56 protein-coding genes and 1 pseudogene (1 of these 57 running past the window's edge) are annotated in these 56540 nt (G+C 57.4%); 31 read left to right on the top strand and 26 right to left on the bottom strand.

Going from position 1 to position 56540, the window contains the following annotated elements:
* A protein-coding gene (locus PMI30_RS19475) for a sulfite exporter TauE/SafE family protein (RefSeq protein ID WP_008008487.1) crosses the window boundary here: on the bottom strand, positions 1-205 show its start. Its footprint begins 554 nt before the window's first position; 205 of the gene's 759 nt are visible here — the first part of the coding sequence; it begins with the start codon at positions 203-205; the stop codon falls past the left edge of the window.
* A gap of 154 nt (positions 206-359) precedes the next feature.
* Here PMI30_RS19475 and PMI30_RS19480 point away from each other — a divergent pair, with 154 nt between their 5' ends.
* Positions 360-1349: a LysR family transcriptional regulator gene (locus PMI30_RS19480; RefSeq protein WP_008008483.1), complete on the top strand. Its 990-nt coding sequence runs from the start codon at positions 360-362 to the stop codon at positions 1347-1349.
* The gene (locus tag PMI30_RS0129600; protein ID WP_050562553.1) at positions 1346-1777 is read left to right on the top strand and encodes a hypothetical protein; all 432 of its coding nucleotides are present in this window, start codon (positions 1346-1348) and stop codon (positions 1775-1777) included. Before PMI30_RS19480 ends, PMI30_RS0129600 begins: the two co-directional genes overlap by 4 nt.
* A 100-nt stretch (positions 1778-1877) precedes the next feature.
* Here PMI30_RS0129600 and PMI30_RS19485 read toward each other — a convergent pair whose 3' ends face one another.
* Together PMI30_RS19485 and PMI30_RS19490 are read right to left on the bottom strand one after the other, a co-directional pair.
* Positions 1878-2303, bottom strand: a complete 426-nt coding sequence (locus PMI30_RS19485; RefSeq protein ID WP_008008479.1) for a GNAT family N-acetyltransferase — start codon at positions 2301-2303, stop codon at positions 1878-1880.
* A 197-nt stretch (positions 2304-2500) separates the two neighbouring features.
* Positions 2501-3877 carry a hypothetical protein gene (locus tag PMI30_RS19490; RefSeq protein ID WP_238541980.1) on the bottom strand — a complete coding sequence of 459 codons (1377 nt, stop codon included), beginning with the start codon at positions 3875-3877 and terminating at the stop codon, positions 2501-2503.
* A 411-nt stretch (positions 3878-4288) separates the two neighbouring features.
* Between PMI30_RS19490 and PMI30_RS19495 the strand changes: the two genes are divergently transcribed.
* The 3 genes from PMI30_RS19495 (at position 4289) to PMI30_RS19505 (ending at position 6416) form a co-directional block, all read left to right on the top strand.
* Positions 4289-4903: a hypothetical protein gene (locus PMI30_RS19495; protein ID WP_008008475.1), complete on the top strand. Its 615-nt coding sequence runs from the start codon at positions 4289-4291 to the stop codon at positions 4901-4903.
* Between the two features lie 111 nt (positions 4904-5014).
* Complete coding sequence (locus PMI30_RS19500) at positions 5015-5710, top strand: tRNA (adenine(22)-N(1))-methyltransferase (RefSeq protein ID WP_008008473.1); 696 nt, start codon at positions 5015-5017, stop codon at positions 5708-5710.
* Positions 5711-5819: 109 nt separating this feature from the next.
* Positions 5820-6416 carry an eCIS core domain-containing protein gene (locus tag PMI30_RS19505; protein WP_008008471.1) on the top strand — a complete coding sequence of 199 codons (597 nt, stop codon included), beginning with the start codon at positions 5820-5822 and terminating at the stop codon, positions 6414-6416.
* A gap of 151 nt (positions 6417-6567) precedes the next feature.
* On the opposite strand, the gene PMI30_RS0129595 is transcribed toward PMI30_RS19505, so the two are convergent.
* Positions 6568-6954, bottom strand: coding sequence for a hypothetical protein (locus tag PMI30_RS0129595; RefSeq protein WP_081501265.1), 387 nt, complete (start codon positions 6952-6954; stop codon positions 6568-6570).
* A 1292-nt stretch (positions 6955-8246) separates the two neighbouring features.
* On the opposite strand from PMI30_RS0129595, the gene PMI30_RS19510 reads away from it, so the two are divergent.
* The 5 genes from PMI30_RS19510 to PMI30_RS19525 all read left to right on the top strand — a co-directional run bounded on the left by PMI30_RS19510 (position 8247) and on the right by PMI30_RS19525 (position 11323).
* Positions 8247-8735: an AAA family ATPase gene (locus PMI30_RS19510; RefSeq protein ID WP_008008469.1), complete on the top strand. Its 489-nt coding sequence runs from the start codon at positions 8247-8249 to the stop codon at positions 8733-8735.
* Positions 8728-9174, top strand: a complete 447-nt coding sequence (locus PMI30_RS0129590) for a MarR family winged helix-turn-helix transcriptional regulator (RefSeq protein ID WP_008008467.1) — start codon at positions 8728-8730, stop codon at positions 9172-9174. Before PMI30_RS19510 ends, PMI30_RS0129590 begins: the two co-directional genes overlap by 8 nt.
* Positions 9175-9286: 112 nt before the next feature.
* Positions 9287-9763, top strand: a complete 477-nt coding sequence (locus tag PMI30_RS19515; RefSeq protein WP_008008466.1) for a VOC family protein — start codon at positions 9287-9289, stop codon at positions 9761-9763.
* Positions 9764-9838: 75 nt separating this feature from the next.
* Entirely contained in the window at positions 9839-10675 is an 837-nt protein-coding gene (locus PMI30_RS19520; RefSeq protein WP_008008464.1) for an AraC family transcriptional regulator, read from the top strand.
* Positions 10676-10726: 51 nt separating this feature from the next.
* Entirely contained in the window at positions 10727-11323 is a 597-nt protein-coding gene (locus PMI30_RS19525) for a LysE family translocator (protein ID WP_008008462.1), read from the top strand.
* A 52-nt stretch (positions 11324-11375) separates the two neighbouring features.
* Here PMI30_RS19525 and PMI30_RS19530 read toward each other — a convergent pair whose 3' ends face one another.
* The 5 genes from PMI30_RS19530 to PMI30_RS19550 are packed head-to-tail and all read right to left on the bottom strand — an operon-like array spanning position 11376 to position 14341.
* Positions 11376-11876, bottom strand: a complete 501-nt coding sequence (locus PMI30_RS19530; protein ID WP_008008461.1) for a GNAT family N-acetyltransferase — start codon at positions 11874-11876, stop codon at positions 11376-11378.
* A gap of 27 nt (positions 11877-11903) precedes the next feature.
* A complete protein-coding gene (locus PMI30_RS19535) occupies positions 11904-12224 on the bottom strand; it encodes an isochorismate lyase (protein WP_008008459.1) in 321 nt (106 codons plus the stop codon).
* A gap of 41 nt (positions 12225-12265) precedes the next feature.
* Complete coding sequence (locus PMI30_RS19540; protein WP_008008457.1) at positions 12266-12808, bottom strand: hypothetical protein; 543 nt, start codon at positions 12806-12808, stop codon at positions 12266-12268.
* A 17-nt stretch (positions 12809-12825) separates the two neighbouring features.
* Complete coding sequence (locus PMI30_RS19545) at positions 12826-13914, bottom strand: SDR family oxidoreductase (RefSeq protein ID WP_008008455.1); 1089 nt, start codon at positions 13912-13914, stop codon at positions 12826-12828.
* A 10-nt stretch (positions 13915-13924) separates the two neighbouring features.
* Positions 13925-14341 carry an ester cyclase gene (locus PMI30_RS19550; RefSeq protein ID WP_008008453.1) on the bottom strand — a complete coding sequence of 139 codons (417 nt, stop codon included), beginning with the start codon at positions 14339-14341 and terminating at the stop codon, positions 13925-13927.
* A gap of 121 nt (positions 14342-14462) precedes the next feature.
* Between PMI30_RS19550 and PMI30_RS19555 the strand changes: the two genes are divergently transcribed.
* Complete coding sequence (locus tag PMI30_RS19555) at positions 14463-15332, top strand: LysR family transcriptional regulator (protein WP_008008451.1); 870 nt, start codon at positions 14463-14465, stop codon at positions 15330-15332.
* Here PMI30_RS19555 and PMI30_RS19560 read toward each other — a convergent pair.
* Positions 15318-15824, bottom strand: coding sequence for an AAA family ATPase (locus PMI30_RS19560; RefSeq protein ID WP_032835165.1), 507 nt, complete (start codon positions 15822-15824; stop codon positions 15318-15320). The genes PMI30_RS19555 and PMI30_RS19560 overlap by 15 nt on opposite strands.
* A 233-nt stretch (positions 15825-16057) precedes the next feature.
* Here PMI30_RS19560 and PMI30_RS0129585 point away from each other — a divergent pair, with 233 nt between their 5' ends.
* Positions 16058-16360 (top strand): putative quinol monooxygenase, encoded by a 303-nt coding sequence (locus PMI30_RS0129585; protein ID WP_032835163.1) that lies wholly within the window; start codon positions 16058-16060, stop codon positions 16358-16360.
* Positions 16361-16373: 13 nt separating this feature from the next.
* Here the strand turns inward: PMI30_RS0129585 and PMI30_RS30505 are convergent.
* Positions 16374-16475, bottom strand: a pseudogene (locus tag PMI30_RS30505) (transposase domain-containing protein); the annotation flags it as partial.
* 165 nt (positions 16476-16640) lie between these two features.
* Between PMI30_RS30505 and PMI30_RS19565 the strand changes: the two are divergent.
* Positions 16641-17213 carry a DJ-1/PfpI family protein gene (locus PMI30_RS19565; protein ID WP_008008447.1) on the top strand — a complete coding sequence of 191 codons (573 nt, stop codon included), beginning with the start codon at positions 16641-16643 and terminating at the stop codon, positions 17211-17213.
* A gap of 57 nt (positions 17214-17270) precedes the next feature.
* Here the strand turns inward: PMI30_RS19565 and PMI30_RS19570 are convergent, their stop codons facing one another.
* Positions 17271-18224 carry a diiron oxygenase gene (locus PMI30_RS19570; RefSeq protein ID WP_008008445.1) on the bottom strand — a complete coding sequence of 318 codons (954 nt, stop codon included), beginning with the start codon at positions 18222-18224 and terminating at the stop codon, positions 17271-17273.
* Positions 18225-18423: 199 nt separating this feature from the next.
* On the opposite strand from PMI30_RS19570, the gene PMI30_RS19575 reads away from it, so the two are divergent.
* Entirely contained in the window at positions 18424-19380 is a 957-nt protein-coding gene (locus PMI30_RS19575) for an AraC family transcriptional regulator (protein ID WP_008008443.1), read from the top strand.
* A 502-nt stretch (positions 19381-19882) separates the two neighbouring features.
* Here the strand turns inward: PMI30_RS19575 and PMI30_RS19580 are convergent.
* From PMI30_RS19580 to PMI30_RS19595, 4 genes are all read right to left on the bottom strand, one after another.
* Positions 19883-20881: an NADP-dependent oxidoreductase gene (locus PMI30_RS19580; RefSeq protein WP_008008441.1), complete on the bottom strand. Its 999-nt coding sequence runs from the start codon at positions 20879-20881 to the stop codon at positions 19883-19885.
* Positions 20882-20958: 77 nt separating this feature from the next.
* Positions 20959-21828, bottom strand: a complete 870-nt coding sequence (locus PMI30_RS19585; RefSeq protein ID WP_008008439.1) for an alpha/beta fold hydrolase — start codon at positions 21826-21828, stop codon at positions 20959-20961.
* Between the two features lie 47 nt (positions 21829-21875).
* Complete coding sequence (locus tag PMI30_RS19590) at positions 21876-22664, bottom strand: SDR family NAD(P)-dependent oxidoreductase (protein ID WP_008008438.1); 789 nt, start codon at positions 22662-22664, stop codon at positions 21876-21878.
* 51 nt (positions 22665-22715) lie between these two features.
* Entirely contained in the window at positions 22716-23837 is a 1122-nt protein-coding gene (locus PMI30_RS19595) for an alkene reductase (protein ID WP_008008435.1), read from the bottom strand.
* 147 nt (positions 23838-23984) lie between these two features.
* Here PMI30_RS19595 and PMI30_RS19600 point away from each other — a divergent pair, with 147 nt between their 5' ends.
* From PMI30_RS19600 to PMI30_RS19620, 5 genes are all read left to right on the top strand, one after another.
* Entirely contained in the window at positions 23985-24560 is a 576-nt protein-coding gene (locus PMI30_RS19600) for a TetR/AcrR family transcriptional regulator (RefSeq protein WP_008008434.1), read from the top strand.
* 201 nt (positions 24561-24761) lie between these two features.
* Entirely contained in the window at positions 24762-25136 is a 375-nt protein-coding gene (locus tag PMI30_RS19605) for a VOC family protein (protein ID WP_008008430.1), read from the top strand.
* Between the two features lie 262 nt (positions 25137-25398).
* Positions 25399-26013, top strand: coding sequence for an alpha/beta fold hydrolase (locus PMI30_RS19610; protein ID WP_008008428.1), 615 nt, complete (start codon positions 25399-25401; stop codon positions 26011-26013).
* A 362-nt stretch (positions 26014-26375) separates the two neighbouring features.
* On the top strand, positions 26376-27734 hold the full coding sequence (locus PMI30_RS19615) for an MATE family efflux transporter (RefSeq protein ID WP_008008426.1): 1359 nt from the start codon (positions 26376-26378) through the stop codon (positions 27732-27734).
* Positions 27735-28858: 1124 nt separating this feature from the next.
* Complete coding sequence (locus tag PMI30_RS19620; RefSeq protein ID WP_008008422.1) at positions 28859-29392, top strand: hypothetical protein; 534 nt, start codon at positions 28859-28861, stop codon at positions 29390-29392.
* Between the two features lie 636 nt (positions 29393-30028).
* On the opposite strand, the gene PMI30_RS30495 is transcribed toward PMI30_RS19620, so the two are convergent.
* Positions 30029-30844 (bottom strand): lipase family protein, encoded by an 816-nt coding sequence (locus PMI30_RS30495; protein ID WP_008008420.1) that lies wholly within the window; start codon positions 30842-30844, stop codon positions 30029-30031.
* A gap of 283 nt (positions 30845-31127) precedes the next feature.
* Entirely contained in the window at positions 31128-31877 is a 750-nt protein-coding gene (locus PMI30_RS19625; protein ID WP_008008418.1) for an SDR family oxidoreductase, read from the bottom strand.
* A 357-nt stretch (positions 31878-32234) separates the two neighbouring features.
* Here PMI30_RS19625 and PMI30_RS19630 point away from each other — a divergent pair, with 357 nt between their 5' ends.
* The 10 genes from PMI30_RS19630 to PMI30_RS19675 all read left to right on the top strand — a co-directional run bounded on the left by PMI30_RS19630 (position 32235) and on the right by PMI30_RS19675 (position 46587).
* Positions 32235-33026: a YfaP family protein gene (locus PMI30_RS19630; protein ID WP_008008415.1), complete on the top strand. Its 792-nt coding sequence runs from the start codon at positions 32235-32237 to the stop codon at positions 33024-33026.
* Between the two features lie 35 nt (positions 33027-33061).
* The gene (locus tag PMI30_RS19635) at positions 33062-34777 is read left to right on the top strand and encodes a DUF2138 domain-containing protein (protein ID WP_008008413.1); all 1716 of its coding nucleotides are present in this window, start codon (positions 33062-33064) and stop codon (positions 34775-34777) included.
* On the top strand, positions 34774-35412 hold the full coding sequence (locus PMI30_RS19640) for a DUF1175 domain-containing protein (RefSeq protein WP_008008411.1): 639 nt from the start codon (positions 34774-34776) through the stop codon (positions 35410-35412). The genes PMI30_RS19635 and PMI30_RS19640 overlap by 4 nt, the downstream gene beginning before the upstream one ends.
* The gene (locus PMI30_RS19645) at positions 35409-39983 is read left to right on the top strand and encodes an alpha-2-macroglobulin family protein (protein WP_008008408.1); all 4575 of its coding nucleotides are present in this window, start codon (positions 35409-35411) and stop codon (positions 39981-39983) included. Before PMI30_RS19640 ends, PMI30_RS19645 begins: the two co-directional genes overlap by 4 nt.
* Before the next feature lies 1 nt (position 39984).
* A complete protein-coding gene (locus PMI30_RS19650; RefSeq protein WP_008008405.1) occupies positions 39985-41604 on the top strand; it encodes a DUF2300 domain-containing protein in 1620 nt (539 codons plus the stop codon).
* Between the two features lie 3 nt (positions 41605-41607).
* Positions 41608-42423 (top strand): YfaP family protein, encoded by an 816-nt coding sequence (locus PMI30_RS19655; RefSeq protein WP_008008403.1) that lies wholly within the window; start codon positions 41608-41610, stop codon positions 42421-42423.
* 124 nt (positions 42424-42547) lie between these two features.
* Complete coding sequence (locus tag PMI30_RS19660) at positions 42548-43093, top strand: SPFH domain-containing protein (RefSeq protein WP_008008401.1); 546 nt, start codon at positions 42548-42550, stop codon at positions 43091-43093.
* Between the two features lie 11 nt (positions 43094-43104).
* On the top strand, positions 43105-43740 hold the full coding sequence (locus tag PMI30_RS19665; RefSeq protein WP_032835160.1) for an SPFH domain-containing protein: 636 nt from the start codon (positions 43105-43107) through the stop codon (positions 43738-43740).
* 104 nt (positions 43741-43844) lie between these two features.
* Positions 43845-44390, top strand: coding sequence for a L,D-transpeptidase family protein (locus tag PMI30_RS19670; RefSeq protein ID WP_008008397.1), 546 nt, complete (start codon positions 43845-43847; stop codon positions 44388-44390).
* 43 nt (positions 44391-44433) lie between these two features.
* The gene (locus PMI30_RS19675; protein WP_032835159.1) at positions 44434-46587 is read left to right on the top strand and encodes a WG repeat-containing protein; all 2154 of its coding nucleotides are present in this window, start codon (positions 44434-44436) and stop codon (positions 46585-46587) included.
* Between the two features lie 566 nt (positions 46588-47153).
* Here PMI30_RS19675 and PMI30_RS19680 read toward each other — a convergent pair.
* The gene (locus PMI30_RS19680; protein WP_008008393.1) at positions 47154-48590 is read right to left on the bottom strand and encodes an amidase; all 1437 of its coding nucleotides are present in this window, start codon (positions 48588-48590) and stop codon (positions 47154-47156) included.
* A gap of 130 nt (positions 48591-48720) precedes the next feature.
* Between PMI30_RS19680 and PMI30_RS19685 the strand changes: the two genes are divergently transcribed.
* Complete coding sequence (locus PMI30_RS19685) at positions 48721-49641, top strand: LysR family transcriptional regulator (RefSeq protein ID WP_008008392.1); 921 nt, start codon at positions 48721-48723, stop codon at positions 49639-49641.
* 156 nt (positions 49642-49797) lie between these two features.
* Here the strand turns inward: PMI30_RS19685 and PMI30_RS19690 are convergent, their stop codons facing one another.
* From PMI30_RS19690 to PMI30_RS19715, 7 genes are read right to left on the bottom strand one after another with little or no spacing between them, the layout of a single operon-like run.
* On the bottom strand, positions 49798-50721 hold the full coding sequence (locus PMI30_RS19690; protein WP_008008390.1) for an SdiA-regulated domain-containing protein: 924 nt from the start codon (positions 50719-50721) through the stop codon (positions 49798-49800).
* Positions 50718-52238: an ArnT family glycosyltransferase gene (locus PMI30_RS19695; protein ID WP_008008388.1), complete on the bottom strand. Its 1521-nt coding sequence runs from the start codon at positions 52236-52238 to the stop codon at positions 50718-50720. The genes PMI30_RS19690 and PMI30_RS19695 overlap by 4 nt, the downstream gene beginning before the upstream one ends.
* A 3-nt stretch (positions 52239-52241) precedes the next feature.
* The gene (locus PMI30_RS19700) at positions 52242-52520 is read right to left on the bottom strand and encodes a lipid-A-disaccharide synthase N-terminal domain-containing protein (protein ID WP_008008386.1); all 279 of its coding nucleotides are present in this window, start codon (positions 52518-52520) and stop codon (positions 52242-52244) included.
* A complete protein-coding gene (locus PMI30_RS19705) occupies positions 52517-53257 on the bottom strand; it encodes a glycosyltransferase family 2 protein (protein WP_008008384.1) in 741 nt (246 codons plus the stop codon). The genes PMI30_RS19700 and PMI30_RS19705 overlap by 4 nt, the downstream gene beginning before the upstream one ends.
* A 46-nt stretch (positions 53258-53303) precedes the next feature.
* Positions 53304-54281 (bottom strand): NAD-dependent epimerase, encoded by a 978-nt coding sequence (locus PMI30_RS19710; protein WP_008008382.1) that lies wholly within the window; start codon positions 54279-54281, stop codon positions 53304-53306.
* Positions 54278-54511, bottom strand: a complete 234-nt coding sequence (locus PMI30_RS0129575) for a hypothetical protein (protein WP_032835158.1) — start codon at positions 54509-54511, stop codon at positions 54278-54280. Before PMI30_RS0129575 ends, PMI30_RS19710 begins: the two co-directional genes overlap by 4 nt.
* Before the next feature lie 38 nt (positions 54512-54549).
* On the bottom strand, positions 54550-55338 hold the full coding sequence (locus PMI30_RS19715; RefSeq protein WP_032835172.1) for an alpha/beta hydrolase: 789 nt from the start codon (positions 55336-55338) through the stop codon (positions 54550-54552).
* A gap of 188 nt (positions 55339-55526) precedes the next feature.
* Here PMI30_RS19715 and PMI30_RS19720 point away from each other — a divergent pair, with 188 nt between their 5' ends.
* Positions 55527-56414: an aldo/keto reductase gene (locus tag PMI30_RS19720; RefSeq protein WP_443216290.1), complete on the top strand. Its 888-nt coding sequence runs from the start codon at positions 55527-55529 to the stop codon at positions 56412-56414.
* Positions 56415-56540 lie beyond the last annotated feature (126 nt).

Here is a 56540-nt window from a genome sequence, read left to right as displayed (position 1 = left end):
TCACCACCTTGCGCACGAAGGTCCGGGCCGCGAATGCGGTGCCGCAGGCTGCCGCGACCTTGTTGGTGCCCAGCAGCGCCGCCGGTTGTGCCGTGGGCAGCACGTTGAACAACGCGGGTATCTGGATCAGTCCGCCGCCGCCCACCGCCGCATCGATCAGGCCAGCGGCGAAGGCGAATACGCAAAGGATGGCAATATCGATCATGAAATCAGGCTCTGACGATGAAGGGTGGGTGAGCGTCCGGCGGCTTCTACGCGTTTCATCGCATCGGCTGCCTGCGTCCTTGAGCAGGAAGGTTAACGGAAGGGCTTTTAATGTGTTGCAATACCACGTTGTGAAAAGTGCAACGAGGTGGCGCATGGCATTGGATATGTTGGGGGACTTTGAAGCCTTTGCGACGGTGGCTCGCAAGCGCAGCTTCGTCGCGGCGGCACGTACACTGGGGCGCTCCCCCAGCGCACTGACCCGCGCCGTTCAAGCCCTGGAGGAAAGTGTCGGGGTCAAGTTGTTCAATCGCTCCTCCAATGCCGTGAGCTTGACCGAGGCGGGTGAACGCTTGTTGCCCCACGCCTACAAAATGCTGGATCTGCAACGTGAGGCAGATGAAGACCTGGCCGGCATCAGCGGCCAAGCCTACGGCTGGGTCCGCTTTTCCGCCCCCGAGTTTCTCGGACACGGGGTATTGCCCCGGTTGATCGCGCAGTACAGCGAGCGTTATCCAGACGTGAACGTCGATGGGATTTTCACCGATGAAACCATCGACCCGGCCAAGAGCAAACTGGATTTCTCGATTCGTGGCGGGTATCCGCAATCCAGTGACCTGATCGGCTTTCCACTCTGGAGTTATTCACGTTACCTGTACGCCAGCCCCGGGTATTTGGAGCGGCGCGGGATGCCCGACTCCATCGAAGCGCTGGAGGCGCACTCGCTGATCCTGCACACGGCACCGCGGATTCTCAAGGAGTGGAATTTTCGCAGTGAGGCGCAGGCCATCAGCTTTCGGGCTGATCCCAAGTTTCGCTTCAACTCCGGTTCGGCGGTGTTCCAGGCGGCCCTGGCGGGCCTCGGCATCGCCCGCCTCGCGGACTGGATGGCCGAGCCCGAAGTGGAAGCGGGGCGCCTGCTGCGGGTCTGTCCCGAGTACAAACTCACCTCCAGCAGCGGTGAGAGCCCGCAGATGCACGCGGTGTACCCGGCCGGGAATCTGCCGCTGCGGGTGAAGTCGTTGTTGGAGGTGATCCGTGGTTTTGGCGATAGCCTTGATCGAAAGCATGACGCCGTATTGCAGCATGGTATTGAGCGTGTGGCAGCGCTGTGCGGCCATTCTGTTGGCCGGAAAGTTTTATGAGTGAAGCAAGCACTACCTTCGCACCTAACCGGAAGAAGCTCATGATCAGGGTGTTACCAAAGAACGAACTCAAGGAGCTTTCGGTGAAAGCCGAGGCATACGGTTTAACGCTGAGTGATCTTGCCTCCACTTGCGACAAGTTCGGTGTTTCACCGCAAGATGTGCTGAACGAGCTGTCCGTCGCGGTTGCGGAGGGCTATCTACAGGGATCTTTGATCTATGATTTTTGCGACGGTGTAATGAATGGGATCATAAATGCCGTGGTTGAAGTGGGTATGACTGACGATATGCCTCAGCCCGCTTTCTCGCTTTACCAAGCGTTCGATCAAGGTGAATGGATCCGCAGTAACGACCCACCGGAGACTGACCCGAGTGAGAAATACACGAAGCCGGTGGTCCAGGAAATAATGCGTGCCCTTAGAGGCTAGCTTTCACAGATCGAACTTTCAGGCGTGGATCGAACGTCCGCTCTTGGCTGTGGATTCAACCGGTCGAAGCACCGCTATCGGCCCAAGATCCAAAACGCGGTCAGCACAACGACTTCTGGTAATAGAGCCGGGTATGTCCCGGTGGATAGTCTGCCAGGCGTCCGAATTCGGAGTAACCAAGTTTTCGATAAAACCCGGGAGCCTGAAAGCTGAAGGTCTCCAGCCAGATACCAATGCAGTGTTTTTTCTGCGCAACTTCTTCAGCCATGCGCATTAGCCGTTCTCCGATACCCTGACCACGCATCGACTCGGGAACGCTGATAAGATCGATGAGCAGCCATCGATAAGAGACCTTGCCGTACAGCCCGCCAATAACTTCATTGCTGTCAGCGTCTCGTAGCAACAGAGCAAAAGTTTCATAGGCGTCGTCTCCACCGTTGGCCAGGTTATGGGCCAGCAATGGGGTCAAAATTCCTATTCGCTCTGCTTCAGTCGCATTTTCCGAAAGCTGAATTTCTACAGACATGGCGCTCTCCCTGAGCAGTGAGTAACTGGCTCAACAAGGTATCCCATTCAGTGAATACAACAAGTCATCCGTTTTATTGATGGCCTGAATGAGTCCTTTTGGCCGATTGTTGCCTGTCACGACCGACTGAAATCGAATCAAAGTAGTCCCTTATGCAGTCTTGTCCCAATAAAAATGGATGTACTCATCTTCGTACGTTATTCCGCCGCCCTGAGCGTGTTGATCTGGACTATGAGCGTTGAAGTATCGGCGGTTTCCACGAACAGGTCATAGGCCTCCAGGTAGAGGTATGCATTACTTGTCTTCAGGGCGTTATTGGTGGCGCAAGTAACCTTGCGGGCCATGCCTTGCAGTGAGGCGACTGTTTGTGTGGCTGGAAGGGATTCACCTACCGAACACATAAATTTCTGCACGAATGGTTTGCCATTGCTCTGAGTGAAGTGTTTGCTGTAGGCGATAGCACTCCCGGGTTTGAGCTTTTGCCAATCGCCATCCAAGTCGATGTTCGTGAGGGTGCTTTGCTGATTGGTTTTTCCCGCGAGTTCAGTGCTGCTTGTCGCGGCAAGTTCGATCATCCCGCGCCAGAGCAGGCTCACACGCTGGCTGCCCAGTGCCCCCGTCGCTTGCTCGCGCCATATGCCGTGGGCCGGGCCCGGTTGCAGATACAAGTCCATTGGGTGGTCGTTGACCACGGCGCGCGGCACGAGCGGGGAGCTAGCGTTGTACGTGAACTGCAAATGGCTGAGCGTGTGGGTCGCTTGTCCTTGAGGCAGGGCGCTGACCTGTGCCAACAATGTCGCCGGTAGCTCCGGTGTACGCATGTCGGGCGGTAATTTTTGCCGAGTGACTGGCGTGGCGAGTTTCGCCAGGTTGGCGGGCTCGGCGCACACAGCGCCAATCAGTCGGGCGCGTTGCTCTTTGTCCAATGCACTGTCAATTGGCTGAACAGGCGGCGGCAGCAAGACCTGATCGCCTAAACGATAAGCCAGGCGGGTGCTGGCTTGGCGGGTAGCACAGTCGACCTCGACACGCTCGAACTGGCGACCGTAGGGCTTCCCTTCGCTTTCGTCCAGACGGGTGCGCCCAAAGTCGATGCCCGCCCAGATCGAACGTCGGGAGTTCTCGATGGCCAGGGTGCCCGAGTCCAATAACAAGAGGTCTTCGCTGTCACCGGGAAGCTGCTTCCAAGCGCTGTCCCGGACCGCGTGGCACATCTGCTGAGCGATATTCCGCGCCGTGTCTGCTGGCAGAACATAAGGGCTGCTCCACCTCTTTGCATCTCGATAATCCATGGCTAATGTCAACGCATCGCAGGCCGCGAAAAGCCGGGCCTGGGTGGCTGGCTCGGTGCCTTCAGCCGGTACGTCAACCATCACCAAGGCAGTTTGGGCGAGCCTGAAAGTGCTATCCAATGGCAGCGGCCGGGATTGTACCCGGGTCGCCATGGCTCGATTTTTCGCCTCGCGCGCGACAGCCTCGCGCTTATAGTAATCGGCCAACCCGTTGCCTTGCAGGGCACAACCCGTCAGGGTCACAGCGATGGCGGCGCCCGCCAGGCGAAATAGAACATTCACTGCAAACAGCTCCTTGGCACCCCCGGAATTCATCGCGATAGCGGGCGCGTACTTTGTAGGGTAATTGTAGTTTTGACGTTATTTGCGGCGTGGCCGAGACAGTGTCCCGTGGTAGTCGGAGGCCAAGAAATATCGAGGAAACTGCACTCCGAGTTTGTGTGGGGAACTCATGGACGGTCTTTCGTCGGTATCTGAGTATCGAGCCCATCTGCAAATCGGCTTAACAATCAAAAACTTTAGGGCGGGGGGAGGGCGAACCTCAAAAGAGACTTCTCTGTTCTCTCCCAGGCGGACGGGCAACGATTCCATCTACTTACGTTCAAGCTTCAGCCAGAGCCGCCGACAATAACTGTTTGCCATCTTAAATTCGGCTAACGGCTCCTGCCTGCAGTACTCAATGGACGACTCCCAATGCTCAAATGCTTACTACCACTTGTTGTTGTCTTGTCCCTGACTGGCTGCTCAAGCAATTCGCAAAGCCAATACACAGATCAGGTCCAGTCCAGCAATACACCAATCGCTCATTCATTCCAGGAAGCCATTCGCCAGTCACCGGCCACTCCACTGCCGATCAATCGTGGCCTGTTTCCGGTGCGATGGGAGATCAGCCCAGCAGAACCACGCATTGTCATGGGGACGCAGCAAGGCAACTACCGACTGTTCAACTTCCGTTTGCTCAAGGGCCAGACTTACGTGATCAACGTCAGCTCAATGTGCAACAACATGTGCGTGGGGTTTGCGAAAAGTGCTCTGAAACCCAAGGCAGTGGTGCTCGATGCTCAAGGTAATATCGTGGCTGATAATTTGGTCGGCCCCAATGCTCTGGCAATTGAATCGTCCGGCGTCGCGCCAGCCGATGGCACCTACTTTTTGCTGATTGCTGCGGATAACCGAGCCCCGGGGGAGCAGGTTTCTATCATCAACACACCGATAGCAGGGTACCCAGGTGTGAATATGCCGATAGGTATGTCAAGCGCGCCGTTCGGCAAAGTCATCGCTTATGTCGAGTTTCCAAACGAACCATAAGAGGGGCATGAGCCAATGCCGGCACTTTACCCTGCCTCTCTCTCCTAGCATGATGGGCCGCCCGCACCAATGCCAAAGATGCCGGACTTTCGTGGTGAATAGGAACTGCAGTTGAACGAACAGACATTGTCCATGCGCCTGGAGCGCGTGGCGGCGCATGTACCAGCAGGTGCACGCCTGGCCGATATCGGCTCGGATCACGGCTACCTGCCAGTGGCGTTGATGCGCCGTGGCGCCATCGCGGCGGCGGTGGCCGGCGAGGTGGCATTGACGCCGTTCCGCTCGGCCGAACGCACCGTGCGCGAGAACGGCCTGGACCAGCGGATCACCGTGCGCCTGGCCAATGGCCTGGCGGCGATCGAACCGGGAGACGGGATCACGGCGATCAGCATCTGCGGCATGGGCGGCGAGACGATCCGCGACATTCTCGACAGCGGCAAGGCGCGGCTGAACGGCCAGGAGCGCCTGATCCTGCAGCCCAATGGCGGCGAGCAGCCTCTGCGCCAATGGCTGATGGAAAATGGCTACCGCATCCTCTGCGAGGAAGTACTGCGGGAAAATCGCTTCTACTACGAGATCATCGTCGCCGAACGCGCCGGGCCGGTGATGTACACCGCCGAGGAGCTGTACTTCGGCCCGCTGCAGATGCAGGCACGCAGCCCGGCGTTCCTGTCCAAGTGGCAGCGCATGCTGCGCCAGAAGCAGAAGACCCTGACCGACTTCGCCCGGGCGCGGCAGGCCGTGCCGGAAGAGAAGGTGCAAGACCTCACCCGGCAGGCCCGGTGGATCACCGAGCTGCTGGCTTGAGCACTGCGATTATCTTGGGGGCGCTTGGTTCAGGACTACGCTAAAGCTATGCGCGTCGACGATTAATTGTCACCCACTGTTCGCGCTGCGTCCGTCCCTGGAGCGCCCAATGCCGCCCATCACCACGCGCCTGGTGGCGCTGTTTGTTCTTTGCCTGACGCTTGAAGTGTCAGCCCAGACCAACGCCTGCCCAGCTGGCGAGAAACAAGTGTGCCTGGACGGCTGCATCTGCCTGCCAGACGTGGGACAGGTGCTCGGTCCCCTGCCTGATGGCATCTACCAGGTCGCGGCACCTGCCCTCGCGCTGTGGCTGACCCAAGCCCGTGCTGAAGCAGCCAACGGCGGTATCCAACCCATTCCACCGCACATCCGAGAGCAAATGCAGCGCTGGTACGACCCCAGCGTCCTCGATGCCGCGCGCTACAAAGTTAGCGACAACGGCCAATTCAACGCCGCGACTGCCATGCTGCAAAACCCCGATGTCGGAGCCGTGACGCTGATCGACATCATCCTCTTCCGGGACGCTCAAACCGCAGAACAGAACATCGCGCTCTGGGCTCACGAACTAAAGCATGTACAGCAGTATCAGGAATGGGGGGTAGAAGGATTTGCCCAGCGGTATACACAAGACTTCAATGCTGTGGAGGCACCGGCTTATGCCATACAGGCTGAGGTCAGACGGTCGGTGCGGGAAGGGGCTTACTGAAGAGTAGCGACGGCGAATTTACGTGTGCATGGATATGCACATTTTAGTCATCCGTATGAACCGAACCTCTATACGTTCCCGGGCAATTGATGCCGCAATCGACTCTCTCGATGGAGCCTTCTTCAAAGCTCTTTGCGAGCCGTCGCGGGCTTTAGAACCCCCCGAAACCGATAAACCAGGGAAGCGTATCGCCTCTATGCCCTTCATACTCCGATTTCCTTCCAAGCTGCTTTCGACAATAAAACAAACTGATCATTGCCGGGATAAATAACAAGTTGAACAACCATTGAAACGCATCTGTTGATTTCAAGGTGATCGCCGCAAGTAAGTTGATTAGAACCAGACCAATGATTAAAAGGTTATATCTAATATGTCGACGTTTTATTAAAGCAAAGCTTTCCCAATCATAAATCAGCCATTCGTGGGAAAATTCGTCGCATTCAGGGCACTTATGGGGTGGTGGGATTTTGTCTCCGATATAACCACAGCCAGGGCATCGAAATTTCATGGCGTTATCCACTATCAGGTGACATGCCATGTCGCGTTTCCAGTCGCGGTAAGCGCGAGATCTATCGAGGGGAAACGCGACTGGGTTGACGGCACGCCCGGCTATGGTAAAGAGGGTAGCAGGGCACCACCTGTTTTCCACTAGTCTGTCCACCGACTGCTTTGTGGTCGATTGCTGCCTGTCACGAGGGGCTGCAACCGGCCAGAAGCGGCCTTTCACCTGTCGGTATTTCAGAAATACAATAGCGACAATTCAATAGAATTAGCTATGTCATCTTATACTTGGGAAACATGGTGCTTACCCATAATATCTCTCCACTGGGGGTTCCGATAACTTCAACGGCTTGGAAATTTATAGTTCTTCCGTATTCATCTATTCCTGTACCTATTGCAGCTCTGAAGTTGTAGTAATAGGTATGGACGGGAGCACCGTCGTAGCTCCAGCTGAATGCGCAAGCACCATGATCTACGACATATTTCGCTACTCCACCTAAGCCGCTACTATTGTCCAGAAAGGCAGAAGTGAAATTCGAGCCGCTTTCGCCATTTGGGCCATGCCGGTCATTTATATGAGAGATAACGGGTGCTGTAATGACAGTTATCATAGTTTCATTCGTTCCTGATCGAAGCTTCCCTTCAAAGGAAATCACCACAAATAATATGGCGATTATTTCATGTCATACAAAACATACGTTGTGATCATGGCCTGACTATTAAGGAGGCGCTTGGGGAGCGTAGTACAAATCTTGGCTCAAGCGTGTGGGCATACGCGACGCCGGCGGGATGCGTTGGCCAGGCTGGAATCGCAGCGTGGAGAGTAATGAATAGGTTTTGGTTCTAAAGATACATTCGACCGAGCACTTCGGCGGGAAGTGTCAGGGCATGACTGACCGCTTCTGGCCGACTGCTGCCCGTCTCGAAGGGCAGAAATCGACCCATAGCTGACGTTGGCGACAGACAGCAATCGGCCGAGGGTGTGTAAAAACGTTTTGAGTACGACAGGTACTCAAAACCGGCGCTTCTACGCGAAATCCACATCTGCTGACGTGCCGATGAATTTCAGATTTAACGTAGACGCGCACACTTCAATTTTGGGCGAAGCGTTTTTACACACTCTGGGCCAAAGCGGCCTTTATGGTCCTTGCTACACATTGCGCCGATCTCAAAGGTGCCAATCATCTAAGGTGTGGGGCAGTGTCTGGTCGAATCACTGTTCACTTACCACTTTGCAGGAAAGCAGTTTTTTCAAAACGTTGTGGATTGACAACGCCAGTCTGACGTCCAGATACTGTACAGGTAAAGTATTTGGAAACAAGGTGGCAGATGAACGCCGTACACATTATTTTCGGCCCTCTCGGGGCCGGTAAGTCGACACTAGCTCGGCAGATAACGGCCCAGCTAAACGCTGTCAGCTTCTCGATTGATGAATGGATGCAGCGTCTATACGGCCCAGATCTGCCTCAGCCCCTTAGCCTGGAATGGGTGCTTCCCCGTGTTAGGCGTTGCGAGGCGCAAATATGGGAAACGTGCGTGCAGGTTCTAGCGTCGGGCAAGGACGTGGTGCTGGATCAAGGCTTTATGACGAAAGCAGACCGCACTCAAATCCGACTGCAGGCCCACAACGCGGGCTATGAGGTGCTTATCCACTTCGTAAATGCCGATAAGCCGCTACGCCGTGAGCGCTTACTGCAACGAAACCTGGAAAAAGGCGCGGGCTATTCGTTCGAAATTACGGCCCAAATGTTCGAGGCCATGGATGCACGCTTTGAACACCCATCCCCATCCGAACTGAAGGAGTGTTGCAATGTCTGACCACACACCGGGTGCGGAAGGCACTTCGCCCTCAACACTTGAACGCTATATCCGCATATCTCGGGCATACACTGCCGCCACTCGGCGTATCGACGCCAAGCTCTCCGCCGTGCATGGGTTGAGCTTTAGCGACTTCATGATTCTGCATCATCTTAAGCAAGCCCACGGCGGCAGGCTTCGTCGTGCAGATTTGGCAGAGTGCATGGGCTTAACCGCGTCAGCCGTAACCAAGTCCCTTCTGCCCTTGGAAAAAATAGGTTGGGTATCTCGCCAAAGCGATCCCCGCGATGCCCGCGTTGGTTATGCGTGCTTAACCCCCGCGGGCGCGCAGCTCGTTGACGACGCGGTGCTGACTGCAGAGAGTTCGTGCCAGGAGGCTTACCAAGCCATCTTCGGCGAGATGACCGTCACCCTTGAGCCAACCGCCGCGAGCGAGTGATAGGTCGCTAAGACAAGTTTACGCATGTGCACTTGGATAACTGAGAAGCATCCGACGGCATATAGGCGGTTTGCGCACCGTATTTTTCGTATGTCTGAAAAGGGTGAGGCCATTGAAATTAAAGTTCAGCCACGTGGATGTTCTCGTCGAAGACCTTGAAGAAGCGTGCAGGTATTACGCCCGAGTTTTCAGCGCCAGGATTTCAAAGACACTTGATTGGCAGCGCGACGGTTTGCATGTGCGCTATGCGATCGTCATGTTTGGAGCGAAGCGCCTTATGTTAGTGCAACCGTTTACCGGAAATCTCAAGGCGCTGATGGACTCCAACGGCGAAGGCACGATCTACCGTCACTGCTATTCCACACCGGACATTGAGGCAGCGTACGACGAATTGATCGATGCAGGAGTCCAGCCGGAAAATGAGAACGGAAAACCACTGTCCCGCGATAATCTGCAATCGCCAAGTGGGACACGCATCATTTGGTTGCCGAAACGCTTTGGGCATTTTTCTATTGAGCTGCTTGAAGAGAAAGAGCTGGAGGCATTTATCAAGGATGCCTTTGCCGAGGAACCTGCACAAATCTTCTAAACGTTCTTTTCCATTGCGCGGTAATTTAGTCGTCCGTACAGATCAACGCTGAACCATTGCCTATGGAGCCTATCCGTGGATAGACGCAACTGGATTGAGCTGTCCCAGGACGCCGATACCGGGATTGAATCGATTCGTGCCCATTTTCAGGGGCATGCCTACGATCCGCACTGGCATGACAGTTTTCTGGTGGGGGTCACCGAGCAGGGCGTGCAGCAGTTCAATTGCCGGCGCGTTCGCCATCTCAGTACGCCGGGCAAGGTATTCATGCTGGAGCCGGGGGAGATCCACGATGGGCATGCGCCGACCGAGGAGGGGTTTACCTATTCCATGCTCTACCTCGATCCGCACTGGCTGGAGCGGGAGTTGCACGCGTTGTTCGAGCACGCGCCGGCCAACAGTCAGCCAGGTTTTGCCGACACCCTGAGCCAGGATCCGCGCCTGGCCACTGCCATTTTTCAAGCCTTCCACGCGCTCCATGAGCGCGATTTGCGCATTGTGCGCCAGAGCGCCATCGACACCTTGTTGGGGGCGCTCACTGGTCACCTTGATTGGCGCAAGCGTCAGGCCTTTGATCCGCGCCTGCCGTGGGGGGCCCAGGTGGCGCGTGACTATTTGCATGCCCATGTCTACGAAGACATCGGGCTGGATGATCTGGCCCAAGCCTGTGGTGTTGATCGCTTTCGCCTGACGCGGGCTTTCAAGGCAGCCTTTGGGCTGGCGCCTCATGCTTATTTGATCCAGCTGCGCCTGGCCAAGGCGCGACAGCTGCTGGCGCGGGGCGAGTCGCCGGCGCAGGTGGCCAGTGCGCTCGGGTTCGCCGATCAAAGCCATATGGGGCGCTGGTTCCGCCGTGCCTACCAGCTCACACCCGCGGATTACCGCAAGCGCTGCTCAAACCTTCCAGACTGAATCCCGCTGACCCGCGACCATGGTTTCCTACTTGATCAAGGAGTCCATGCCATGGAGTCGTTACTGCCTTTCCTGCTGTTTGCGTTCGTTGCCTCGATTACTCCGGGGCCGACCAATATTCTGGTGTTGAGCCACAGTTCACGGCGGGGGCTGGGTGCCACGCTGCCGATCATTTTTGGCGCATGTGTGGCGGCAGCGCTGATTGTGTTTGCAGTCGGGCTCGGGGTGGGCGAGACGCTGCTGCGGTTTCCCCGTGTGCAGCAGGCGATGGCTTGGGCCGGGGTGCTCTGGTTGAGTTGGCTGGCCTGGCAAATCTTTCAAAGCGCGCCGCCGTCCCTGGACGCGACCGCCCTGCAGGACGAGGGGCTCAGCGTGTTCGGCGCCGCCACCCTGCAATTGGTCAACCCCAAGGTCTGGATGATGGCGGTGGCAGTGGTGAGCGTATTTGTCAGTGGCGGCGACAAGACCCTGCGGCTGGTGGTGTTGTCGCTGATGTTTCTGTTGGTCTCCTTGCCGTGCATGACCCTATGGGCGTTGCTCGGCGTGGGTAGTGCTCGGGCTTTTGGTTCGCCCCAGGCGTTCAAGCGCATGAACACGGCACTGGCTTTTTTACTGCTGGTGTCGGCCTGGTTGACCGTGCTGGTGTAGATCGAATATTGCCCGGGCAGGGCGATGTAAGTCACAGCTTGCTGTCACTCATCTAAATCAAAAGGCCAAGCCGATATTCGTGCTCTGTCCCTTCTTGCCCAGATATCGGTTCGATCAAGAAGCCACACCGTTTGAGTACTTTTGCCGAGCCGATATTTGCAGCGTATACGTTGGCAACCAGTTGTTTAAGGTTCCAATGCAACTGCGCCTCCTGGATCAGATGCCTCACCGCCAGCGTTGCCAGTCCCTGTCCGCAAGCGCTTTGAGCAATCCGGTAGCCGACTTCTGCCGACCCCTCGGAGATATCGATGCCTTTCAGGTTTGCTCGACCCACTATTTTTCCGCCGGCATCTTCGAGGACAAATGGGTGCCAGGTTCCGGCGGCAAAGTCAGATAAATAAGCCGCAATGTGGTCGGCGACGCCCTGCACCGAGTAAAAAGCAGCATCGCGAGCGTCAATGAAACGCTCGAACCACTCGCGATTGTCCATTTCAAATGTCAGCAACGCCTCAGCGTCAGTACTTTGCAGGGTACGAATTCTGACGGGGTTCATAAGGTCGCTTCCCTTCAGGCACCAGAATCAGGTTTCGGATTGATGAGCCGCCCAGTGTTTCATCTCTTCGCCAATGAAGTGGTTCACCAGGTCGCTGTACATCTTCTCGATGGCATCCGGGCTCAAGCCTTCGGCCTCGGCCCACTCGCGACGTGTCGCCAGCATCGCCTTGAAACGCTCCGGCGCACGCACCGAAGTCGCCGAGGTCTTGAACTTCGAGGCCGCCAGTACGTACTGAAAACGCTTGCCCAACAGCTTGATAACAACCTGATCAAGGGCATCGATTTCGCGTCGGATGTCCTCCATGCCTGCACACTCTGGGGGTTGCAACTGATTGATGACTTCCATGTAAGTGACTCCGTTTGCTGAAAAATATCGTGAAGTACTTCTTAAACACCGCCGTATTGATACACCGTTGCACTCCAATACTGGCTGCCGTTAGTTTTTTGCCGAGTCCATCCATCTGCAACCAGTTGTTTGGCGATCATTCGATTCATAAAGCCATGACCGAGCAGTAGAACCGGTCCTTCGCTGGCAAGGGACTGAAGTCGTTGAGCTGCCGTGCTGGCGCGCATCTTCGCAGTGCCGACGGATTCGACTTTGCGTGAGTAACCGCACAACCATAAGACTCGAAGGATAAATGCCCAGGTAAACGGCGATAGCCGTGGCAGTTTCCAGTGACCATAAGGCAGTTGCGCCTCACGGAAAAGCGCGTCGACGAGGCCGGGTTTCAGGCCAAGAGCCTGGACGGAAGTCAGCGCACGAGGCGCGTTGCTTGAGACAATCACCGTGGCGGTTGCGGCGAGCTGCATGCTGGCATCCGGGACGGGTTGGTTGGTAATTTCGGACTGGTTGTAGTGTTCGATCCAGTCTTTCATATCGAGCGCTGACATTTTGTCGGTTGCGACCAGCTTTGGCTGGCCGTGACGCATCAGGATTATTGTCCTGCTCACTGTATGTTTACGTCCTTGTTCAGGTGTGCGGTCAATGTGGAAGGAGTGCGGTTCCGGGAACTTAAGGTTTGACTCTCAAACCAATCGTGATCGCGGTACCACGCCACGGTGTCGGTGATTGTCAGCTCTAGTGGCCGGAAACTCAGGCCAAGCTCTTGTTCACTCTTGCTGTGGTTGAAACAGGTGCGGTCCTTCTCTCGTACCAACAGGCGCAACGTGGCCATGCTCAGCAGAATGGGCTTGCCGGTAATACGCGCATAGATCTCCTGCACCGCCGCCAAGGTGTATAGCAAGGGCAGCGGTAGTTGTCGAACGGGCGTCTTGACGCCCGCTATACGTCCCAGAACAGGCACCAGCTCACGCATTGTCATATGCCGGCCCGCCGCGAGATAGCGCTCACCGCGCCGTCCATGTCTGGCTGCGGCAATCTGCGCCAACGCCACATCGCGGGCATCGACAATGGAGAAACTGCCGGGGATCAGTCCGGGCAATTTGCCGCGCACGACATCGTTAACCAACTGTCCGGAGGAGGTCGGGCCAATGTCGGCAGGGCCCCACATCCAGCCAGGCAGGACCATGCAGGCATGCATCTCGGGATGGCGTTCCAGGAACGACAAGACGACACGGTCGGCGAGGATCTTGCTGCGGTAGTAGTCATCCGCATCGGCGTCGGCCCGCAGGCAAGTTTCATCGATTGACGTACCGGGTGCGCCGTCAAGCACGGCAATGGAAGAGGTATGGATGAAACGTCGGATACCGGCGTTGTAGGCCTGGGCAAGCAGGCGCCGCGTACCCTCCACGTTAATCTTTTCGAGTTCCTTCCAGTGACTGCCACCCTTGTAGTTGTCGCGAAAGAACGCGGCGGTATGAAACACCGTATCGCAGCCTTGCAGCGACGCTGCGAACGCGTCGACATCGGCCATGTCGCCAACGACCAGTTCCACACCCTGCAAATGCTTGAACTGCTGTTCACCTTTGGCTCTTGAACGAACCAGGGCTTTGACCGCGCAGCCACGAGCGATCAGTTCACGCACCAGGTTGTTGCCCAACAAGCCGGTTGCGCCAGTAACGAATACGCTGTGCATCGCTCAACCCTCAGCCTGCGCGGCTAAAAAATGACATCAACACCGCACTGTCGAAGAAGACCTCTTCACGGATGGCCAGCCCCTCTTTGAAGGTGAAGTGTGCGGCGTAGTACACGGCAATGTGGCGCCCATGGGGTGGAATCACCCGGTCCGGCAGCACTAATGGTGCGGTGAAGGTGCCGGTCAGGAAGGCGGTCAGTGCCAAACGATCGTCACCGACGGCAAATGGGCTGAAGGTCAGTTGGGCATCGGGGAACGCTTCGAGTAATGCGATTTCTCGTTTGCGCATCGATTCGCGACCGGTTTGCATCCCCATCCCATCGAAGTAGATGAAGTCTTCGCAAACCAGCGTAAGCATCGCTTCCACATCACGGCGATTGAAGGCGCTGGCGGCGCGTTCCGCAAAGTCGTTGGGGCCAGTAGTCATACAGTCCGTTCCATTCCATTCGTTTCGAGGGCGTGTAGATATACCTTTGAGGCCTCTGCCGAAAAACAGCGACTGCTGCATAATGGCTTTGCACATTTGCAAATCAGGGAAGATATGAAGCATGGCTTCGCAAGCAAACTGGGACGATCTTCGCCTGCTGTTGGCAGTCTCGCGACGTGGCAGCTTTCTTCAGGCCGGCCAATTGCTGGGGATCGCTGCGTCTACTGTGTCGCGACGGCTGACCCAACTTGAAGGTGCACTGGGCGAGCCACTCGTCGAGCGGGGCGTTGAAGGATGCTGGTTGACCCCGCGAGGCCAATCCCTCGTGGACGTTGCCCTGGCTGCAGAAGCGGGCTTGAGGCGTCAAACCGTTACGGACATGTCCGAACTACACACAGCGCTATCTGGCACTGTCGTGGTCAGTGCAGGGGAGGGGTTCTCGTCTTGCGTGCTCGAGGCCGCGAGTCGCCTGACCTCACTTCACCCGCGTTGCTCGGTGGAGTTGCTGATAACAGCCGACTTTCACAAGATCGTCCGCGGCGTCGCAGACATTGCCATACGCACAGCTCATCTGGGCGAGCCGTCGCTGATTTATCGCCCCATAGGCAGGCTGGCTTATGGTGTCTTCGCCGATGCAAGTTATCTGAAGCGGTTTCCAGGGGTGACTCCGGCCACGGCGGTCAATATTGCCTTGCTTCCTCCGCTGGATATGTTGCCGCAAATGCGTGTGGCAAAGGCCGCGGGTCTGGAACGCACGCAGATCAGCGTGAACTCGTTCGCGGCTCAGCTCGAATCGGTGAGGCGAGGTATGGGCGTGGCAGTGCTGCCTCGTATTCTGGCGACGGACCTGATCGGGGTGTTCCCGCAGATCCAGCTTCCAGATATGGAGGTCTATCTGGTGACCCGGCCGCAGGCGTTGAAACAGGCTCATATCAAATGTTTTTTTGTCATTCTGGAGCAGGTGCTGCTTGAAGCGCTACTCCCCGGATAAAAATCGTTTGGTGATCATTGCCACTGCCTCCGCTGGAGATGTCAGGGCTGTGTCTATATTAAACGGGGCGTTATCCCACGCCTCATATTCATGATCCAATACAGACTGCCAGGTTGGTGGCGTCAGCCCGGGAATATCAATCTTCCTGGTTTCTACTCGTCGCCGATGTTCATGTTTATCAGAGCAAACCACCTGGATATTCACTAATGGAGCACCAGAGCGTGTGGCGATTTCGCCCCACGCCTTTCGGCTTTCGATTACTGGGTTAACGCAGTCGACTATGACCGTGCTGCCAAAACGAAGATTGCTCAGAGCAAGCTCATTAGCGACCATGTAACCGCTCCGCCCCACGTCTTGTGCCAGAGCACCGGAATTTCGGATAGCCTGCTCAATCGTATCGATCCGCAGATACACAGCACTTGTTCTGGCGGCAAGGTCACTTGCAATAGTCGTCTTTCCGGTACCTGGAAGGCCGCTGAAGACAATGAGCATTTTATGTCCTTCGGTTAGTGAGTTAATCCAGTCTAGGCGGTTGCCAGTTATGCGGCAGCAATAGTGGCCAGCGACTGGCGAACACACCTCCCTTCCTACAAGGCTAAGGGCGAGTAACCGTCCGCTCTAGCTTGCTGCATGAGGCGAAATCATGCTTTCCTGCCATGACCATCACACTGGTGGCCTACAGCAATGTGCAATCAAATTTCTGAACACCAGCATGGAGCATGTTTATGTCTAGTGAAGTGAAACTGGTAATTTTGATTTCTACACAGGCGGGACGAGGACAAGAGCAAGTTGATGCATTTGAAAAACTTGCCCCACTTGTTAGAAATGAAGAAGGGTGCCTGCAATACGACCTTCATAGGGTCACCGACGATGAAGACCAATTTGTTTTGATTGAGCGATGGGCGTCGAAATCAGCTCTGGAAGCTCATGACATTACTCCTCATATGATTGCAGCTGACGCATACAGTCCCACCTTCAGGGCGGGTCCCGCGACCGTTTTGCACCTTGGATCAACGATCCCTGCTTAGATCCCATTGGCCATCATGCAGGCTGCCACCTATGTGGCAGTAGCTCGGCAATTTCATTGGCTTGATACGTTGGCAGACGGGCCAATACATCCTTCAAATAAGCATACGGATCTTGGCTATCGGTCCAGCAGAGGTGCACATTAGGCTGAGCAAGCCAGCTTTTTGGCCGTTAGTCGCATGACCGGCAGCTGTCGACCGCGGCTGTGTAAAAACATAAGCAGTCGTTGAGATCAATCTGTTGCCGCTTTATGTTGTTCGTTTTCATGGAGGATTCTGACTGATGGCACGTGTGGGCTTGATACTGACACCCGGTTTTGCGGACTGGGAATACGCTTTTATTGCAGGAACAGCATCCCCGTTTTATGGGATCGACGTCAGGTTTTTCGCCTCTACTACGGGGCAGTTCCGCTCGCAGGGTGGATTGGCTGTAACTGTGGATAGCAGCTTGGAACAATGCCTGGACTGGAAGCCGGACGTTGTTGTCGTCATTGGTGGAATGATCTGGGAACGTGCAGATGCACCGGATATTCGGGACTTTCTGCTTGCTAGTCGTTCAAGTGGAGCGACAATTGCCGGTATCTGTGGGGGAACGCTGGCACTTGCGAGGGCCGGGCTTCTCGACACGGTTTCTCATACCTCGAACAGCGCTGACTTCTTACAACAGAATGCCGTAGGTTATGAAGGCGCCGCACTTTATCGAAGCAGTCAAGTAGCTGTGGTTGCCGACCGCATCATAACTGCTCCAGGCCCTGCACCCGTTAGCTTTACCTGCGCAGTGTTCGAAGCTGCCGGACTATCTTCAGAGAGCGTTTCGCAGTTCAGGTCATTGTTGGCAGCGGAACACGTTTCATAAGCCGTAACAAGCGGCTACCCGCAGCGCGGCCGACGCACGGTCGGCCGCGCCAGTCGATCAATTGCTCATGATGGGTGCCAGTGCGGTCTGAATCGTGGACATCTGTGCCGGTGTTGTCATGTGCGTAAGCAACCGGCCAAAGTGTGGATGCTGCACGCCCGAGATAATGTATTGCCAGCGGTAGGCGCTCAGCACGGAGGCTTTGATTTGCGCGGTCTCATCGATACTGAATGACCGTGAAACATTGCGGATAAAGTAGTCGGCATCGGATGCCGATTGTGCCTGCAGGATTCCATCGACGGCCGCCACTAGCGCAATCAGATCGTTCACTGCCTGGTCGCGCTCGGTTGGCGAGAGTTTCGCGTGCTCCGCCTTCCACTCCAGTTCATCGAGTACGACGTGCCGGCTTTCATCCTTCCAGTGAAATTTGAAAACATCCTTGAATAGCGGGCACAACTCTTCACGCGGGGCGATGCTTTGCGCGTAGTGCGCCTGAACAAACAGCTCGATATGACAGGTTAGCGCGAGCACCGACCAAGTGCTGGCCGCAAGTACCGAGCGCGCCACATCGTTTGGATCGGCAACTTGACGATACCCCGCTGGCAAGTGCGAACTAATCATCGTCTCCATGCGCCGGAACAGTTCCTGGTGCTTGATCTCGTCGTTAGAAAAGCGCACCAGCGCTTCGAGTGCGAGCTGATCGTCAAAGACATGGGCTCGACCTTGATCGAGCATTTTGGCGCTGATAAAACGCTCGACCAAGCCAAAGATATACGCATAGGTTCGGCCCTGAATCTGACTGAGCAGGCGCGCCTCATCCGGGTCGAGAAAGGTCAGGCGGTCGATCCGCGACAGTCCGTCGGGCAAGAATTTGCGCGAGAAGTCGAAACTCCGGTCCTGTAGCAAATCACGATCGATTTGCCATTCGGCTTTCTTCGATGATCTGACAAGTTGAGCATAACGGGCGGCGTTGTCCGAATCTGGGCTGGGCATGGTAGCAACGGTGTTCATATCGATCTCCTGCTTGCCTGGTCGAGTTGGAATAGGGCAATTACGGTTAACGTCGGAGCCAATGACCATCGGTGAAGAGTCTGGGGATCGTCCCGATCACGGAGTCCGCGTTGGTGCTAATCTAGGCCTCGCAGTTCAGGCGATGAATGACCAGTGCGCCTGATTACATGCTCCGGACTCCGGAAAGGAGGGCTGGCAATTGTTGGATGCGTTTTCCGATGTGTTGCGTGTGATTCGGCTGTCTGGAGGGGTTTTTCTCGAGGCGGAATTCACTGCGCCCTGGTGCATCAAGGGAAGAATCTCTGCGGACGATTGCAAACCGTTCCTGGCGGCACCTCGACATATCATTGCGTCGCATTTTGTCGCCGCGGGGCATATGCAATTACAAGTCGACGGCGGTGCCGCCATTGACGTGCGGGCAGGTGAACTCGTTCTGCTTCCGCACAATGACGCTCATTCTTTTGGCAGCGACCTGAGCATTGCGCCCATGCCGGCGGGCGAAGTTATTCAGCCGCCGGAAGTCGGTGCTATTTCACGAATCAAGTACGGCGGGGGCGGCGAGGTCACGCAACTATTGTGCGGATTCCTCGGCTCTGAAACCCCCTTCAGTCCGTTGCTTTCGTCGCTGCCATCCTTATTGAAACTAGACTTGCGCGCGACGGCTTCGGGAGTCTGGATTGAAAGCTCATTCCGGTTCGCTGTCAGTGAGATTGCGGCGGGGCGCCTCGGCTCGACAACGGTCATCGCCAAGCTCTCCGAATTGCTATTCGTCGAAGCCGTCAGCCAGTACGTCGCGAGCCTCCCCGCTGAGCGGCGCGGGTGGCTGGCGGGTTTGCGAGATCCGCATATCGGGCGCGCACTGGCGCTGCTCCATGCTCGTCCAACCGAGGGCTGGACTGCAGAAGCCCTGGCGCTTGAAGTGGGCATGTCGCGCTCGGTATTCGCGGAGCGATTCACGGCATTGGTCGGACAGCCACCGATGCAATACCTGACGCTCTGGCGTATGCACGTGGCGGCTCAACACCTGCGCGAAGGTCGCGGTAATGTGGCGCAAATCGGCTTTGCAGTGGGCTACGAATCCGAAGCCGCGTTCAGTCGCGCATTCAAACGCCAGTTCGGCACATCACCCGGTACTTGGCGCAGACAATCAGCGTGAGAAGGTCCGGTGCGCGGATGCAAAAACGGGCGCCACTCAGGCTAATACCGGTCAGTTAAGGTGCAGCACCTGTGTGTGCGGGCTTGCTCGCGAAGGCGGCGGCACAGTCAACATTGAGGTTGACTGACACTCCCTCTTCGCGAGCAAGCCCGCTCCCACATGAATTGCGGCGCTTAACTGACTGGCATTAGCCACTCAGGCGCCCGTTTTCATTTACTCCGCGGCTTGAGCCCGCAAGCGCCGGCCGATCACATCTATTTCCGGGGTTAGTGCAGGACCCGCGTGTAAAGCAGGTGCGATTACTTGGTCGCTTCAACCATTTCTCGTTACTGCTCAAGCATCAAGCTACGCCAAATGATTATCGGCTTTTCTAGAGGTGCGACTTCCGGTTGCAACTGCTCCTGCGTGTGTCTGTTGTGCGGTGGCTGCTCCTCTGGTTCAGGCGCTGGGATGTGATACTTGGCGGCATGCACGTTATCTTCGGACATTTTTCGTAGTGCGCTTATTTGATTGTTATGGTGACTTTGCCTTTTGATCTGCCCTGCTCGACGTACCGCAACGCCTGCGCAGTCGATTCAAAAGGGAAGGAACGATCGATGACCGGTTTGATGACGCCAGCTTCGATAAGCGAGGTGATTTTTTGCAGTTGTACCCCGTTGGCACGCATAAACAAAAATGTATAGCTCACCCCGTGCTTGCGGGCTTTTCTACGAATACCGCTGCTCAGCAGGCGCATGACTTGCCGTAGCATCCAGGACAAGCCTTGCTCTTGGGCAAATTCTGCTGTCGGTGGTCCGGAGAGGGAAATGAGCTGTCCGCCAGGCTGGAGAACCTTGACCGATTTCTCCAGTACATCGGCACCGAGGCTGTTCAACACCACGTCGAAATCGCGCAACTCGTTTGCAAAATCTTGCTGCTTGTAGTCGATGACCACATCCGCCCCGAGCGCCTTCACCCATTCGACATTCGCCGTACTGGTGGTCGTCGCAACGAAGGCGCCGAGGTGTTTGGCGAGCTGGATGGCAAACGTGCCGACACCGCCGGATCCAGCATGAATCAACACCTTCTGGCCTTTTTTCACCTGGGCGGTCTCAACCAGCGCCTGCCAGGCCGTCAAGAGGGCCAAGGGCACGGACGCCGCTTCGGCCATGTCAAGGTTCGAGGGTTTCAGCGCGAGCGCGTTTTCGTTCACGGCGATCAATTCGGCAAACGTCCCGATCCGATCCTCGGGAGGGCGTGCATAGACTTCATCTCCTGGCTTGAATCGCTTCACCGCCGAGCCCGTGCGAACGACCACACCCGCCAGGTCGTTGCCCAATACCAACGGAAATGTATAGGGCAGGATCAGTTTGAACTCGCCCGTTCTGATCTTCGAGTCCAACGGGTTCACGCTCGTTGCATGCACCTGGATCAGAACGTCATGCACACCGACCGCAGGGTCGGGCACTTCGCCAACCATTCCGTTCTGCTCGCCGTAGCGGTTGATAAAAAATGCCTTCATGTTGCAGTTGCTCTTGTCGGTGGAATGAGAATGGGGCGCGGCCCCGGCAACGTTGATGCGATGAGACGTACAGGCTGTCAGGCGTCGAGGAACGCCAAAGCCTTGGCCACGAAATCGGTAGGGTGCTGGAAAATGCTGCCGTGCCCGGCGTCCTGGTAAATGATCAGTTGCGCGTTGGGGATTCGCTTTGCCAGCTCAAGCGAGTTGACAGTGGGCACCATGATGTCGTTGTCCCCGTTGGCGATCAGCGTCGGCATACGCAGGCGACCGAGTTCTTGCGGCGCCTGCTTGCCCCACGCAGTAATGGCTTTCAATTGCCGTAAAAACGCGCGGGGTGTCGGGCCTTTGTCCCGGTCTTGCCGGCGCTCTTTCAATCGTTGCAAATACTCGGACGCGGCGCGTTGTCCGTTGGCCGTGGTGGTAAAGAACAGGTAGAACTTGGGATCTCGTAGCGTCAGCAGACCCTTGATCATTAACGGCCAAGTCACCGAGCCGACGTTGTCGATGCCTGTGCCGCCGGCCGGTCCGGTTCCGGTGAGGATCAGCCTGCGCACGCGATCGGGAGCTTTCAGGGCGATGTCTTGAGCGACGAAGCCGCCGAGTGAAAAGCCGAGCAGGTCAACCTTGTCCAAACCCAATGCACGAATAAAGCCGATGGCATCGTCAGCCATCTCACCGACGGTCAATGGCGCGGCGCCGCCCGAGCCACCGATACCGCGGTAATCGGTGATGATGACACGCCGGTTTTTTGCCAGACCGTCAATAATCCTGGGGTCAAAGTTATCCAGCACTGCCCCCCAATGGTTGAACATGACCAGCGGGACCTGCGTTCTGGGGCCCAGATCACGATAGGCGAAAGGTATCCCGCCAACCAGAACCGACTGGTTCGCCGCGTTGATAAATGACGACTGCGAACCCGGGTGATTGCTTGTAGCCATAAGGGTCATGTTTACTCCGTCCGATTGCGGGGCGAGGCCGACCTGCTAGACATGGGTCAGACCTGAGTCAAATAGCGTTGCGCCACGGCAGACTGCCTGATCTGCGACAAAAGACCCTGACGCGCGGTTTGCAGGGCATCCCAGCGCTCGCCTTCTTGCAACGGAGGAATGGTCACCGGTTCGCGACGGTCGAAGCCAACCAGTGCGGCATCGACCAGATCACCGACTTCCATGATTTCGCTCAAGGTGTTGATGTCGATACCGGCGCGGTCCCAAATCTCCGTGCGGGTGGCGGCGGGCAATACGGCTTGCACATAAACACCCTGAGGCGAAAGTTCCAGGCTCAGGCCTTGGGAAAGGAACAGCACAAACGCCTTGGTCGCCCCATAGACCGACATGCCGAACTCAGGCGCCAGACCCACCACCGAACCGATGTTGATGATCGCGCCTTCACCTGCTTTGGCCAGGCGTGGCGCGATGGCGCTGGCGAGTCGCACCAGCGCAGTGGTGTTGAGGGCCACCAGTTGCGCAACGCTGTCGGTGCTTTGCTCGATGAAGGTGCCGGACTGTGCGGCGCCGGCATTGTTGACGAGGATGCCGATGCGCGCGTCATCCCGCAGGCGCGCTTCGACGGTGTGCAGGTCGCTGAGTTGAGTCAGGTCGGCCTGAAGCACTTCAATGGCGACGTTGTGTTCGCCACGCAACTTTGCGGCGAGCGTTTCCAGGCGCGAGTGGTCGCGGGCGACCAACACCAGATCATGCCCGCGTTGGGCGAAACGCTCGGCGTAAACCGCGCCGATGCCAGTGGAAGCGCCAGTGATGAGAACGGTAGGGTGAGTAGTCATGATGTCAGCTCTTTTTTCGGGAACATGAATGGGGATGGATGCACGATCAAATCAGGCCCGATCAGCTTGTGCCTGGTTCGCGGCAGCGCTTGATTCGGCAAGCGTCGGGTAGTCGATGTATCCCGCCGCACCGCCGCCGTAGAGCGTGGAGGGGTCGAAGGCGGACAGTGGCGCACCGGTCTTGAGCCGCTCCACCAGATCAGGGTTGCCGATAAAAGGGCGGCCGAAGGCGATCAGGTCGGCCTTGTCATGCGCAAGGCGTGCCGTGGCCAGGTCCAGGTCATAGCCGTTGTTGGCGATGTAGGTGTTCTTGAAGCGCTGGCGCAAGGCGTCGAAATCAAAGGGCGCCACGTCGCGTGGCCCACCGGTCGCGCCTTCGACGACGTGCAGATAAGCGATGTCCAGAGCATTGAGTTGGTCGACGATGTAATCGAACTGAGCCTGTGGATTACTGCTCGATACACCATTGGCCGGCGAGACAGGCGAGAGGCGAATGCCCGTGCGATCAGCACCAATCTCGGCGGCCACGGCAGCCGTCACTTCCAGCAGCAGACGCGCACGGTTTGCGATCGAACCGCCGTAGGCGTCAGTACGCAGGTTGGCGCCGTCCTTGATGAACTGATCCAGCAAATAGCCGTTTGCACCGTGGATTTCCACGCCGTCGAAGCCTGCCGCAATGGCGTTTGCCGCCGCTTGGCGGAAATCGTTGACGATGCCCGGCAGTTCGTCGGTCTCCAGCGCTCGCGGCTCGGAAACGTCCTCAAAGCGATTGTTGACGAACACCTTGGTCGCGGGACGAAGCGCGGAAGGAGCTACCGGCGCCGCGCCTTGCTGTTGCAGATCGACATGGGAAACACGACCCACATGCCACAGCTGCAGGAAAATTCTTCCGCCCTTGGCATGCACGGCATCGGTCACCTTGCGCCATCCCTCTATCTGCGACTGCGTGTAAATGCCCGGGCTGTCCTGATAGCCCTGTCCTTGCTGCGAGATCTGCGAGGCTTCGGAAATCAGCAAGCCCGCGCTGGCCCGCTGGCTGTAATAGGCGGCAGCAAACTCACTCGGCACAAAGCCTTTGCCTGCGCGATTGCGCGTCAGTGGCGCGAGAACCACGCGGTTCGACAGCGTCAGGGCGCCAAGCGTGTAAGGGGTAAACAGATTCAGGTCGCTCATGGGTGTGTGTTTCCGTGCCCGTTGGTGAATTTCATATGGCTGGCATTTAGGATGATGATCGAAATCTAAACTGTCAACAATTTTGATTATGAGCAACATCTATGTATCATCAACCCATGAATTTCCAGCGGTAGCGAGGTATCGAACATGCGAGTGACCAAGGCCCAGGCTCAGGCAAATCGGGAACACATCGTCGAAACGGCCTCAGTCGTGTTTCGCGAGCGCGGTTTTGACGGTGTCGGCGTGGCCGACCTGATGGCCGCCGCCGGTTTCACCCATGGCGGTTTCTACAAACATTTCGGTTCGAAGGCGGACTTGATGGCTGAGGCCTCGGCCAACAGCCTTGCGCAATCGCTGATCAGCGCTGAAGCACTGAGCATCAAGGATTTCATCGATGTGTATGTGTCCAGGGATCATCGCGACGGGCGCGCCACGGGTTGCACCATGGCGGCGTTGTGCGGCGACGCTGCGCGTCAGTCCGGCGATTTGAAGTCGGCATTCGCTGAAGGCATCGAGCGCACGTTGCAAACGCTCGGCGAAAAATACCCGACCGGGCCGGATGCGCCAGCGGGTGAGGCGAGGGAGAAAATGATCGACCTGCTGGCACGCGCGGTCGGTGCGATCATGCTATCGCGCGCCTGTCCTGACGACTCGGCGTTGGCGGATGAAATTCTGGCGGTGTGTCACGCGAAGATGACCGCATCATTACCTATTCAATCGTAGGTTCATTTCGTATAGGGAATAGATGGTTGTCAGCACAATACGTGCTGACTTGCATCATTTCGTCTTTGGCCGACCGGTTGAGTCCACAGCCGATTTCTGCCTGTCGTCACCGGCTGAAAACGGCCAAGAGCAGTCTCTCGACAAGCGCACGCCCGGCATCGAGAATGAGCTGACTTTTAATCAACGACTCAAGGAAGAGAAATGCAACCGTTACTCAATCGGATAATGCTGTATGTCAAAAACGTGCAAGCAACTTGCGATTTTTATGAGCGCCATTTCGGTTTTGTCAGCGAGCATTTTGCTGATGATCGGGTTGTCGAACTGAGATCTGCAAATGGTGGTGCGACTTTAATGGCCCACCCGGTAGCAAAAAGCGTCAAGACAGGACAGGTTACGGTCAAACTTGTCTTTGATATTGAGGATGTCGATGGCTTCAAGGAACGTTGCCTGGCAAAGGGGCTGAAATTTGGAGCTACGCACAAGGCGGATGGCTATACCTTCGCCAATGCTAAGGATCCTGACGGTAACTCGATTTCTATCTCAAGTAGAGCGTTTGCTGCTCCAACAATTAGATGATTCGTCAGCTTGGTCGAGTGTGTTAGGGGGGCGTTTTTTTCGATCGCCACTAATGGGCCGATACATGCCCATGCCACTCACACCATGCTTCTTGGAGAATGCGAGACTCTGGCAGTCAGCGGTCGATTGCAGCCATTAGCGAACGACTGCAACGGGTCGCGAGTTGCCCGGCGGCTCTCGTTCCGAAGCGATCATCGAACCTCGTGGCATCCATTTTTTCCTCCTGCTGACTCTTTCAATCCCACCTTCAAGGACCGAACCTGTGATCGTATCCCCCGCCAAACTCCTCTTCCTGCCCGGAGCCTCAGGTAACACCCGGTTTTGGCATCCGGTTGCTGAGCGCTTGGCCCACCCGGCGCAGCAGGTCCATATCGGCTGGCCCGGCTTTGGAGACACTCCGCCGTTGTCTGGCGTGACTGGCATGCATGATCTGGTGGCTCGCGTGCTGGCCGAGATCGACCGGCCCACAGCGCTGGTGGCACAGTCCATGGGCGGCATAGTCGCTGTGCTTGCAGCGCTTGAACGCCCTGAGCTGATCACGCACCTGACGCTGACCGTCACCTCTGGCGGGGTGGATATGTCTGCTCTGGGCGCGCATGACTGGCGCCCGGATTTTGCTGCCACCAACCCGACACTGCCGAGTTGGTTTCTCGACGACCGCACCGACCTCACGCTCCGGTTGATCGAGTTGCGCATGCCAGTCCTGCTCCTCTGGGGAGATTCTGATCCGATCAGCCCCGTTCGCGTCGGCCAGCGCCTTGCTCAACTGTTACCTCGTGCTGAACTACACGTTTTCCCTGGCGCCGATCACAATCTGGGCTTTACTCACGCAGCCGAAGTGGCGAGGTTGATCGAGAGACATCTGGCCTACTGGTAAGCGGAACACTTGTTGCCACCGCGTCGGACTGAATGTGCGACACCGTGCGTTTCAAGACCTGGTGGACAGACAACCGGAGGCATATCGCTCTAACTCGCCGGATACTCTGCGCAAACCGCGTAGAGATAAAAAAATCAAAGCATAATTAAAAGTGCACGAACCAACATTGAGTATATGACATGTGATTTCGCACCTCGTTGACCACCTGCTATGGGCCGTTTTCGGCCAGTCGTGACAGGCAGAAAACGGCCGAAAGCAAGCAGTGCTCGTGCTACCTGAATCCGCAAAATAGAAGCGCATTGTTCCCAGTCCCATAGCGTAGAATTTCCCAAACGCCAGCCCCCACCCGAGACGGAACCTCAATGCAAACCCCCACCATCCAACGCCCCCTCTGGCAAACCTACCTCCTGTTCCTCGCCCCCATGGTCCTCTCCAATTTCCTCCAATCCATGTCGGGCACCATCAACAGCATCTACATCGGCCAAATGCTCGGCACCCAAGCCCTCGCGGCAGTATCGGGCATGTTCCCCGTGGTGTTTTTCTTCATCGCCCTGGTCATCGGCCTTGGCGCTGGCGCTGGGGTGTTGATCGGCCAAGCCTGGGGGGCTCGTGAGTTGCATCTGGTGAAGGCCATCGCGGGTTCGACGTTGCTGTTGGGGGCGATGATCGGGTTGGTTGCGGCGGTGTTGGGCAGTGTGTTTGCCCGGCCGGCGTTGCAGGGTTTGGGGACACCGGTGGATGTGCTGGACGATGCGGTGGCGTATGCGCATGTGATGATGTGGATCTTGCCGTCGCTGTTGGTGTTTGTGTTGTTTACGCAGTTGCTGCGTGGGGTGAGCGATACGGTGTCGCCGTTGTTGGCGCTGGTGGTGTCGACGTGTGTCGGGCTGGCACTGACGCCGGCGTTGATTCTCGGGTGGTTGGGGTTGCCGCCGATGGGGATTCAGAGTGCGGCGTGGGCGGGGTTGGCGGGTAACTTGGCGGCGATGGGGTGGCTGGCGTGGCGGTTGATTCGCAAGGGGCATCCGTTGGCGCCGGATCGGGAGATGTTTGCCTCGATGCGGCTGGATCTGGAGATCCTCGGCAAGGTGTTGCGCATCGGGCTGCCGACCGGATTGCAGATGGTGGTGTTGTCGTTGTCGGAGCTGGTGATTCTGGCGCTGGTGAATCAGCACGGTTCTCAGGCGACAGCGGCGTACGGGGCGGTGACGCAGATCGTCAATTACGTGCAGTTCCCGGCGTTGTCGATTGCGATCACGGCGTCGATTCTCGGTGCGCAGGCGATCGGGGCCGGGCGCATCGAACGCATGGGGCCGATTTTGCGCACGGGGCTGTTGATCAACGTGTGCCTGACCGGTGGTTTGGTGGTGTTGGGTTATCTGCTGTCGCACTGGTTGCTGGGGTTGTTCCTCACGGATGATTCCACCCGGGCGATGGCGGAACACCTGTTGCACATCATGCTCTGGAGTCTGTTGGTGTTTGGCTTTCAGGCGATTGTCGGCGGCATCATGCGCGCCAGCGGCACGGTGTTGGTACCGGTGGTGGTTACGATCGTTTGCGTGGTCGGGGTGCAGTTGCCGGTGGCGTATCTGCTGGATGCGCGCTTTGGGCTGCAAGGTGTGTGGATGGCGTTTCCGGTGGCCTATCTGGGCATGCTGATGCTGCAGACGCTGTATTACAAAATGGTCTGGCAGCATCAGAAGATTGAGCGGTTGGTGTAGGGCCTTCGTTTGAGTGCGAAATTGCACTCCACTTGACCACCGGTTGCATGGGATTTGACCGTCATGCTTCGTAACCGTGATCGGCAGAGAATTGCGCATTGCAGCCCTTCTCGACAGGCAGCAATCGGCCCAGAGTGTGTAAAAACGCAGACACCGTTTGGAAGTCTGCGTTACTACGTAAAATCTGCCAGCGCTTGGCTAGTAGGCAGACCTGAAATTTGCGTAGGAACGCGATTTTCGTTCTAGTTCTGACCGTCAAACCTACTCTAAAACGTTTTTACACAGCCTCGGCCAATAGCTGCCGCTCGTTGAAGCTAGCAAAAACGGGAAGTACCTCTCAAAGCGTTTTTCGAGCGTTGCAAAAATCACATGCACAACTTGCGTAGCGCGAATGCTCAATCGGATTACGGACCGTGCGCGCTCACATCTACTTGTAGGAACATGATCAAGGTGTCCCGCAGGGGGCGAACATTTTTGGGTAACCTGAACTCGGACACCGAAGTTAGGGGGCTACCGGCTGGATCAAAATAGCTGTCGTGCGGTGTTATTTTATCTATTTCCATAATGCCTCTAATTCGCCCCGTAAAATTTAAACCATGATCTAAAGTTCTCAACTCCTCAGTGCAATGAAATTTTTCGTCATTAAGTGGCCTGTCCTCGTTAGGCACATCAAGGAGGCACCTGTAACCCAAAAAAGATAATTTCCAACTTGCGGTTCCCGGACTCGATATCGACGGTTATCCAGTTGAGGCAATCAGCATCGCAGCAGCGTCGGTGCACTGCGCCACCGAGGAGCTTCAACGCCGAGTTCTGTCAGTGACGGTAGCGGCCGCAAAAAAAAATTCGACCGCGCGCTTCAGATCAGCGGTACCATCAATTCTACCGTTTGATCGGAAAACACGATCCTCCGTGTTCAACAGACACCGATTTCGGAGTTACCCAAGCTCCTAATTTTTATTAGCGCTCATCAGAATCCAGGGGGCCGGTTCGAGTGGCTTGCGAGACCGCACTGGTACTGGTATATAATCGCTAATCCTCCGTTTGTTTAATTTAAGATTCACTAAAACACCATAATGCCTTACCATAGTGGCCAATATATGGCGCACGCTATGAAAGGAAGCTTTATGACTACACCACCCGAAAGAAATTTTGCTAGTAAAATCGAAAATTTATTGGTAATGCCACCACTCAAGAGGGAAGCAATTCGTCTTGTGTTTTGTTGCGTAATGGCGCTCATATTGAATGTATTTTTATTCTTGGGTGTTGAAGATGATGGTTCTATAAAGACATGGGCTGAGTGGCCAATCGGGGCTTTTTCATCCCCTAGATTGCTTCTGTTCATGATTTATTTCTTTTTGCCGTTTTTAGCGTACACGGTGCTGAAAGCGCTGCTATTAAACGCTAACAATGCATATAGTGGGATTCTCGGATTCTTAGCCAACCAACTTACGGGCGCCATGTACTGCTCCGGACTGATTTTGGCATCGATCACCTTCAAACAATATACCATTGAAGGCAAGTTGGACCATGAGCTAATCAAACTATCACTTATTGTCTTCGCGTCTGGCCTTATGTACTTCTACGCATTGCAATGCGCCATACAGAAAAGCATGTCTCCAGTACTTTTAAAACGCACTGAGCGGGCAAAGAATATCTAATCAGCACGACCTGGCAGTATAAATTCATGTGCAACTACCGGGAATGCTCCGGTCTTGGCAGGATCGATGTGGTCATCGACATTAACCCTGCCCGGACTATGCACCTTGTCCATCACCAGCGATACCAGTCGATACGGCGAAGGAGTCAGATCTTCGGCCTCGATTTTAGCAGTTCGGGATTGGGCAAGGTTGTATTTCCTCAGAGTCGTGGCCTCCAAGTCCAATCTATATGAAAAAAAAGGGGACGGAATTATTTTCTTATTTCTGAAAAATAAATCATTCCCCTTTTCCGCAAGGCCCAAGACCCTGAGGGCGAAGTTGCAAATGTGATGGCTAACTTGTCGGTAGATTTTCTATCCAAGCCTGAGTATGAGCGACCTCTGCTAGCAATGCTTAAGTCAAGCCTCTCGCTTAACGTAAAGTGCGCGGATGCGGGTATAACTGATTATGCGTGGGAGAGTATATCTAGGTCGCAGGAAGTGATAGAGCACGTTTTCAAGGTGACATTTAACTACCTAGAAGAAATCCAGCCTGTTGCGACGGCAACCCCAGCCCTAGCGGACGCTCGTGCCCCGGCAGTTATTGCCCTCCCGCCCTCTCTCGTCTGACAATAAGAAGGCCGGAGGAGGTGCCAAGTCATCTTTCCAGACTATTGGTTTGGGAGTTTATAAGCGCTTTCAGTTTCAATATATATTGCACTATTGAGTGATCGGATGAGAAATTCGATGCGGGCCCTTTTAGTGCCTTGACAAGACGCACAAGCCAGCCACCACTTGTTGAGATGCCTTCATTTTGCAGCCATATTTCGGATCCCACATGCTGATAGAATAATGGTGGGGTGAAAGGAACTGCATCTGAACTATTTATCAGTCGTACTGTTTTTTCGCCAAGTTTTCCATAGAATTTTTTGAATGTAGATAGACCAACAGCTGGCGATCCAAAGGTTATTATTGATTCGAGATTCTCTCTGACTTTATCAGGGTGCGAGCTTCGCAGTTTGACCGCAAATAATATCGCTAGAGCGCCTCCGAGTGAGTGCCCAGTGATAGCAATTTTTTTATCTAGCAAGCTGTTCTCTTCGAGGCAACGAAGTATGGCATCAAGACTGCGAAGTTTGGTGGTTTTATCATCGTAGTTTAGAGTTTTTTGGAATCCTCGATGCACGAGAGTATTGGAGGCTTCCGGGCAGTCTCGCAGCTTAACCGGAAAAGCTTTTAGATTTGAAATTTGCCAATCAACACTTTCTCTAGTACCTCTAAAGCATATTACTACCGATTCGATGTTCCAGAAAATGCGGCAGAACCCTCTGCCGATAGAACCGTGAATTATTCTCTGGTCATCGAAGGGTTTTCCTTTGTAGCTGTGGTACTTATGGGCTATCGGGCTGGCATATGCAGCTTTACTGAGTCTTGCCAATTCCAAGAATATTTTGAGTGATTCCATGTTGTGCATTAGGTCGCCCTTTGCTGCTCATGCTCGCTGATGTGAGGTAGATATAAAAATTGATTCTAGTATTAGATCGGCGACAATGTATTGCTTCGGAGTGCTCCGCTAGTGCTTCAGTAGATGAGCAGCAGCTTTGTCTTGTAAGAGGCGCAATCAGTTGGGCGCGTCCGCTTTGGGCCGTTCTCTGCCGGTCATGGCCACGAAGCATGCTGGTTAAAATCCGATGCAAATGACTGGTCAGGTCGAATGCAAATGGGTGGGCAAGTCTGTGCAATTAGCCATTTGCGTATCAAACGCTGCTCTTGAGCCAGTTCTCGAAGCGCGTCGGCCCGATGATGGGGTGCTCTCCCGGCGTGAGCGAATGATCATCGATGGGCGCACCGAAGTAGGGGACTGTGTCGTCCGCTTGGGCCTGGCGCGGGTCGTTGGTGTGTTGCAAAAACAGGCGCACGAATTCCACCAGCGGCCAGCGCTCTGGGCCGGCTACTTCCAGGGTCTTATTGCTCGGCGCTTGCACGGCGACCTTCGCCAGCGCCGTCGCGACATCGACCGCGGCAATCGGTTGTAGCTCGGCGGAGGTCAGGCGGACGGTGTCGCCGTCCTGAGCGCCCGAGTGCGAAATCGCCCCGATGAATTCGAAGAACTGCGTGGCCCGCAATATTGTGTAGGGAATGCCTGAGTCCTTGATGAGTGTTTCCTGGGCCATTTTCGCCCGGAAGTAACCGCTGTCGAGCATGCGCTCGGTGCCCACCACCGACAGGGCGACATGGTGTTTGACGCCGGCGGTTTTCTCGGCGGCGAGCAGGTTACGCCCGGAAGTTTCGAAGAATTCGAGCACGGCAGCGTCTTCGAAGGAGGGCGAGTTGGCCACGTCGACCACCACGTCGGCGCCTTGCAAGGCGGTCTGCAGTCCTTCGCCGGTGAGGGCGTTGACGCCGGTGCTGGGTGATGCGGCCAGGGTTTCATGCCCCTGGTCTTGCAGGTTTTTGCACAGGTGTCTGCCGATCAGCCCGGTACCGCCCATGACGACGATTTTCATGACGAGTCTCCCGATGCGATGTCAGTCCTGAGTGTCGTATGGGTGGACAGATCGAGGGGCTGACGTTGAATCCTGCAACCATTAAAGACCCGCAATGGAACTGCTTCATGTTGTCCGATAGGTGGTTCGATCAGATGCTGTTCGAATTATCTGAAAAAAATGCAGAGATGCGCACAAAAAGACCGGAAAAACAGATTGGCGGGAATGTTATATTGCCAGCCTTTGTATCCCGTCATGTTTTGAAACATGACGGTGTGTTTGAGGCGACTCAAACGGCTTTTCAGTATCCAGCAGTAAGATTAATAACGCGCCGAGGATTGGGCGCCAGGTTTCGTTATGCATGGCAGGAGGCGTTACATGCGTTGTGTTCTTTCACTGCTGATCACGCTGGTCTGCGCCCAAGTGGCATGGGCCGAGCCCACGGCCGAGTTGTCGGAACCGGTGGGCGGCTGGCGCTATCACGGCCTGCTGGACCGTAGTGAAAACCCTCGAGTCGCCTATCCCACGCCGCCCATCGACCGGGGCGTGCAGCGCAATCGCACGATGATCGAAGGCCAGCTCAAGGCCCTCGGTACGCTCCGTCCGCCCCATAGCCTGGCGGTCAACGGCAATCCCCTGAATCTATACACCGACGACCAAGGGCGTTTCGCCCGGCCATATGCGTTCGGCGCCGGCTCCAACAGCGTCGAAGTGCGCAGTTCCGAGGGCAAGTCGCTCAAGCGCGTTCAATTCTACGAAGCCAACAACCTGCGCACGCCGGCACGAATTCGCGTGGTGCTGGGTTGGGACGATCCCAAGGCCGAACTTGATCTGCACATCATTACCCCCGACGGCCAACATGCATTCTGGGCTCGCCCGGCGATGAGCAACGGCGGCGGTCTGGACCCGGACGGGGTCGATGGCCCCGGCCCGGAAATGTTCACCATGACCGCGCCGATGCATGGCACTTATCTGGTTTACGTGAACTATTGGGGCAACTTCGGCAGTGGCGGCTATAACTTCGATGAGACCAGCAACCAGAACGAGGTAATCACCTCGCAAATCAATCTGGTACTCAACGAAAACACCGTCGACGAAAAACGCGAGACCTTCATCGTGCCTTTGCGGGCGATCGGCGACCTGCTGCTGGTCAAGACTTTCAACTATTAAACATCCCGCACCACGGATGAATTGGGTTTGTGAACATGAGTGATAACACTGTTTCCCCGGCTGCCGCCGACGCACCTGCCGCCAACACTTCCCGTCGCTGGCCGGCGCTGGTCATCGGGCTGTGCCTGGTGGCCGGCGTGGCAGGCGGGTTGGGGTGGTTCCTGAACAAACCCAAGGCTCCGCCTGCGGAACTGGCCAGTGACAAACTGGGCATGGGCCGGCCGGACGGTCTGCTCGAAACCCACTCCCTGAGCCAACTGCCCAAGGATTTGCTGGCGGTGCCGTTTCTCAAGGAAACCCTGACCGAAGATTTCGTCTTCTATTACCAGGCTCACGCCGACCGTCTCGGTTTGATCGGCAGCTTGCGGCGGATCATTTACGAGCATGACCTGAAGTTGCAGGACAGCCTGATCGAGCAGCTGTTCGATCAACCGGCGGACGTGGCGCTGTGGCGCGGGGCGGATGGGCGTCTCAAGGATTTTCTGTTGGTGATGGATCGTGGCGGGCTGGCCAAGGTGCTGGAGCCGTTGGCAAAAGTGGCGCTGGATGATACGCAGCTGAGCAAGCTGGCTGAAATCAAGGTCGCCGGCGATGTGGTGCCGCTTTATCAACTCACCTACAACAACAGCAAAGCGCTGCTGTTCGCCTCTCATGGCGACAAACTGGTGGTGCTGTCCAACCCGGCCAAGCTTTATGACGCCGGCCATGGTCCAGTCGAAGAACCCGGCATGGTCTCGACTGAATCGCTGGAAGCACTGCTCGGCGGCCAGAAACTGTTCCCCGAAGCCTTCGGCCTGCAACCCCGCGCGCCTGAGGTAAAACAACGTCTCTCGGTCAACTCCAGCGTCCTTGCCATGGGTTACCAGCGCTTCATCCCGAATTTTGCCGGCCTGCGTTTCGACATGGACGACAAGGGCTGGCACAGCTTCCTCGCCATGGACGAACTGGAAAACCAGCCAGACTTCGACTTCAAACCGATCTGGCAAGCCATGCCGATGGGCGCCAGCGCCTGCGTGACCTTGCCGCTGGCCGCCGAACAACAGAAACCGCTGCTGGTGAAACTCGGTGCCGACGACGCCGCGGCCCAAGCCCTGACCGAACACATGGCCGGTGCCGCCGGCCTGTGCTGGTACGCCGATTCGCGGCTGTACACGCCGTTGCTGGTGGCCAGCCTGAACGACGATGACAGTGCCAAACTCGACGGCGACCTGGGCAACCTGTTCGGCTCGATGGTCGGCGCCTACGAAGGCAACGTCGCCGAGCACGCGTTCCCGGTGGTCGAGAAACAGGAAGGCCAGACTCATCAGTGGCAGCGCCAGGTCAGCTCCAACTTCGGTCCCTACAAGGCCAAGGATGCCGAGCAACCGGACGCGATCACCGGCAAAGCCTTTATGCGCGTAAGCCTGGCGCGCCACGGTTCGACGCTGCTGTTCTCCCTTGACGACAAACTGGTCGACAAAGCCCTCGGCACCCTCGACAAACGCTTCCCGCCCATGGCTGACGTCGTGCCGAAAGACCTGCTGATGCCGATCTATTTCGGCCCGGACTCCATGGCGCAACTGATGCAACAGGAAACCCTCGACAGCCTGCCGCAAGACATGGAGCCGGTGTTCTACAACGCCGCGCAAACCTACCTGATCCCGAAACTGCGCACCCTCGGCGGCTATGGCAAATATGCCCTGACCTTGCCCAAAGGCAGCGAGCCCGACGGTCACTGGCAGTGGCTGCCGCTGGAGTGGAAAGCCCTGTGACCGCACTTATCCGAGGCCTCGGCCTGCTGGCGTTGTTGCTGGGGACTCGCACCTTTGCCAGCGAAGCCCCGGCGCTCGACCCGCAGCAATCCCAGGTATTCCGCGCCTGGTTCGTGCGCATCGCCCAGGAACAATTGACCCAAGGCCCGAGCCCGCGCTGGTATCAGCAGGACTGCGCCGGGCTGGTGCGGTTTGCCGCCAACGAAGCGCTGAAAGTCCATGACGACAAATGGCTGCGCAGCAATGGCTTGTCCAATCGCTACCTGCCGCCGGAACTGCAACTGAGCGACGCCCAACGCGGCCTCGCCCAGCAATGGCAGCAGGGCGGCGGCAAGGTCGGGCCGTACGTCAACGCGATCAAACTGATTCAGTTCAACAGTCATCTGGTCGGCCGCGATGTGGCCCAGGCCCGACCCGGCGACTTGATGTTTTTCGATCAGGGCGACGACCAGCACCTGATGATCTGGATGGGCCGCTTCATCGCCTATCACACCGGTACCACCACCCCAACCGACAACGGCATGCGCTCCGCAAGCCTGCAACAACTCATGACATGGAAGGACACCCGATGGATACCCGACGCAGCCAACCCCAACTTCATCGGCGTCTATCGACTGAACTTCCTCTCCCAATGATCGGTGCCCGCATGCTGCGCATTTGCTCTCGAATTCCACTGTTGCTGGCCCTTCTGGCGCCTTTAGCCACGGTCAACGCCGAAGACACCGTCGAGCCGAGCGGCTACACGCCGGTGGCCGGTGAAAGCTTTTTCCTGCTGGCCGACAGCAGTTTCGCCAGCGACGAACAGGCGATGGTTCGCCTCGAAGCGCCGGGTCGCGATTACCGCCGGTTCCGCATGGAGCCTTACGGCGGCGCGGACATTCGTGTGTATCGCATCGACAAGCCGCTGGATTTCCTCAAGCGCCAGAAGAACCTGCACCGCGTGGTCAGTGACGGCCAGTTCAAGGGCGAAGGCCTGTCGAACACCCTCGCGTACCTGTGGGACAACTGGTACCGCAAATCCCGTCGGGTGATGCAGCGGGCGTTTTCCTACGAGTCGCGTAAACAAGTCACCGAGGAAGTGCCGGAACTGAAGATGGGCACCGCCATCGCCGCGCCAACGCCTTACGACGCACAGCCACAATTCGCCTTGATTCCGGGCCTGCCGGTGGTCAGCCAATTCCGTTATCCGCTGTGGCAAGCCAAACCGATCCAGCCGCCTGAGGGCGTGAACCTGGCCGGTTCTTCCAGTGAGTTCGTCAGTGTCTCGCCGGGCAACGTGTACATCCCGTTGGGCAACCTGAAGCCAGGCCTGTACCTGGTGGAAGCGCTGGTCGGCAAGTACCGCGCGACCACCATGGTTTTCGTCTCCAATACCGTGGCCGTGAGCAAGATTGCTGGCGATGAATTGCTGGTGTGGGCCGCGCGCAAACACGAAGGCAGTTCGGTGCCCAAGGTCAATGTGCTGTGGACCGACGGCCTGGGCGTGATGAGCAGTGGCGCGACTGACGCCGACGGCTTGCTGCGTCTGAAACACGTCAGCCCGGAGCGTTCGTTTGTGATTGGCGAGGACGAAGAGGGCGGGGTGTTCGTCTCCGAGAACTTCTACTACGACAGCGAAATCTACGACACCAAACTCTATGCGTTCACCGACCGGCCGCTGTATCGGCCGGGGGATTGGGTGTCGCTGAAAATCGTCGGCCGCGAGTTCAAGAATGCGCGGGATTCCGTGGCACCGACCGCTGCCGACGTCAATGTCACCGTGCTCGATGCTACGGGCACGGCGCTGCAATCGTTGGCATTGAAGCTCGATTCCAAGGCAGGTACTCAGGGTCGTTTCCAGTTGCCGGACAACGCCGTGGCTGGCGGCTATGAGCTGCGTTTCAGCTACAAGGATCAGGCCTACAGCAGCGCTTTCCGTGTTGCCGAATACATCAAGCCGCACTTCGAAATTTCCATGAACCTGGCCAAGCAGGATTACCGCACCGGCGAACCGGTGAAGGGCAGTCTGGTGCTGTTGTACCCGGACGGCAAACCGGTGGCCAACGCCAAGTTGAGCCTGAGCCTGCGTGCCCAACAACTGTCGATGGTCGATAACGAGCTGCAATACCTCGGGCAATTCCCGGTAGAGCTGACTAGCGCCGAACTGACCACCGACGCCAAGGGCAACGCCAGCCTCGACCTGCCTGCCGCCGAGAAACCGAGCCGCTATATGCTCACCGTGTTCGCCAGCGATGGCGCGGCGTATCGGGTCAAGACCACCAAGGAAATTCTCATCGATCGCGGGGCTGCGAGTTTCCGCCTGAGCGCGCCGCAGCGGTTCAGCGCGGTGGGCGGCAAGGTTGCCTTCAGCTATGCCAACGAAGGTGGCAGCGAGCAGAGCAAAGCGGTCAACCCGAGCAGCTACAGCTGGGTGCGACTCGAAGATCAGACCACTGGCGAAGGTAAACTCGCCGCCAAAGATAAAGGCTTCACCCTGGCCTTCGACCGTCCGGGCACTTACAACCTGACGCTGAAGGATGATCACGGCCGCGTGCTTGGCGCGACCGGTCATTCGGTCACCGGCGACGGCGTTAAAGCCGTGCCCGGCACCGTGGAAATCGTCCTCGATAAACCCGAGTACAAGGCCGGCGACGAAGCCCTCGCGTTGATCACTTTCCCCGAGCCGATTATCGATGCGCTGTTGTCGCTGGAACGCGACAAGGTCGAGGCCACGGCGCTGCTGTCCAAGGGCAGCGACTGGCTGAAGATGGAAAAAATCAGCGAAACCCAGTACCGCGCGCGCATCCTGGTGAAGGACAACTTCGCGCCGAACCTGACGTTCTCGGTTCTTTACACCAAGGGTGGCCAATACAGCTTCCAGAACGCCGGTATCAAAGTTGTCGCGCCGCAGATCGATGTGGCGATCACCACCGACAAAGAAGCGTATCAACCAGGGGATACCGTTACCGTCGATCTCGCTACCCAGTTCGCCGGCAAAGCCATTCCGGCGCACCTGACGGTCAGTGTCGTGGACGAGATGGTCTACGCCCTGCAACCGGAAGTCGCGCCGACCATCGACCAGTTCTTCTATCACCCACGCCGCAACAACGTGCGCACCAGCGCCAGTTTGTCGTTCATCAGCTACGACGTGGCATTGCCGGGCAGCCCAGGCGCGCCGGGCAAAGCCAACCGCAGCGAACGTGGCGTGAAAGTGTTGGAGCGGCCGCGTCGAGAAGACGTCGACACCGCCGCGTGGCAGCCTGAATTGATCACCGATGCGAATGGCAAAACCCGCTTTACCTTCAAAATGCCAGACTCGCTGACTCGCTGGCGCATCACCGCCCGGGCCATCGCCGATGACGGCCAGGTCGGGCAGAAGAAGCAGTTCGTGCGCTCGGAAAAACCGCTGTACCTGAAGTGGAGCGGCCCGACCAAGTTCCGCAACAGCGACAAACCGGACCTCGGTGTGTTCGCTTTCAGCCAGGCCGAGAAACCGGTCAAGGCTGAGCTGGTGATTCATTACGGTGGCGCCGAGCAACGGGTGCCGGTCACGTTGAACAACGGTATCAACTACATCGCATTGCCAGCGTTCACAGTGGCGAATGGCGAGTGGACTGCCGAGCTGGTGCAGGACGGTAAAACCGCTGATGCCCTGGCCGTGCGCCTGACCGCGACCGGCGAAGGCTGGCAGGTAACGCAAAGCCAAAGCCTGGACGTGGTCAGCGGTGATACGCCGTTGACCTTGCCGGCAGACGCCACGGATATTCGCCTGCGTCTGGATGACAGCCCGCAAGCGCTGTTCCGTTCGGCCCTCGATGATCTGCTGAGCTATCCGTACGGCGGCGTCGAGCAAACCGCCAGTCGTTTACTGCCGTTGAGCATCGCTTATCCAACCTTGTCGTCGAACCCGCAGATCCGCGATCGCTTGCGTTTGATCATGCAGAACAGCCGTCTGCGGCTGGTGCAAATGGCCGGTCCGTCGGCGAGCTTCACCTGGTGGGGCTTTGACGGTGAGCCGGATGCGTTCCTCACCGCCTATGCCTATTACGCCGACTGGCACGCCAGCAAAGCGCTGGAACTGAGCCTGCCGCCGGAGCATTGGCAGCGGGTGCTGGAGGTGTACGCCAAGCAGTCGCAGAACACGCCGCTGTTGCAGCGTGCGTTGATTCTGTCGTTTGCCAAGCAGATGCAATTGCCAGTGAACACGTTGCTCAGCGGTTTGATCGACGATTTGGTGAAAGCCGGCGAAGGCCATGGGGCGAGCGTGATGGACGATGGCGAAGAGAGCCTCGTCATGAACGATCCGGACTCGGCATTGGGACTGGCCAGCGCTCGGCTGTTGACCGCATCGTTGGCGCGTCAGGCCAAGGTCAATCTGCCGGAGGCGTTCAATCGTCAACTGGACGCAGCGCAACAACAAGTGGCCGCCAGCTCCCAGCCGTTTGTCGAAGCGCTGAACCTGTCGTTGCAAGCCTTCGATCAGGCTCACGCGCAAGCGCTGTTGCAACGCTTGTTGCCACAGCAATCGACCCTGGAACGCGCCTTGGCGCTGACCTGGCTGCAACGCAGCATCGAACAGGCCTCGCCCACCATCGCACTGGCTCCGGGTGAAGGCTGGAAGAAAAAGTACGGTGATACCGGAGAGGTGTATTGGACGTGGCAGGGTGCTGCAACCGTGCCTGCAACGTTGTCGTTGAGCGGGACGCAAGAACGCCCGCTTCGCGCTATGTTGAGCTTCCAGAGCAAGCAACCGCCGGTAGACCCGATGGCCGTGACCATCACTCGTCGTCTGTCGCGTCTGGTGCCGGGTGACGAAGCGTTCGAGTTCAAACTCGAAGCCGTCGGGACCAAACCGTTGTCCAGCGACAGCCTGTACCTGGACGAAGTGATCATCACCAGCAAAGCGGCGAAACCGCTGCGCTACGGCATGCTCGAAGTGCCGCTGCCACCGGGTGCGGATGTCGAGCGCACCACGTGGGGCATCAAGCTGATGGGCAAGGCCGGCACCGAGCCGACTTCGCTGGAGAAGGCCCGTTTCGAACCGGGGCAAATGGCTTACGCGATCCCGGTGGATGCCTTGAGCGGTGAATTGCGCCTGCGTCATCTGGTGCGCTTCTCGCAAAAAGGTCAGTTCAATCTGCCGCCGGTGCGTTTCACCCAGGTCTATGCGCCACAGCATCAGGCTCAGGAACAGAAACCGGCGCTTGGTCAGGTCACGGTCCACTGACATGACCCGGCGTCTGGTCTGGTGGTTGTTGTGTTTGATCCCTGCGCTGGCGACAGCGCAGGACGAACCGTTGCGACTGGGCTTCAAGGATGAATTGCTTGCGTTGAGCCAGACTCAGGTGATCTCGCGTGAGCCGTTGCCTGCTGATCTGCAGACGCCGCTGGGTAGCTTGTGGAAGCTGTTTGTCTACGGCTGGCTGGTGGACACCGGCGCGCGTGAACCGGCGTATGAGTGTCGCGGGCAATCAAAGGAAGAGGTTTATTGCTGCACGGCGGGCGGCAGGATTGAGCGCGATCAGGCGTTGGTGAAGTCTTGCGGCTTGTATTTCGAGCCTGCGCGCTTGGGCATCGCCGGTGCTGAGTGGCGCGAGTATTGGCAGGCGAGACAAGCACCGAAGTGGCTGTTGGACTTGCCGTCGTTGCAACCGCAGACCCGGGTTTCGGTGGCTGAGTTGTTGAAGGTCTTGGCCGTGATGCCCGCGCAGGATCAGGCGCGGCGAGTGTTGCTCGATGTGGTGCTGAATGCGGCTGACGGCAATGTCGTCGGTGAGCTTGGCGGCCGGTTGCGGGTGAAAACCTGGAGCTGGTTGGGGGATCAGGATCCCTCGTCGCGTCAGGGTGGGTTCGCTGGCTGGACGGCAGACGGCACACCGATCTGGGCCGGTGGGCGCGGCACCAGTCAAATGGTCTTGCGCAATTATGGTCAGGCACTGGCGACGTCGTTGCCTTCGTCATGGCCCGCCGAGGCGGGGAAGTGCGTCGAGGTCGGCCTGTTCGCGCGTTATCCGCTCAAACGCGTGCTGTCGGGGGATCGCGTGTTAGCGCCCGGGCCTTTGCAAGGCGACTATCGCGTCGAGTTCGCCAACGGCAATCAACTTGATATCCATAGCGACGGCGAGTTGTTCTTGCTCAAGGACAAACTCGTCGCCCGCCTGGACCGCGAAGAATACGTCGCCCGCGTCTTGCAGCGCGAAGCCAGACCGGAACCCGCCGAAGCCGCCAAAGCCTTGAGCGTCGCAATCCGCACCTACCTGCTGCAAAACGCCACGCGCAACGGCGACTGCCTGAGCATCGACGACAGCAGCAGCCGACAGCGCGTCGCCCCACGCCCGGCCGCCACCGAGTCGCGCAACATCGCTGCGTGGACCAGCGACCTGGTCCTGGCCGGCAGCGACGTCACCTATCACTCCGACCAACCGGGGCCGGACAAGCTCTCCTGGCTGCAAGCCGTCGAACAGGCCAATGCCGGTCAACGCTATGACGCCATCCTGCTGCACGCTTACCCACGCGCCAGCCTCAGCCGCTGGGACAATCCAGTGGCTTCCTGCGATGCATTGCCCGCCGCGCAAGACTGGCTGCAAAAACAACGCCGCGGCTGGCGACCACGGCTGGAAAGCGAAGTTGGTTACAACGAAGTCAACACCTTCGCCGTCTGCCGCCTGGCTTTCGGCCGTCCTTTTGTCGATCGCGAACGCCAGCGCATTTACGTGCGCGGCGTGCTGTCGCTGCAAGACCGCCTCGACCTGACCCACGAATACCTGCACCTGGCCTTCGAAGCACACCCCAACGGCCAGGATGAAACCTACATCGAAGGGCTCGCCCGCCACCTCTTGCTGGATTAGGCCATGAAACTCCGTTACCCACAGGTTCTCCTGTTCCTTTGTTCCTTTTGCGTATGGCCGACCACGTTCGCCACCGACAGCGCGGTCAAACTCGACACGCCCGTCGGCGGCTGGCGCACAGGCGCGCCCGAAGGCGAAGGCGAAAACTTTCGTCAGACGGTTAATTACCCGGCGTCCTCGGTCAACACACCGGTGGGGCAGGCCAATACCGCTCGCATCACTGGCCAGATCAAATCCGTGCCCAAGAGCAACGAACCCGGCAAGCTGATCGTCAACGGCGTCAGCATGCCGCTGAAAATCGACCCCGCCGGCCGCTACGATCGCCCGTTCTCATTCCCCAACGGCAGCAACAGCGTTGAAGTCCGCAGCTCCGATGGCCAACAACGCCATCGCACGCAGTTCCTCAATGCCAGCGGCGGCGCCACCCCGGCCAAGTTGCGAGTATTGCTGGCCTGGGACAGCGACGGCACCGACCTCGACCTGCACGTCGTCACACCTGACGGTGGCCACATCTGGTACGGCGACCGCGTCGCAGCCAACGGCGGCGCACTCGACGTCGACGTCACCACCGGCTACGGCCCGGAAATCTTCGCCATGCCAGCGCCGATCAAGGGGCAATACCTGGTGTACGTGAACTACTACGGTGGCGGGTATCGCAGTGATGAAGAGGGGCAGGAAGAGGCTGTTCAGCCCCTGACCACTGCGCAGATCACGGTGATTACGGAGGAGGGGACGCCGAACGAGAAGATGGAGACGTTCCTGGTGCCGATGCGGGCGGTGGGGGAGTTGACGTTGGTCAAGGGGTTTAGTTATCCGTGAGGGGGTAATTGTGACAGCGGTGCTGACACGCTGGGTTTGGCATTTGTCGCAGCGGTGCTGCGACAAATTAAATTAGTCAGCAATGTCGTGCTGTTCGCAACTAAGTGCAGGGTGGGACGTGGTGATGAAATATGGTTGCGTCAAGCGAATCGTTTTTTTGTTGTTTGCGGCTATAGTTGTGTGTTTTGTCGCCAGCGAGTCATTTTATACCATCAACGAACAAGATCGCGGCGTAGTCCTGCGTAACGGCAAATTTGTTGCTGAGGCACAACCTGGGTGGGGTTGGAAGATTCCGTTTGTGGATAAAGTGACAAGTATTTCAATGCAAAACAATCTCGCCTATTGGGAAGGGTTTCAAGCAAGAACTGAAGATTTTGATTTGATGGAGTTGGAGGTTTCTATTGTTTGGCGTGTCGCGCCAGGCGAGGTTTTAAAGATGTATAAAAAGTACACCACTCTTGAAGCTGTCGAAAATGTCTTGCTTATACCTAAGGTTACAGAACAAGCCAGATTAATAGTGTCTCAGTACAGTACAGAACAGGCACTGAAAAATCGAGAGGCGTTCATTCGCAGTTTTTCTACTGCGATCAGGACTGCTATTGACGGGCCTGTCATCATTGAAAGCATCGATATTGGAAGCGTGCATATGAAAAGCATGCATATTGAATAGGGTGCCGTTATATGCAAGCCGCAAAAGCAAAAAATCAAGAGGCTATTAAAATGCGTCGTACGGTTTGTTTGATAGGTTCATGGTTAGGCGGGTTGTTGGCGGTGTGTCTATTTGCAAGTTTCTCTTTTTATACGGTCAACGAAAGAGAACTAGGCCTGGTTTTGCGTAATGGCAAGATTTTTTCTGAAGTAGGCCCTGGGCTGGGCTGGAAGCTTCCGGTTATCGATAAAGTGTTTCGGATTTCAAGTCAGAATAATATTTTGCACATTGCAGGCGTCCATGGCTACACGTCGGATCTTCATGGGTTTAATGCTGATGTATCAGTTGCGTGGCATGTGGCGCCGGATAAAGTTGCGGATATATACACGCGGTACAACGATATTCAATCGGTCGAGCTGGCACTGATAAAGCCTCGGGTGACTGGGCAGATCGGGCTTGTTATGTCGCGCTATAAAGGTATTCAGATGTTCGACACTCCTGATCGGTTTATAAAAGATACTTCCGCTGCAATTAAGGTGGCGGCAGGCGAGCTGGTCATCATTGATAGCGTGAATTTTGAAAAGCTAATGTTAGCCGATCTGGATCGATCAGCTTCTTCCGAAGAAGCCGCCGTCGAGGCAGCGGCGCCCGAAGCGGTGAGGAGATAAGTTGATTCAAGTTTAGCTTTTTTCTGAATCAGTCTTTTATCCAAAAGGCAGAGAAGGGCACCAATAACCGGGCTGATCACCGCTGTTTCTTGAAAGGATTGAACATGCTAAAGCGCTTGGCTCTTTCTGGGCTGTTTCTACTAATAGCGGCATTTGGGTATACGGCAGTCATGGGCCGCTTGGGCGGAGGTCCAGCTCCAATCCTGGAGCTAGTTCAACCAAACAAACAGGCTGACTTGATAACCGTCAATAAACAAGAAAGGCGGATGTTTTTATGGCGCGAGGGTGTGGTACTGGCCGAATATCGCATAGCGCTTGGAGCTGCCGCGAATGACGGCGCAAAGCAACGAGAAGGGGACGAGAAAACGCCTGAGGGACGTTATTTCATCGATTGGCGCAATCCAAAATCAATGGCGTACCTTAGCTTGCACATTTCATATCCGAATCCGGCAGACGAAGCCGCTGCTCGCCATAACGGGTATTTGCCAGGCGGTAACATCATGATTCATGGTCTACCCAATGGATGGGCGTGGCTTGAACCGCTTCATCATCTGTGGGACTGGACTGATGGTTGTATCGCTGTAACTAATAGCGAAATGCGAAAAATCTGGATGTTGGTGCCTGACAGGACGCCGATTGAAATCAGATAGGACGCTGCCTGCACTTTCCAGCCCTTTAACTACTGAAGCCATGATGAACTTTACCCCGCCTCGTTTGAGATTGTTGTCGATACTGACCGTGACCCTGTTAGTGGTGGGCTGTACGTCCTACTACCTGTGTCGCCAGAGCAGTGCGTCGACAAGTGAAAGCTTCACCGCCGAGGATATGAACGAAGGCGGCGTAGAGGACATCGGCACGCTGGCACTGCCTGACGTGGAAAAGCGTCTGAATTACTTGATCCACGACACCGGTGAAACCCTCAGCGCGTTGGAGCTGGTCACTCAATCGGAATTTAGCCTGACGGTTGAGGGAACCAAGCCCGCCGACGAGCAGAAGTTGCAATACGAGGAGCTGTTTGTCCCTTTCACCAGTGCGCAGGTGAAAACTGCGCTGGCGTCGATCCAGGACCTGCGTTTTGTTCAGACGCTGTTTGCTGATGGTTCCGAAGTGAGGTTCGACACCAGCAGCCTTGATCCTCTCTGGAAGCGCGCCGCCACGCCGGATGAGCCGGTGGCCGAACAGTACCGTGCGCAGCGTTTGCGTTTTCGAGATGGCAGCGAGAAAGACTTCGCCGATATACAGGTGCAGTCCAAGGTTGAGTCGGACGATAGTGTGTCGTCCCGTGAACCCATCGCACTATCGGTCAACAAGCCCTTGGCTAGTCTCGGCCTGACGATCGCTTACCGCAGCTATCCGGCGTTCAAAAAAGTGGTCCTGGACAAGGATCACCCGCAGGTTACCCTGGACGACGGCCAAAATTTTCAGCTCACAGCCCTTAGTGGCGCAAGCGCCTCACTGCGGCTGAGTACGCCCAAGATGTCGACCTTCGTGGTGCAGGGTTTGACCGATTCGGGCAAGGCGCTTTACAGCAATGGCAACAACACCCGCTCCTTCCCCTCGGACGGCGATATTGCGGCGATGCGTGACTTTTACAAAGCCCTGCTGCAGACCAAGGATGATCTCGATCAGTTCAAGACCAGTCAGGCTGTGCAACAACGGCTGGAGCATTTGGTCAGTAATCTTTCCACTCAGGCGGGGCCGCTGAAAAACACCGAGGCCGACTACCAGTTCGAGGCCACGCCGCAACGTATCGTCATTCATGTGCTTGATCCGATGGAAGACAATACCGCCGTTATCAACGAGGTACACAACGTTCTTGCAGAGCAGACACGCTACATCGCCCGCGACCGGAAATCCGATCACTACGGCTTCATCGATCAGGCCGGACAGTGGTTGATCAAACCACGTTGGGTAGAGCTGCAAGATAGCGTGGTGGCGGATATCTACACGTTGTTTACGCTAGAAAAATCCAGCGACCCTCAATCTGACATGCAGGAATTGCGGAGCCAACTCGCCTATTTTCCCGCCGCCAGCAATAAACTCGTCTACCTGCCGTTCGAAAACATAACGCAGACATTGGACGATGGCCTGCTGCTGGTGGAGCGTGAAACCAACGGACCTTATGGGCTCTACGACGCCAGGAATCACCGTTTCACGTTGCCGATGAAGTTCGTCAACCCCACCGTGACCGGCAACGTGTTCATCGCCCGTCTTGGCAAAAAAACCTATGCCATGGAGGGCTACTACGGCGCCTATACCTTGGCCGGCAAGGAGATTTTGCCACCACAGTTCTCTGACATCGAGCAAAGCGGTGGTTACCTCTACACCCACTCAGCCGATCGGAGTCGTCAGGACGTTTTCGACCTGGAAGGTAAACGGATCAACCTCCAGGGTTACAACGTGATAGGTCGGTTTTTCGGCGAGCAGCCGCTGCTGGTGCAAGACGCTAAAAGTAAGAAATTTGCTTTTATCAACCGCCAGGGGACGCTGCTACCCATCAAGTTACCGTATGACGAGGTGGAGCCGTTTTCCAACGGCATGGCGGTGGTCGGGCGTGATCACAGCTATGGAGCCATCGACCTGAGCGGCACGTTGCAGATTCCTCTGGAGTACAACAGGATCAACTCTTTCCAAACCCGCTACGCAGCCGCCGTCCCGGCCGGCGGTGGTAGTGGACTGGTGTTGATCAGTCAAAACAACAAACAGGTCAAGAAACTCGGTTCCTACACCAGCCTGAAAGTCCCTGATAACAGCAACGAAGCCCGTTACTACGTGAATGATCCGAGCAATCCTGACGAGTATCTGGTCTATGACGCCGACGGCAATCTTGTGCAGAAAGGAGAATAAGGACTGGTTTCAATAACAGTACCGACACGCAGTTGCGTCTGATCAACTTCAAGCACGTTGGTTAAGGGGTTTAGTTATCCGTGAATGCAATAGTCTCAGCAGTGCTGAGACTATTAGCTACTCACTGGAGCAAGACAAATCAAAGCTGACCAGCAGGCTTTATCCAATCTGTAGCAGCTGCCGAGCCCGCGAGGCTGCGTTCGAGGACGAAGTCCTCGCAATCGGTGTACACGGTCCCACCTGAAAGAACCGGTTGCCTGATTTTACGACTGCTTCGCAGCCGAACGCAGGCTTCGCCAGCTGCTACAGGGAGTGCGTCGGCTGTTAACTGACTGGCATTGGCAAACAGACTGCGTATATCGGATTGCCTTTTTGAGCGTGTTCTTGCGGGCCTCTTCGCGAGCAAGCCCGCTCTCACCCTCAGTCTAATTCCTGCGCAAGACACAAGCGGGCTTGCTCGCGAAGAGGCCGTCCCATCCACTACAAAACCCACAGTAAGACCGATAAACAGACAATGTTTAATCGACATCTCCAGCCGCCACCCCTGTCGTTGTCGGGGCATCGACTCAGTTATCGCCGACCCAAACCTGCGGCTTGCGCTCATTCCACGGCAGCGCCTGTTCCAACTGCCCCGCCAACCGCAACAACACCTCCTCAGCCCCGAATCGTGCGGCAAATTGCAGGCCGATGGGCAAACCTTGCTGGCGGGACATGGCCAGCGGCAACGACATCGCCGGCGTCCCCGCCACATTGAATACCGGCGTGAACGGTGAGTGCTCGAAGACCCGCGCTGTCCATTGCAAACCGTCCATGGTTTGCGCTCCACGGCTGTAGGTGTCGAGGGCGTGGGGCAGGCGCGGCAGGGTCGGCGTCAGCAGTACGTCGAAGTCGTCGAACCAACCGGCCACGCTGCGGGCGATGAGGTTGCGCACTTGCAGCGCGCCGGCGAACTCCACGGCGCGGGCCTGTAGGCCGTACGCGTAGCAGGCGAGGGTGGCGGGCTCCAGGGTGCTCAGGTCGATGGGCCGTGAAGTGGTGGCGGCGAGCCCGTCGATCCAGCGCACGAGGGTGGCACACCAGATGTGGGCGTTGGCCTGGACGAATGAATCCCACGACGTACCGAGTGGTGCGGTTACTCGTTCCACGCGATGACCGAGCGCTTCCAGTTCGCGGGCCACGGCCAAGGTGGCCTCGGCAATCTCGGGATCCAGTGCGGCGCCGTTCCACGGTGTGTCGAGCAGGCCGATGCGCAATCGTCCCGGATCGCGTCCCGCCTGCGCCAGAAAACCTTCGGCCGGTGCGGCGGTGTAGTAAGGATCGCCCGGCGCATAGCCCTGGACGATGTCCATCAACGCCGCGCTGTCGCGGACGGTTCTCGACAGACCGAGTTGTACACCGAAACCGGCAAATACCTCATCGAGCGCCGGGCCGTTCGAGGCTCTGCCGCGCGTCGGTTTCAGCCCGACCAGCCCATTGTAAGATGCCGGTACGCGGATCGAACCCGCTGCGTCAGTGGCATGCGCAATCGGCACGATGCCGGCAGCGACCGCGGCACCCGAACCACCGCTCGATCCGCCGGCCGACAGCCGAGTGTCCCACGGGTTGCGGGTCGGGCCCTGGAGCACGGATTCAGTCTCGGTGCTAAAGGCCATTTCCGGGGTGGTGGTGCGCCCGAGAGTGGCGAGGCCGGCGGCGTTGAAGCGTTGCATCAGGTACGAATCCGACTCGGCCACCAAGCCTTGGGCCAATCGACTGCCCAGCTCAACGCGGCGGCCGGCCGAGGTAATCGCCAGGTCCTTGATCAGGAAGGGCACACCGGCCAGCGGCCCAGCGCCCTCGGTGACAGTGGGCGACCAGTGTTCAATGACCGCGTTGATTTGCGGGTTGACCTGTTGCACGGCGGCAATGGCCAGCTCCGCCAGTTCAGCCGACGTGACTTCGCCAGTCGCCACCAATTGCGCGAGGCCGATCCCGTCGTAGGTTGCATATTCGTTCAGATTCATGGGAGTTCTCCAGTTGAGAGCCCCGATGATAGGTGCCGCCCGCGACGCTGATTAGCCCATAAAAGCGGTATGAAATGTGCCGTCAGTGGCACAATCCAGGCATCTTGGTTTTACCTCGCAGGTGGCTCGAATGATCCGGGACTTGAATGACACGCTGGTGTTTGTGCGCGTGGTGAGGTTGGGCAGTTTCACCGCCGCGGCCCATGCCTTGCAGATTCCGAAGACGACCGTCAGCCGCCGCGTGCGCGAGTTGGAACAGGCCATCGGCGTGCAGTTGTTGCGCCGTACCACGCGCCAGTTGAGCCTGACCGAGGCGGGGGCGGTTTACTTTGATCAGTGCAAGGACATCGCCACCACCCTGGAACACGCCGAGCTGGCAGTGCATCAACTGCGCGATGATCCGCGCGGCTGGCTGCGGGTGACGGTGCCGTACTCGTTCGGGGTCAGTTGGTTTTCACCGTTGGTGGCCGGTTTTCGTCAGGCGTATCCGCACATCAGACTGGAAATTCTGGCGTCCCACGTGCCGTTGGATCTGGTCGGCGAGGAGGTTGATGTGGCGCTGCGCCTCGGCGCCTTGCCGGATTCCAGTCTGGTCGCCCGCCGCCTGGCGAGTTACGCCACGGGCATCTACGCCGCGCCTGAGTACATCGAGCGCCACGGTCTGCCGGCGACGCCGGACGAACTGCTTCAACACCGCACATTGGTGCTGCATCAGGCTCGGCGCGATGTGGGTTACATTTGGCCGTTGCGCAAGGCTGGCGCCAAAATGCGCAGTTATCGGGTTGAGCCGACCATCATCGCCAACGATCCCGCCCTGCTAAAAGATGCATTGTGTGCCGGCGAAGGGTTGAGCCTGGGCATGGATCAAAGCATGCAGGCTGATGTGGACGCGGGAAGACTGCGCCGGGTGCTGCCGGAATGGATCGGGCCGCCACAGGACCTGAATGCGGTGACGGCTCGGGAGCATTTGCCGTCGCCCAAGGTGACGGCGTTTATCGGGTTTTTGAAGGCGCACATGGCGGCGGCTGAAGCTCGACCTGATTCGGTGTGATTTAACCGGAAACAGGAGGGTGTTCTTGGGGGCCTCTTCGCGAGCAAGCCCGCTCCCACATTTGATCCGCGGCGATCGCAAAAACGGGTTCACAGCAGATCCCCTGTGGGAGCGGGCTTGCTCGCGAAGAGGCCGGCCCATCCCACACAAAACCCATTAATGCACCGCAGCAGCCTTCGATTTACTGAACCGATAAAACAGATTGGGCTCGCTCACAATGTAAAGCTCGCCGTCGGTGTCCATGGTCATGCCTTCGGCTTGCGGTATGGTTTTCTCGAGGTCATCCGTCAAGCCGAGCAAGGAGCGGATGCTGACGAAGTTACCGTCCTGATCGAGTTCGGTCAGGTTGGAGGACTGCTCGCTCAGCAGCAGCAAGTGACCGGTCCGCGGATCGTAGTAACCCTCGGAAAGATCCAGGCCGAAGACGCTACGGTCGATCCAGTTCGTCAGGTCCTTGATGCGCACCTGCAACGGGCCACCCATCGAGGCGAGCATGCCCGTGACCGAATACAGCTGACGCGGATCGCGCTCCTTGATCGCGAAGATACGATCATTGGCCGCGTCATAGGCCACGCCTTCAAAGCCCTTGTTGTGTTCGCTCAGGTTGATCTCGATCGCGACAAATTGTGCGTTTTCCACAGCGATGGGGCCTGGGCTGTCCGGCAAGGTCAGGACGTACAGTCGCTGCAAGCTTTCATCGGCGATTACCACACGACCCTTGCCCATGTAAGCAATGCCTTCGGTGTCCTGGAACCCGATCAGCGGGTAACGTTCGAGCAGGTCGCCGTTACGGCTCATTGCCACAATCTCCATGGGCACACCATTGGTGATCCCCAACAGACGATCGTGGTCCGGGTCGTAGGCGATACCGGACAAATTGGTCACGTCCGCGACAGGCTTGGCCTGGATCACGGCTTTATAGTCCGGCAGCCAGATGTTTTTGTCCGGCGCCTGATTGCCATTCCAGCGGTTTTTCCAGTATGCATACAGCTGCTGGTGGACCATGAAATGTGCGGATACCGCGTAGGCGCCAAGCAGTACAACAATGAAAAATATTCCCGACTTCCATGCCTTGCTCATGGCTTTTCCTTGTCCCAGCTGAAGCGATAGACCTTGGGTGGCTGTCCGGGCCGGCATTGGCCGTTATCGGCATCGGCGCCTACGATCGACCACTGCGCACGAGACGTTTCGCCCAGCTCATGGGCGGCCTCAGGATTGAAACACTGGCTCAACACTCCGTCCGGCACCAGGGCGTACGCCTCACGGTGGTCGCGCAACCACTGCGCTGCTTGTTCGACCGAGGAGTCTTTCATCCCGAAATGCACGATCGGCTGCCGGGCGAATAACCAGTGCCCCTCGCGCCAGTTGACCAGCACCAGATCGGCACCGTGGGTCATCGTCGCCGCCTGCTCCATGAGCGCTTCATGGGGGTTGCGACCTTCCTTGATCGTCTCGATGAAACCGCGGGCGAACCACAAAACAAACCAGGTCACCACCAGCGCCTGGAATATTCGCCGACCGCGCGGGCGTTTGCCGAACCAGCGCTTGAGCAGCCAGGGAATCAGCGGCGCTGCCACCAGCACCAGCCCTGGCAGCGCCGGATAGATGTACAACTTGCGCTTGCCGCTGCTCAGGCAGAAGAACAGCACCACCAGCACCACCCAGCCCAGCAGCACCAGCACTCGACCGTCGTGTTTGCGCAGTTGCCGGCGCCAGGCCGGCACCAGCCACGGCAGGGCGAGCACTAGCGGCAGCCAATATTGCGGAATCACGTTGACGAAGAAGTACCAGAACGGTTCGCGGTGATCCCACGCGGCGGCATAGCGTGCCGCTGTCTGGCGCAGCAGGATTTCTCGCGCATAGGCAATTTCATCCGCAGTGCCATTGAGCACAATGGACAGCGCCAGGGGCAGCAGCCAGATCGCGATGGCGCCGAGGGCGACCAGGAAGCCCAGGAACCACTTGCGCTTCTCTCCGGGCATGGCCACTACACCGGACCAGTTTTTGCGCACCGCGTAGGCATACGGAATCAGCATCAACACCGGGACGAAGCCGACCCCTTTGGTGATCACGCCAATGCCCATGGCGGCGCAACCCACATAGAACCAGCGCCAGGCCGGCCCGAGCAGCAGGTGCCGCGCCAGCCCGTACAGGCCCAGCGACGTGAACAGAATCAACAGGCTGTCGATCTGCCCGGTTCGCAAGATGCTGTAGGTCTGATAGGTGGCCAGGTACAAGAGCGCCGCCGTCCGACCGATGCGCTGATTCCATAGCCTGCGGCCCAGATCGTAGACCATGGCCGTGACCGACGCGGCCGACAAAAGCCCCGGAATATAGAGGGCGAGGGCAGGCAGGCCGGTGAGCCACGCGAAGAACGCCACCGTCCACATAAAGATCGGCGGTTTATCGCCGTATATCTCCGCAGCACGGTGGGGGATGAACCACGCGCCGTTGTGCAGCATTTCCAGGGCCACGCCGAGGAAGCGTTCCTCGTCCACATTCTGCGGTTGACGTAGCCCCAGCCCGGCGCCGATCAACAGCAAGGCGAGCAGCACCAAGCCCAGGCATTCGATGCCGGGCGACAGGGTTTTGCGCATGGTTCAGTCCTTTAAATGTCTGCTGCGGGCAATCAATTGCAAGTTGCGCAAATAGACGATGGAGCCAAAGGCCTGGCCGACAATGAAGACCGGGTCTTGCCGGTAAATGGCGTACGCGAACAGCAGGGTGCTGCCGACGATGCTCAGGTACCAGAAGCTCACCGGGATCACGCTGCGTTTCTTGTATTCGCTGTACAGCCACTGCAACACGAAGCGACCGGTAAAGGCGATCTGGCCACCGAAGCCGATCACCAGCCATAGGGTTTCGCGGGAGAGGTTCATCCTTCGATCTCCTGTGCGTTGGTGTTCAACCGTGTGCGCTTGATCAGCCACCAAACGCCGAACAGATCGAGAATGCCCACCAGGGCACGGTCGATGTTGCCGTATTTGGACACCCCGGCCGTGCGGGGGCGGTGGTTGACCGGATGGACGATCATGCGGCCGTTGTGACGCTGGATCAGCGCAGGAATGAACCGATGCATATGGTCGAAGTACGGCAAGCGCAGAAACGCCGCGCGCTCGATCAGCTTCAGCCCGCAGCCGGTGTCCGGCGTGGCGTCCTTGAGCAGGCGGCTGCGCAGGCCATTGGCGAAACGCGAGGCCCAGCGCTTGCTCGCGGTATCGCGGCGATTGACCCTATGCCCGGCTACCAACTGAACGTCTACCAGACCCTGTTCACCGCGCACCAGCGCCAACATCCCGGGAATGTCCGCGGGGTCGTTTTGACCGTCGCCATCGAGTGTCGCCAGCCATTGGCCCCGGGCATTGAGCGCCGCGTGGTAGAGCGAGGTGCTTTGCCCCAGCGAACGCTCATGACGCAGGATGCGCAACGCGCTCAGACCGTTGTTTTTCATCTGTCGCAGTTCATGCAAGGTGGAATCGGTACTGCCGTCGTCCACGACAATGATTTCGTAAGCCTCATCGGCCAACGCGGTGCGGATTTCCTCAAGTAAGGGCTTGAGGTTGTTCGCTTCGTTTTTTGCTGGAATCAATACAGATACAAAAATGTCTTGGCTCATAGAGTCCCCCTTGCGCCTTGGTCTTTTATTATCAAGGGCTCACGTTTCATATCTGATAGAAGTGGCGATACCACTTCACAAATTCCGCCACGCCTGTTTCAACCGTCACCTGAGGGCGGAAGTCGACCCATTCGGCCAGTGCCGAAATATCGGCCCAGGTCTTGACCACATCGCCTGCCTGTAGCGGCATGAAGTTGCGTTGGGCCTTGATGCCCAGCGCCGACTCCAGGCAATCGACGAACTCCAGCAGCGGTACCGGCTGGCCACGGCCTATGTTGAAGATTCGGTTTGCGCCATCGCCGGGCCCGTTCGGCACCGGTGGTTTTGAGCGCAGGCGTGCGATGCTTTCGACGATGTCGTCGACGTAGGTGAAGTCGCGCGACATCTGGCCATGGTTATAGATGTCGATCGGCAAGCCTTTGATGATCGCCTCGGTAAACTTGAACAGCGCCATGTCGGGGCGCCCCCAAGGCCCGTAAACGGTAAAAAAGCGCAAGCCGCTGGCCTTCAGGCCATAGAGGTGGCAGTAGCTGTGCGCCAACAGTTCATTGGCTCGTTTAGTGGCTGCATACAGCGAAATGGGATGGTCGACGCTGTCTTCGACACAGAACGGCATTTTGCTGTTGGTGCCATACACCGAGCTGCTCGAGGCATAGATCAGATGCGCGGGGCGGTGGTGTCGGCAGGCTTCCAGCATATTCAGGAAACCCACTAGATTGGACTGCGCATAGACGTCCGGGTTATCCAGTGAATAGCGAACGCCAGCCTGGGCCGCCAAGTGCACAACTTCGGTGAAAGCATGCTCTTCGAACAATGCCATCAAGGCCGGTTTGTCGACGATGTCCAGGGGCTGGAAACGAAAGCCCGGCAAGGACTCCAGTTCCTTGAGCCGTGCGTGTTTGAGTTCCACGCTGTAGTAGTCGTTGAGATTGTCGATACCGACCACTTCAAGGCCTTCTCGACACAATCGCTTGACGGTGTGATACCCGATGAAACCGGCGGCGCCCGTGACCAGAACCGTCATGAGGCCCGCGCCTGAGCGCGACCAATCCCCGTCGTGCGCAAAGGAGGCCTTTGCATGACATTCACCCCTGAGTGCGCGCTGTTCAGCGTATTTTTTTGAGTCGATACCACCGTTGGCTCCATGCCTTGCTCCATTGTTTTATCAAAGGCCCGTGCAATGCTCACCATGAGCCGCAGCGCCCGCAGCCACGCATACCCTGCCAGCTGAATTGTAAAAAAAACGTTAAGCATTCATGTCGATTCTGTGACTGTCTCCTGATGCACTGACCTCATAGCCCGGCACCCAGCATCTTCAGGTATTGGGGGCTTTCGGAGATCGAATTGTGGCCCGTGCCCGGTATCACTTGCAGCGAGGCCACGCCCTTGGCGAAATGGGTGTAGAGCTGGTCCGTGCTTGAGCGCGGTATGACTTCGTCGTGTTCGGCCGCGATCAACAGCGTCGGTACGGTGATGTGAGCGGCGTATTTCCAGGATTCGAACTTGTCACGAAGCAGCCACTTCACCGGGAACCAGCGGAACTGGCGGGCGGCGAGGTCTTCAAGGCTGTTGTAGGGCGTGATCAGGATCAGGCGCGAGGCCGGGCGTTGGCTGGCGAGGCGCACGGCGACACCGGAACCGAGGCTGCGCCCGACTACCGCAATATTGGTATGGGTGTTGTAAACCATGTCGAACAAGGTCATGGCATCTTGCTGAATCGCCTCCTCGGACGGCGACCCGGAACTGCCACCGTAGCCTCGGTAATGCAGCAAGTAGATCGCATGATCCGCAAAGGCCTGCGAGAACCCGGGCAGGCTGCGGGAAACGTCCTCGGCATTGCCACCAAAGTAGATCAACGCCTTTGGGCCGTCGTGCGGCCTGACGGTCACCAGCACCTGCGCGTCGGCGACTTGCAGCGTCAACAGTGTTTCGGGTGAGTCGATGGCGCGTGGTTGCGGGTAGTAGATGAGGGCGCGTTGAAACACGAACAGCGCCGCGCAGAGCACCAGGTACGCAATTGCAATGAAAGCGAAGAGAGACATCAGTGGGCGCGACATTCGACTAAGTTTAGTGGACGACATTGACTGCTTTGGGCCTTGAGACAGCTTTTGCTTGAGTGCGGCCAAAGTGTAGTCCAGCAAACTCAGCTGTACAGGAGAGGTGCCCGATGCCAGTTGTGTGGCGAGGGGGCTTGTCGGAACGCCGCATCGCCCCGTTGGGTCGCGAAGCGGGCCCAAAACCTGCAATCGCGGGTTATCAGGTACACCGCATGCAATGTTTTACGACTGCTACGCAGCCGAACGGGGGCAAGCCCCCTCGCCACACAGGAGGCAAGAACATGCTGACCCGAGCCATTCCTTCCAGCAACGAGCCGTTACCCATGGTCGGGTTGGGCACGTATCGCGGCTTTGATGTCGCGCCTTCCGACGCCGCCTACAAGCAGTTGCCCGTTGTGCTCAGAGCGTTGTTCGAGAAGGGCGGCACGGTGATCGACAGCTCGCCCATGTACGGTCGCGCCGAGCAGACGACCGGTGAATTGCTGTCGATCCATCGGCCTCGTTCGCCTGCATTTCTGGCCACCAAGGTCTGGACCCAGGGTCGCGAAGAAGGCATCGCGCAGATGGAACAGTCGTTCAAGCTGTTGCAGACCGACCGTATCGATCTGATGCAGATTCACAACCTGCTGGACTGGAAAACCCATCTGCCGACCCTGCGCCAATGGAAGGCAGAAGGGCGCATCCGCTACATCGGCATCACCCATTACACGGCGTCGGCGTATGACGAAGTGGAAGCGGTGTTGAAAGCCGAGCCGATGGACTTTTTGCAGATCAACTACGCCCTGGACGACCGCGGCGTCGAGAAACGGATCCTGCCGCTGTGTCGCGAGCGCGGTGTGGCGGTGATTTGCAATCGGCCTTTCGGTGGCGGTGACCTGCTCGCGCGATTGAAAGGCAAACCGCTGCCGGGATGGGCCGCGCAAGTGGGGGTCAATAGCTGGGCGCAACTGGCGCTCAAATTCCTGTTGGCTCATCCGGCGGTGACCTGTGTCATCCCCGGCACCAGCAACCCGCGCTACATGGCGGAAAACGCCGGTGCGGGTTTCGGTCCGATGCTGACGGATGCGCAGCGCCAACAGTTGATGGCCTTGGTGGGGTAGGCCCGTTGGCGGGATGATTAATGCCAGTCAGTCAAGCGCAATCCCTGTGGGAGCGGGCTTTTGTGGCGAGGGGGGAAGCGGCCCCAAAACCTGCAATCGCGGTGTATCAGGTACACCGCATGCAAT

The sequence above is a fragment of the Pseudomonas sp. GM50 genome, from assembly GCF_000282375.1.
Taxonomy (GTDB): Bacteria; Pseudomonadota; Gammaproteobacteria; order Pseudomonadales; family Pseudomonadaceae; genus Aquipseudomonas.
This window is presented reverse-complemented; position numbering and strand designations above follow the sequence as displayed.

What these genes read in the sequence shown, in the direction of transcription:
- PMI30_RS19485 (WP_008008479.1), bottom strand. Translation starts at nt 2,303, where the DNA reads ATGTCTGTAGAAATTCAGCTTTCGGAAAATGCGACTGAAGCAGAGCGA.
- PMI30_RS19660 (WP_008008401.1), top strand. Translation starts at nt 42,548, where the DNA reads ATGAAATATGGTTGCGTCAAGCGAATCGTTTTTTTGTTGTTTGCGGCT.
- PMI30_RS19570 (WP_008008445.1), bottom strand. Translation starts at nt 18,224, where the DNA reads ATGAACACCGTTGCTACCATGCCCAGCCCAGATTCGGACAACGCCGCC.
- PMI30_RS19510 (WP_008008469.1), top strand. Translation starts at nt 8,247, where the DNA reads ATGAACGCCGTACACATTATTTTCGGCCCTCTCGGGGCCGGTAAGTCG.
- PMI30_RS19655 (WP_008008403.1), top strand. Translation starts at nt 41,608, where the DNA reads ATGAAACTCCGTTACCCACAGGTTCTCCTGTTCCTTTGTTCCTTTTGC.
- PMI30_RS19665 (WP_032835160.1), top strand. Translation starts at nt 43,105, where the DNA reads ATGCAAGCCGCAAAAGCAAAAAATCAAGAGGCTATTAAAATGCGTCGT.
- PMI30_RS19590 (WP_008008438.1), bottom strand. Translation starts at nt 22,664, where the DNA reads ATGACTACTCACCCTACCGTTCTCATCACTGGCGCTTCCACTGGCATC.
- PMI30_RS19670 (WP_008008397.1), top strand. Translation starts at nt 43,845, where the DNA reads ATGCTAAAGCGCTTGGCTCTTTCTGGGCTGTTTCTACTAATAGCGGCA.
- PMI30_RS19600 (WP_008008434.1), top strand. Translation starts at nt 23,985, where the DNA reads ATGCGAGTGACCAAGGCCCAGGCTCAGGCAAATCGGGAACACATCGTC.
- PMI30_RS19550 (WP_008008453.1), bottom strand. Translation starts at nt 14,341, where the DNA reads ATGACTACTGGCCCCAACGACTTTGCGGAACGCGCCGCCAGCGCCTTC.
- PMI30_RS19505 (WP_008008471.1), top strand. Translation starts at nt 5,820, where the DNA reads ATGCCGCCCATCACCACGCGCCTGGTGGCGCTGTTTGTTCTTTGCCTG.
- PMI30_RS0129595 (WP_081501265.1), bottom strand. Translation starts at nt 6,954, where the DNA reads ATGGCATGTCACCTGATAGTGGATAACGCCATGAAATTTCGATGCCCT.
- PMI30_RS19715 (WP_032835172.1), bottom strand. Translation starts at nt 55,338, where the DNA reads ATGTCGTCCACTAAACTTAGTCGAATGTCGCGCCCACTGATGTCTCTC.
- PMI30_RS0129585 (WP_032835163.1), top strand. Translation starts at nt 16,058, where the DNA reads ATGTCTAGTGAAGTGAAACTGGTAATTTTGATTTCTACACAGGCGGGA.
- PMI30_RS19645 (WP_008008408.1), top strand. Translation starts at nt 35,409, where the DNA reads ATGATCGGTGCCCGCATGCTGCGCATTTGCTCTCGAATTCCACTGTTG.
- PMI30_RS19565 (WP_008008447.1), top strand. Translation starts at nt 16,641, where the DNA reads ATGGCACGTGTGGGCTTGATACTGACACCCGGTTTTGCGGACTGGGAA.
- PMI30_RS19480 (WP_008008483.1), top strand. Translation starts at nt 360, where the DNA reads ATGGCATTGGATATGTTGGGGGACTTTGAAGCCTTTGCGACGGTGGCT.
- PMI30_RS0129575 (WP_032835158.1), bottom strand. Translation starts at nt 54,511, where the DNA reads ATGCTTAACGTTTTTTTTACAATTCAGCTGGCAGGGTATGCGTGGCTG.
- PMI30_RS19685 (WP_008008392.1), top strand. Translation starts at nt 48,721, where the DNA reads ATGATCCGGGACTTGAATGACACGCTGGTGTTTGTGCGCGTGGTGAGG.
- PMI30_RS19705 (WP_008008384.1), bottom strand. Translation starts at nt 53,257, where the DNA reads ATGAGCCAAGACATTTTTGTATCTGTATTGATTCCAGCAAAAAACGAA.
- PMI30_RS19595 (WP_008008435.1), bottom strand. Translation starts at nt 23,837, where the DNA reads ATGAGCGACCTGAATCTGTTTACCCCTTACACGCTTGGCGCCCTGACG.
- PMI30_RS19695 (WP_008008388.1), bottom strand. Translation starts at nt 52,238, where the DNA reads ATGCGCAAAACCCTGTCGCCCGGCATCGAATGCCTGGGCTTGGTGCTG.
- PMI30_RS19540 (WP_008008457.1), bottom strand. Translation starts at nt 12,808, where the DNA reads ATGCGTCACGGCCAGCCAAAGCTGGTCGCAACCGACAAAATGTCAGCG.
- PMI30_RS19525 (WP_008008462.1), top strand. Translation starts at nt 10,727, where the DNA reads ATGGAGTCGTTACTGCCTTTCCTGCTGTTTGCGTTCGTTGCCTCGATT.
- PMI30_RS19675 (WP_032835159.1), top strand. Translation starts at nt 44,434, where the DNA reads ATGAACTTTACCCCGCCTCGTTTGAGATTGTTGTCGATACTGACCGTG.
- PMI30_RS19620 (WP_008008422.1), top strand. Translation starts at nt 28,859, where the DNA reads ATGACTACACCACCCGAAAGAAATTTTGCTAGTAAAATCGAAAATTTA.
- PMI30_RS19535 (WP_008008459.1), bottom strand. Translation starts at nt 12,224, where the DNA reads ATGGAAGTCATCAATCAGTTGCAACCCCCAGAGTGTGCAGGCATGGAG.
- PMI30_RS19585 (WP_008008439.1), bottom strand. Translation starts at nt 21,828, where the DNA reads ATGACCCTTATGGCTACAAGCAATCACCCGGGTTCGCAGTCGTCATTT.
- PMI30_RS19560 (WP_032835165.1), bottom strand. Translation starts at nt 15,824, where the DNA reads ATGCTCATTGTCTTCAGCGGCCTTCCAGGTACCGGAAAGACGACTATT.
- PMI30_RS19530 (WP_008008461.1), bottom strand. Translation starts at nt 11,876, where the DNA reads ATGAACCCCGTCAGAATTCGTACCCTGCAAAGTACTGACGCTGAGGCG.
- PMI30_RS19615 (WP_008008426.1), top strand. Translation starts at nt 26,376, where the DNA reads ATGCAAACCCCCACCATCCAACGCCCCCTCTGGCAAACCTACCTCCTG.
- PMI30_RS19545 (WP_008008455.1), bottom strand. Translation starts at nt 13,914, where the DNA reads ATGCACAGCGTATTCGTTACTGGCGCAACCGGCTTGTTGGGCAACAAC.
- PMI30_RS19495 (WP_008008475.1), top strand. Translation starts at nt 4,289, where the DNA reads ATGCTCAAATGCTTACTACCACTTGTTGTTGTCTTGTCCCTGACTGGC.
- PMI30_RS19630 (WP_008008415.1), top strand. Translation starts at nt 32,235, where the DNA reads ATGCGTTGTGTTCTTTCACTGCTGATCACGCTGGTCTGCGCCCAAGTG.
- PMI30_RS19580 (WP_008008441.1), bottom strand. Translation starts at nt 20,881, where the DNA reads ATGAAGGCATTTTTTATCAACCGCTACGGCGAGCAGAACGGAATGGTT.
- PMI30_RS0129590 (WP_008008467.1), top strand. Translation starts at nt 8,728, where the DNA reads ATGTCTGACCACACACCGGGTGCGGAAGGCACTTCGCCCTCAACACTT.
- PMI30_RS19690 (WP_008008390.1), bottom strand. Translation starts at nt 50,721, where the DNA reads ATGAGCAAGGCATGGAAGTCGGGAATATTTTTCATTGTTGTACTGCTT.
- PMI30_RS19650 (WP_008008405.1), top strand. Translation starts at nt 39,985, where the DNA reads ATGACCCGGCGTCTGGTCTGGTGGTTGTTGTGTTTGATCCCTGCGCTG.
- PMI30_RS19700 (WP_008008386.1), bottom strand. Translation starts at nt 52,520, where the DNA reads ATGAACCTCTCCCGCGAAACCCTATGGCTGGTGATCGGCTTCGGTGGC.
- PMI30_RS19680 (WP_008008393.1), bottom strand. Translation starts at nt 48,590, where the DNA reads ATGAATCTGAACGAATATGCAACCTACGACGGGATCGGCCTCGCGCAA.
- PMI30_RS19720 (WP_443216290.1), top strand. Translation starts at nt 55,527, where the DNA reads ATGCAATGTTTTACGACTGCTACGCAGCCGAACGGGGGCAAGCCCCCT.
- PMI30_RS0129600 (WP_050562553.1), top strand. Translation starts at nt 1,346, where the DNA reads ATGAGTGAAGCAAGCACTACCTTCGCACCTAACCGGAAGAAGCTCATG.
- PMI30_RS19710 (WP_008008382.1), bottom strand. Translation starts at nt 54,281, where the DNA reads ATGACGGTTCTGGTCACGGGCGCCGCCGGTTTCATCGGGTATCACACC.
- PMI30_RS19625 (WP_008008418.1), bottom strand. Translation starts at nt 31,877, where the DNA reads ATGAAAATCGTCGTCATGGGCGGTACCGGGCTGATCGGCAGACACCTG.
- PMI30_RS19635 (WP_008008413.1), top strand. Translation starts at nt 33,062, where the DNA reads ATGAGTGATAACACTGTTTCCCCGGCTGCCGCCGACGCACCTGCCGCC.
- PMI30_RS19605 (WP_008008430.1), top strand. Translation starts at nt 24,762, where the DNA reads ATGCAACCGTTACTCAATCGGATAATGCTGTATGTCAAAAACGTGCAA.
- PMI30_RS19555 (WP_008008451.1), top strand. Translation starts at nt 14,463, where the DNA reads ATGGCTTCGCAAGCAAACTGGGACGATCTTCGCCTGCTGTTGGCAGTC.
- PMI30_RS30495 (WP_008008420.1), bottom strand. Translation starts at nt 30,844, where the DNA reads ATGCACAACATGGAATCACTCAAAATATTCTTGGAATTGGCAAGACTC.